At 35.0% G+C, this 56,905-nt stretch carries 65 protein-coding genes and 1 riboswitch (2 of these 66 only partly in view); of the genes, 52 read left to right on the top strand and 13 right to left on the bottom strand.

The annotated features are described in order from the left end of the window. The 3 genes from JEOSCH030_RS06520 to argH form a co-directional block, all read left to right on the top strand. Positions 1-1,030, top strand: the 3' portion of a protein-coding gene (locus JEOSCH030_RS06520; protein ID WP_185125812.1) for a rhomboid family protein. Its footprint begins 380 nt before the window's first position; 1,030 of the gene's 1,410 nt are visible here — the last part of the coding sequence; its start codon lies off the left edge, out of view; the stop codon is at positions 1,028-1,030. Between the two features lie 82 nt (positions 1,031-1,112). Then, the gene (locus JEOSCH030_RS06515) at positions 1,113-2,321 is read left to right on the top strand and encodes an argininosuccinate synthase (protein WP_185125811.1); all 1,209 of its coding nucleotides are present in this window, start codon (positions 1,113-1,115) and stop codon (positions 2,319-2,321) included. Next, positions 2,314-3,693, top strand: a complete 1,380-nt coding sequence (gene argH, locus JEOSCH030_RS06510) for an argininosuccinate lyase (RefSeq protein WP_185125810.1) — start codon at positions 2,314-2,316, stop codon at positions 3,691-3,693. The genes JEOSCH030_RS06515 and argH overlap by 8 nt, the downstream gene beginning before the upstream one ends. A gap of 32 nt (positions 3,694-3,725) precedes the next feature. On the opposite strand, the gene JEOSCH030_RS06505 is transcribed toward argH, so the two are convergent. Further along, entirely contained in the window at positions 3,726-3,962 is a 237-nt protein-coding gene (locus JEOSCH030_RS06505) for a DUF2759 domain-containing protein (protein ID WP_185125809.1), read from the bottom strand. A gap of 99 nt (positions 3,963-4,061) precedes the next feature. Here JEOSCH030_RS06505 and JEOSCH030_RS06500 point away from each other — a divergent pair, with 99 nt between their 5' ends. Beyond that, positions 4,062-4,673: an MBL fold metallo-hydrolase gene (locus tag JEOSCH030_RS06500; RefSeq protein WP_185125808.1), complete on the top strand. Its 612-nt coding sequence runs from the start codon at positions 4,062-4,064 to the stop codon at positions 4,671-4,673. Positions 4,674-4,702: 29 nt separating this feature from the next. On the opposite strand, the gene JEOSCH030_RS06495 is transcribed toward JEOSCH030_RS06500, so the two are convergent. Next, positions 4,703-4,951 carry a DUF2626 family protein gene (locus JEOSCH030_RS06495; protein ID WP_185125807.1) on the bottom strand — a complete coding sequence of 83 codons (249 nt, stop codon included), beginning with the start codon at positions 4,949-4,951 and terminating at the stop codon, positions 4,703-4,705. 189 nt (positions 4,952-5,140) lie between these two features. On the opposite strand from JEOSCH030_RS06495, the gene comGA reads away from it, so the two are divergent. The 8 genes from comGA to gcvT all read left to right on the top strand — a co-directional run bounded on the left by comGA (position 5,141) and on the right by gcvT (position 10,546). After that, positions 5,141-6,178, top strand: coding sequence for a competence type IV pilus ATPase ComGA (gene comGA, locus JEOSCH030_RS06490; RefSeq protein ID WP_268883980.1), 1,038 nt, complete (start codon positions 5,141-5,143; stop codon positions 6,176-6,178). Continuing rightward, entirely contained in the window at positions 6,141-7,196 is a 1,056-nt protein-coding gene (gene comGB / locus JEOSCH030_RS06485) for a competence type IV pilus assembly protein ComGB (protein WP_235962243.1), read from the top strand. Before comGA ends, comGB begins: the two co-directional genes overlap by 38 nt. 3 nt (positions 7,197-7,199) lie before the next feature. After that, on the top strand, positions 7,200-7,532 hold the full coding sequence (gene comGC, locus JEOSCH030_RS06480; protein WP_407929468.1) for a competence type IV pilus major pilin ComGC: 333 nt from the start codon (positions 7,200-7,202) through the stop codon (positions 7,530-7,532). Beyond that, positions 7,510-7,941: a competence type IV pilus minor pilin ComGD gene (comGD, locus tag JEOSCH030_RS06475; protein WP_268883979.1), complete on the top strand. Its 432-nt coding sequence runs from the start codon at positions 7,510-7,512 to the stop codon at positions 7,939-7,941. Before comGC ends, comGD begins: the two co-directional genes overlap by 23 nt. Beyond that, complete coding sequence (locus JEOSCH030_RS06470; protein WP_185125804.1) at positions 7,931-8,185, top strand: hypothetical protein; 255 nt, start codon at positions 7,931-7,933, stop codon at positions 8,183-8,185. Before comGD ends, JEOSCH030_RS06470 begins: the two co-directional genes overlap by 11 nt. Continuing rightward, entirely contained in the window at positions 8,182-8,571 is a 390-nt protein-coding gene (locus JEOSCH030_RS06465) for a competence type IV pilus minor pilin ComGF (protein ID WP_185125803.1), read from the top strand. Before JEOSCH030_RS06470 ends, JEOSCH030_RS06465 begins: the two co-directional genes overlap by 4 nt. Positions 8,572-8,729: 158 nt before the next feature. Then, positions 8,730-9,218: a shikimate kinase gene (locus JEOSCH030_RS06460; protein ID WP_185125802.1), complete on the top strand. Its 489-nt coding sequence runs from the start codon at positions 8,730-8,732 to the stop codon at positions 9,216-9,218. Positions 9,219-9,301: 83 nt separating this feature from the next. Further along, a riboswitch (glycine riboswitch) is annotated at positions 9,302-9,391 on the top strand. A gap of 72 nt (positions 9,392-9,463) precedes the next feature. Then, entirely contained in the window at positions 9,464-10,546 is a 1,083-nt protein-coding gene (gcvT, locus tag JEOSCH030_RS06455; RefSeq protein ID WP_185125801.1) for a glycine cleavage system aminomethyltransferase GcvT, read from the top strand. Between the two features lie 62 nt (positions 10,547-10,608). Here gcvT and JEOSCH030_RS06450 read toward each other — a convergent pair whose 3' ends face one another. The 4 genes from JEOSCH030_RS06450 to JEOSCH030_RS06435 are packed head-to-tail and all read right to left on the bottom strand — an operon-like array spanning position 10,609 to position 12,715. Beyond that, the gene (locus tag JEOSCH030_RS06450; RefSeq protein WP_235962242.1) at positions 10,609-10,995 is read right to left on the bottom strand and encodes a rhodanese-like domain-containing protein; all 387 of its coding nucleotides are present in this window, start codon (positions 10,993-10,995) and stop codon (positions 10,609-10,611) included. Positions 10,996-11,016: 21 nt separating this feature from the next. Further along, positions 11,017-11,235: an SA1362 family protein gene (locus JEOSCH030_RS06445; protein WP_185125800.1), complete on the bottom strand. Its 219-nt coding sequence runs from the start codon at positions 11,233-11,235 to the stop codon at positions 11,017-11,019. Continuing rightward, positions 11,232-12,140 (bottom strand): DUF1385 domain-containing protein, encoded by a 909-nt coding sequence (locus JEOSCH030_RS06440; RefSeq protein ID WP_185125799.1) that lies wholly within the window; start codon positions 12,138-12,140, stop codon positions 11,232-11,234. The genes JEOSCH030_RS06445 and JEOSCH030_RS06440 overlap by 4 nt, the downstream gene beginning before the upstream one ends. Positions 12,141-12,154: 14 nt before the next feature. Next, a complete protein-coding gene (locus tag JEOSCH030_RS06435) occupies positions 12,155-12,715 on the bottom strand; it encodes a hypothetical protein (RefSeq protein ID WP_185125798.1) in 561 nt (186 codons plus the stop codon). A 114-nt stretch (positions 12,716-12,829) separates the two neighbouring features. Between JEOSCH030_RS06435 and JEOSCH030_RS06430 the strand changes: the two genes are divergently transcribed. The 13 genes from JEOSCH030_RS06430 to recN all read left to right on the top strand — a co-directional run bounded on the left by JEOSCH030_RS06430 (position 12,830) and on the right by recN (position 24,580). Beyond that, on the top strand, positions 12,830-13,885 hold the full coding sequence (locus JEOSCH030_RS06430; protein ID WP_185125797.1) for a M24 family metallopeptidase: 1,056 nt from the start codon (positions 12,830-12,832) through the stop codon (positions 13,883-13,885). A 25-nt stretch (positions 13,886-13,910) separates the two neighbouring features. Further along, positions 13,911-14,468: an elongation factor P gene (gene efp, locus JEOSCH030_RS06425; RefSeq protein ID WP_185125796.1), complete on the top strand. Its 558-nt coding sequence runs from the start codon at positions 13,911-13,913 to the stop codon at positions 14,466-14,468. Between the two features lie 96 nt (positions 14,469-14,564). Beyond that, the gene (gene accB, locus JEOSCH030_RS06420) at positions 14,565-15,005 is read left to right on the top strand and encodes an acetyl-CoA carboxylase biotin carboxyl carrier protein (protein ID WP_185125795.1); all 441 of its coding nucleotides are present in this window, start codon (positions 14,565-14,567) and stop codon (positions 15,003-15,005) included. Beyond that, positions 15,005-16,351 (top strand): acetyl-CoA carboxylase biotin carboxylase subunit, encoded by a 1,347-nt coding sequence (accC, locus tag JEOSCH030_RS06415; RefSeq protein WP_185126537.1) that lies wholly within the window; start codon positions 15,005-15,007, stop codon positions 16,349-16,351. The genes accB and accC overlap by 1 nt, the downstream gene beginning before the upstream one ends. Before the next feature lie 91 nt (positions 16,352-16,442). After that, positions 16,443-16,793 (top strand): Asp23/Gls24 family envelope stress response protein, encoded by a 351-nt coding sequence (locus tag JEOSCH030_RS06410; protein ID WP_185126536.1) that lies wholly within the window; start codon positions 16,443-16,445, stop codon positions 16,791-16,793. A gap of 26 nt (positions 16,794-16,819) precedes the next feature. Next, on the top strand, positions 16,820-17,203 hold the full coding sequence (nusB, locus tag JEOSCH030_RS06405) for a transcription antitermination factor NusB (protein ID WP_185125794.1): 384 nt from the start codon (positions 16,820-16,822) through the stop codon (positions 17,201-17,203). Positions 17,204-17,208: 5 nt separating this feature from the next. After that, complete coding sequence (gene xseA, locus JEOSCH030_RS06400) at positions 17,209-18,555, top strand: exodeoxyribonuclease VII large subunit (RefSeq protein WP_185125793.1); 1,347 nt, start codon at positions 17,209-17,211, stop codon at positions 18,553-18,555. Further along, positions 18,542-18,745: an exodeoxyribonuclease VII small subunit gene (gene xseB, locus JEOSCH030_RS06395; RefSeq protein ID WP_185125792.1), complete on the top strand. Its 204-nt coding sequence runs from the start codon at positions 18,542-18,544 to the stop codon at positions 18,743-18,745. The genes xseA and xseB overlap by 14 nt, the downstream gene beginning before the upstream one ends. Further along, a complete protein-coding gene (locus JEOSCH030_RS06390) occupies positions 18,738-19,610 on the top strand; it encodes a polyprenyl synthetase family protein (RefSeq protein ID WP_185125791.1) in 873 nt (290 codons plus the stop codon). Before xseB ends, JEOSCH030_RS06390 begins: the two co-directional genes overlap by 8 nt. 89 nt (positions 19,611-19,699) lie before the next feature. After that, positions 19,700-21,589 (top strand): 1-deoxy-D-xylulose-5-phosphate synthase, encoded by a 1,890-nt coding sequence (dxs, locus tag JEOSCH030_RS06385; protein WP_185125790.1) that lies wholly within the window; start codon positions 19,700-19,702, stop codon positions 21,587-21,589. Further along, positions 21,570-22,358, top strand: coding sequence for a TlyA family RNA methyltransferase (locus JEOSCH030_RS06380; RefSeq protein ID WP_185125789.1), 789 nt, complete (start codon positions 21,570-21,572; stop codon positions 22,356-22,358). Before dxs ends, JEOSCH030_RS06380 begins: the two co-directional genes overlap by 20 nt. Before the next feature lie 87 nt (positions 22,359-22,445). Beyond that, a complete protein-coding gene (gene ahrC / locus JEOSCH030_RS06375) occupies positions 22,446-22,898 on the top strand; it encodes a transcriptional regulator AhrC/ArgR (protein WP_185125788.1) in 453 nt (150 codons plus the stop codon). Positions 22,899-22,915: 17 nt separating this feature from the next. Beyond that, positions 22,916-24,580 (top strand): DNA repair protein RecN, encoded by a 1,665-nt coding sequence (gene recN, locus JEOSCH030_RS06370; RefSeq protein WP_185125787.1) that lies wholly within the window; start codon positions 22,916-22,918, stop codon positions 24,578-24,580. Positions 24,581-24,753: 173 nt separating this feature from the next. Here the strand turns inward: recN and JEOSCH030_RS06365 are convergent, their stop codons facing one another. Continuing rightward, positions 24,754-28,131, bottom strand: a complete 3,378-nt coding sequence (locus JEOSCH030_RS06365; RefSeq protein ID WP_185125786.1) for an N-acetylmuramoyl-L-alanine amidase — start codon at positions 28,129-28,131, stop codon at positions 24,754-24,756. A 149-nt stretch (positions 28,132-28,280) separates the two neighbouring features. Further along, positions 28,281-28,541 (bottom strand): DUF2627 domain-containing protein, encoded by a 261-nt coding sequence (locus tag JEOSCH030_RS06360; RefSeq protein ID WP_185125785.1) that lies wholly within the window; start codon positions 28,539-28,541, stop codon positions 28,281-28,283. A 226-nt stretch (positions 28,542-28,767) separates the two neighbouring features. Here JEOSCH030_RS06360 and JEOSCH030_RS06355 point away from each other — a divergent pair, with 226 nt between their 5' ends. The 8 genes from JEOSCH030_RS06355 to JEOSCH030_RS06320 all read left to right on the top strand — a co-directional run bounded on the left by JEOSCH030_RS06355 (position 28,768) and on the right by JEOSCH030_RS06320 (position 36,993). Then, on the top strand, positions 28,768-29,655 hold the full coding sequence (locus JEOSCH030_RS06355; protein ID WP_235962241.1) for a phosphate acyltransferase: 888 nt from the start codon (positions 28,768-28,770) through the stop codon (positions 29,653-29,655). A gap of 18 nt (positions 29,656-29,673) precedes the next feature. Then, complete coding sequence (locus JEOSCH030_RS06350; protein WP_185125784.1) at positions 29,674-30,774, top strand: Leu/Phe/Val dehydrogenase; 1,101 nt, start codon at positions 29,674-29,676, stop codon at positions 30,772-30,774. Further along, on the top strand, positions 30,774-31,856 hold the full coding sequence (buk, locus tag JEOSCH030_RS06345) for a butyrate kinase (protein WP_185125783.1): 1,083 nt from the start codon (positions 30,774-30,776) through the stop codon (positions 31,854-31,856). Before JEOSCH030_RS06350 ends, buk begins: the two co-directional genes overlap by 1 nt. Beyond that, positions 31,849-33,264 (top strand): dihydrolipoyl dehydrogenase, encoded by a 1,416-nt coding sequence (gene lpdA, locus JEOSCH030_RS06340; protein ID WP_185125782.1) that lies wholly within the window; start codon positions 31,849-31,851, stop codon positions 33,262-33,264. Before buk ends, lpdA begins: the two co-directional genes overlap by 8 nt. Before the next feature lie 11 nt (positions 33,265-33,275). Then, entirely contained in the window at positions 33,276-34,271 is a 996-nt protein-coding gene (locus JEOSCH030_RS06335; RefSeq protein WP_328794792.1) for a thiamine pyrophosphate-dependent dehydrogenase E1 component subunit alpha, read from the top strand. Continuing rightward, positions 34,264-35,247 (top strand): alpha-ketoacid dehydrogenase subunit beta, encoded by a 984-nt coding sequence (locus JEOSCH030_RS06330; protein ID WP_185125781.1) that lies wholly within the window; start codon positions 34,264-34,266, stop codon positions 35,245-35,247. The genes JEOSCH030_RS06335 and JEOSCH030_RS06330 overlap by 8 nt, the downstream gene beginning before the upstream one ends. Before the next feature lie 11 nt (positions 35,248-35,258). Further along, positions 35,259-36,494: a dihydrolipoamide acetyltransferase family protein gene (locus JEOSCH030_RS06325; RefSeq protein ID WP_185125780.1), complete on the top strand. Its 1,236-nt coding sequence runs from the start codon at positions 35,259-35,261 to the stop codon at positions 36,492-36,494. 61 nt (positions 36,495-36,555) lie between these two features. After that, the gene (locus JEOSCH030_RS06320; RefSeq protein ID WP_185125779.1) at positions 36,556-36,993 is read left to right on the top strand and encodes a BrxA/BrxB family bacilliredoxin; all 438 of its coding nucleotides are present in this window, start codon (positions 36,556-36,558) and stop codon (positions 36,991-36,993) included. Positions 36,994-37,034: 41 nt separating this feature from the next. Here the strand turns inward: JEOSCH030_RS06320 and prli42 are convergent, their stop codons facing one another. Continuing rightward, complete coding sequence (gene prli42, locus JEOSCH030_RS10955; protein WP_185125778.1) at positions 37,035-37,136, bottom strand: stressosome-associated protein Prli42; 102 nt, start codon at positions 37,134-37,136, stop codon at positions 37,035-37,037. A gap of 84 nt (positions 37,137-37,220) precedes the next feature. Here prli42 and JEOSCH030_RS06310 point away from each other — a divergent pair, with 84 nt between their 5' ends. Beyond that, positions 37,221-38,342 carry a M20/M25/M40 family metallo-hydrolase gene (locus tag JEOSCH030_RS06310; protein ID WP_185125777.1) on the top strand — a complete coding sequence of 374 codons (1,122 nt, stop codon included), beginning with the start codon at positions 37,221-37,223 and terminating at the stop codon, positions 38,340-38,342. Positions 38,343-38,425: 83 nt separating this feature from the next. Here the strand turns inward: JEOSCH030_RS06310 and JEOSCH030_RS06305 are convergent, their stop codons facing one another. Continuing rightward, positions 38,426-39,271: a helix-turn-helix domain-containing protein gene (locus JEOSCH030_RS06305; protein ID WP_185125776.1), complete on the bottom strand. Its 846-nt coding sequence runs from the start codon at positions 39,269-39,271 to the stop codon at positions 38,426-38,428. Positions 39,272-39,368: 97 nt separating this feature from the next. Here JEOSCH030_RS06305 and rnz point away from each other — a divergent pair, with 97 nt between their 5' ends. Further along, positions 39,369-40,295 (top strand): ribonuclease Z, encoded by a 927-nt coding sequence (gene rnz / locus JEOSCH030_RS06300; protein WP_185125775.1) that lies wholly within the window; start codon positions 39,369-39,371, stop codon positions 40,293-40,295. Here the strand turns inward: rnz and JEOSCH030_RS06295 are convergent. Beyond that, positions 40,246-41,190 (bottom strand): alpha/beta hydrolase, encoded by a 945-nt coding sequence (locus JEOSCH030_RS06295; protein ID WP_185125774.1) that lies wholly within the window; start codon positions 41,188-41,190, stop codon positions 40,246-40,248. The two genes, rnz and JEOSCH030_RS06295, sit on opposite strands and share 50 nt — an antisense overlap. A 104-nt stretch (positions 41,191-41,294) precedes the next feature. On the opposite strand from JEOSCH030_RS06295, the gene JEOSCH030_RS06290 reads away from it, so the two are divergent. The 4 genes from JEOSCH030_RS06290 to deoB all read left to right on the top strand — a co-directional run bounded on the left by JEOSCH030_RS06290 (position 41,295) and on the right by deoB (position 44,454). After that, positions 41,295-41,852, top strand: a complete 558-nt coding sequence (locus JEOSCH030_RS06290) for an NUDIX hydrolase (RefSeq protein WP_185125773.1) — start codon at positions 41,295-41,297, stop codon at positions 41,850-41,852. A gap of 78 nt (positions 41,853-41,930) precedes the next feature. Then, complete coding sequence (gene fur, locus JEOSCH030_RS06285) at positions 41,931-42,389, top strand: ferric iron uptake transcriptional regulator (protein ID WP_185125772.1); 459 nt, start codon at positions 41,931-41,933, stop codon at positions 42,387-42,389. Further along, positions 42,340-43,269 carry a site-specific tyrosine recombinase XerD gene (gene xerD / locus JEOSCH030_RS06280; RefSeq protein WP_235962240.1) on the top strand — a complete coding sequence of 310 codons (930 nt, stop codon included), beginning with the start codon at positions 42,340-42,342 and terminating at the stop codon, positions 43,267-43,269. Before fur ends, xerD begins: the two co-directional genes overlap by 50 nt. 9 nt (positions 43,270-43,278) lie before the next feature. Then, entirely contained in the window at positions 43,279-44,454 is a 1,176-nt protein-coding gene (gene deoB / locus JEOSCH030_RS06275) for a phosphopentomutase (protein WP_185125771.1), read from the top strand. Positions 44,455-44,715: 261 nt separating this feature from the next. Here the strand turns inward: deoB and JEOSCH030_RS06270 are convergent, their stop codons facing one another. Beyond that, positions 44,716-45,249: a DUF309 domain-containing protein gene (locus tag JEOSCH030_RS06270; protein ID WP_185125770.1), complete on the bottom strand. Its 534-nt coding sequence runs from the start codon at positions 45,247-45,249 to the stop codon at positions 44,716-44,718. Positions 45,250-45,270: 21 nt separating this feature from the next. Here JEOSCH030_RS06270 and JEOSCH030_RS06265 point away from each other — a divergent pair, with 21 nt between their 5' ends. The 9 genes from JEOSCH030_RS06265 to JEOSCH030_RS06225 all read left to right on the top strand — a co-directional run bounded on the left by JEOSCH030_RS06265 (position 45,271) and on the right by JEOSCH030_RS06225 (position 53,733). Further along, on the top strand, positions 45,271-45,981 hold the full coding sequence (locus JEOSCH030_RS06265) for a segregation and condensation protein A (protein WP_185125769.1): 711 nt from the start codon (positions 45,271-45,273) through the stop codon (positions 45,979-45,981). A 3-nt stretch (positions 45,982-45,984) separates the two neighbouring features. Continuing rightward, the gene (gene scpB, locus JEOSCH030_RS06260; RefSeq protein WP_185125768.1) at positions 45,985-46,518 is read left to right on the top strand and encodes an SMC-Scp complex subunit ScpB; all 534 of its coding nucleotides are present in this window, start codon (positions 45,985-45,987) and stop codon (positions 46,516-46,518) included. Continuing rightward, on the top strand, positions 46,518-47,246 hold the full coding sequence (locus JEOSCH030_RS06255) for a pseudouridine synthase (protein ID WP_185125767.1): 729 nt from the start codon (positions 46,518-46,520) through the stop codon (positions 47,244-47,246). Before scpB ends, JEOSCH030_RS06255 begins: the two co-directional genes overlap by 1 nt. Before the next feature lie 110 nt (positions 47,247-47,356). Continuing rightward, the gene (resA, locus tag JEOSCH030_RS06250; RefSeq protein WP_185125766.1) at positions 47,357-47,887 is read left to right on the top strand and encodes a thiol-disulfide oxidoreductase ResA; all 531 of its coding nucleotides are present in this window, start codon (positions 47,357-47,359) and stop codon (positions 47,885-47,887) included. A 10-nt stretch (positions 47,888-47,897) separates the two neighbouring features. Further along, positions 47,898-49,544, top strand: coding sequence for a cytochrome c biogenesis protein ResB (locus JEOSCH030_RS06245; RefSeq protein ID WP_185125765.1), 1,647 nt, complete (start codon positions 47,898-47,900; stop codon positions 49,542-49,544). Positions 49,545-49,553: 9 nt separating this feature from the next. Then, the gene (gene ccsB, locus JEOSCH030_RS06240; RefSeq protein WP_185125764.1) at positions 49,554-50,759 is read left to right on the top strand and encodes a c-type cytochrome biogenesis protein CcsB; all 1,206 of its coding nucleotides are present in this window, start codon (positions 49,554-49,556) and stop codon (positions 50,757-50,759) included. Positions 50,760-50,777: 18 nt separating this feature from the next. Further along, on the top strand, positions 50,778-51,488 hold the full coding sequence (locus JEOSCH030_RS06235; protein WP_185125763.1) for a response regulator: 711 nt from the start codon (positions 50,778-50,780) through the stop codon (positions 51,486-51,488). Further along, positions 51,485-53,179, top strand: coding sequence for a HAMP domain-containing sensor histidine kinase (locus tag JEOSCH030_RS06230; protein ID WP_185125762.1), 1,695 nt, complete (start codon positions 51,485-51,487; stop codon positions 53,177-53,179). The genes JEOSCH030_RS06235 and JEOSCH030_RS06230 overlap by 4 nt, the downstream gene beginning before the upstream one ends. A 5-nt stretch (positions 53,180-53,184) precedes the next feature. After that, complete coding sequence (locus JEOSCH030_RS06225; protein WP_185125761.1) at positions 53,185-53,733, top strand: ECF transporter S component; 549 nt, start codon at positions 53,185-53,187, stop codon at positions 53,731-53,733. Between the two features lie 74 nt (positions 53,734-53,807). On the opposite strand, the gene JEOSCH030_RS06220 is transcribed toward JEOSCH030_RS06225, so the two are convergent. Next, positions 53,808-54,062 carry a ferredoxin gene (locus JEOSCH030_RS06220; RefSeq protein WP_185125760.1) on the bottom strand — a complete coding sequence of 85 codons (255 nt, stop codon included), beginning with the start codon at positions 54,060-54,062 and terminating at the stop codon, positions 53,808-53,810. 178 nt (positions 54,063-54,240) lie between these two features. On the opposite strand from JEOSCH030_RS06220, the gene JEOSCH030_RS06215 reads away from it, so the two are divergent. The 4 genes from JEOSCH030_RS06215 to rpsA form a co-directional block, all read left to right on the top strand. After that, positions 54,241-55,377 carry a LysM peptidoglycan-binding domain-containing protein gene (locus JEOSCH030_RS06215; protein WP_185125759.1) on the top strand — a complete coding sequence of 379 codons (1,137 nt, stop codon included), beginning with the start codon at positions 54,241-54,243 and terminating at the stop codon, positions 55,375-55,377. A gap of 19 nt (positions 55,378-55,396) precedes the next feature. Further along, entirely contained in the window at positions 55,397-56,053 is a 657-nt protein-coding gene (gene cmk, locus JEOSCH030_RS06210; protein ID WP_185125758.1) for a (d)CMP kinase, read from the top strand. Continuing rightward, entirely contained in the window at positions 56,050-56,631 is a 582-nt protein-coding gene (locus JEOSCH030_RS06205) for a lysophospholipid acyltransferase family protein (RefSeq protein ID WP_185125757.1), read from the top strand. The genes cmk and JEOSCH030_RS06205 overlap by 4 nt, the downstream gene beginning before the upstream one ends. Positions 56,632-56,700: 69 nt before the next feature. Next, on the top strand, positions 56,701-56,905 hold the 5' end (the start) of the coding sequence (rpsA, locus tag JEOSCH030_RS06200; protein WP_185125756.1) for a 30S ribosomal protein S1. The gene runs 1,040 nt beyond the window's last position; only the first 205 of its 1,245 coding nucleotides appear in the window; its start codon is at positions 56,701-56,703; its stop codon lies off the right edge, out of view.

The following is a 56,905-nucleotide window of genomic DNA, read 5'->3' as shown; positions in this document are numbered from 1 at the left end:
TGCTTACTATAAAAGACGATTAATGTCCCGTCATCCTTTTGAAAAATATATGATTAAATTCACACCGATGACCTTGCTCTTAGTAACTTTAAATACGCTTGTCTTTTTAATCAATATAATCTTTATATATGTTTTAAATAGTCCTGAATTGAATAATCTGATGGCTGTCAGTCACTACGAAGTGTCATCAGGTCAATACTATCGATTAATCACTTCTAGTTTCTTACACGCAGGTTTTACCCATTTCTTATTGAATGTCTTTGCTTTATATATCTTAGGTAAGTTTGTTGAAGGTCTGTATACACCGTGGCATCTATTATTGACCTATATACTAGCAGGTGCGATATCGAGTTTATTCTCCTTAGCTTTTATCACAGAGGGAATATCACTTGGTGCAAGTGGTGCTATATACGGCTTACTTGGTTTAATTATCGTTCATCTTTTATTAAATAAACAAATTAATGTTAAGTTAGTCATTCAAATTATAGTGATCTTTGCCATTGTTTCAGTTTTATCTATGCTGACTGCTAATATAAATCACTATGCGCATATTGGAGGCTTAATTGTCGGAGCTCTGATCGGTTTAATCGTCAACTTTAAAAAGGCGACTTGGAAAGTATCATTAATCAGCTTAATAATTTTAGTTTTATTCACTTTATTTAGTCATTATGCAATGAGTAAGCAAAGTTCAATTCATCCTATGGATGATGAGGCACTCTATTATTATCAAGAGGGTGACTATGATAAAGCTCTGGAGACTGTGAATTATTCTTTTAATAGAGAAGTTGAAACTCCGATGACCTATTATATATTAGGTGAGTTGTATAAAGAAGCAGGTCAAGAAGAAAAAGGGCAAGGCTATATCGATAAAAGCTATGAAATGGATCCTTCTAATGAGTTAGCAGCAAAAGATAAGATCATTGAATATCGTAAAGCACAAGATTATGAAGCTATGAATAAAGCAATTGATCAGTTAGACAAACCAATAGAGGATGAGAGCTTAAAAATCCTTGAAAAAGAAGTTAAATAATATGCATAAATATACTTGATTACGTAAGTTTATAATGATATAGTATGAAATATCATATAAATAAACTTATGGGGTGAAGCAATTGACACAGAAAAAAGTAGTTTTAGCATATTCAGGTGGTTTAGATACGAGTGTGACAATTCAGTGGTTTATAGATCAAGGCTTTGATGTAGTTGCCGTGTGTTTAGATGTTGGAGAAGGTAAGGATCTAGATCAAGTTTATGACAAAGCACTGAAAATGGGAGCAAGCGAATGTCATGTCATCGATACAAAAGAAGAATTTGCTAATGACTTTGTATCGTATACAATCTACGGAAATTCTATGTACGAAGGAAAATATCCGTTAGTTTCTGCTTTGAGTCGTCCATTAATCTCTAAAAAATTAGTAGAAATTGCGCATGAAACAAATGCTGATTATGTCGCACATGGATGTACTGGAAAAGGTAACGATCAGGTCCGTTTTGAAGTCGCTATTAAATCTTTAGATCCATCAATTAAAGTATTAGCACCTGTAAGAGAGTGGACTTGGTCACGTGAAGAGGAAATAGAATACGCGAAAGAGCATAACATTCCAATTCCAATTGACTTAGATTCACCTTATTCAGTAGACCAGAATCTTTGGGGTCGTTCAAATGAGTGTGGCATCCTAGAAAATCCATGGGCTGCTCCACCAGAAGATGCTTATGATTTAACTGTGAATTTAAAAGATGCAAAAGAAGAAGCAGAAGAATTGCTGATCACTTTTGAAGAAGGATTGCCAAAGACTATCAATGGACAAAGTTACCCACTTCATGAGTTAATCTTGCACTTAAATCAAGTGGCAGGACAACATGGGATTGGTCGTATTGACCATGTTGAGAATAGATTAGTTGGTATCAAATCAAGAGAGATATACGAAACACCAGCTGCTAAAGTTATCCTTACAGCTAAACATGATCTAGAAACGATTACTTTAACTAAAGATATTGCTCACTTTAAACCAGTAGTTGAACAAAAGTATACTGAACAAGTTTACAATGGTTTATGGTTTACTCCTTTATCTGATTCATTAAGACTAATGTTAAAAGATATGCAAAAACCTGTAAGTGGAGAAGTACGCCTAGAACTTTACAAAGGAAATGTCACTGTTAAAGGACGTCAGTCTGATAATAGTTTATATAATGAAAAATTAGCAACTTATACAAAAGAAGATGCCTTTAACCAAGAAGCTTCAGTCGGTTTTATCGAAATATTTGGTTTACCTACAAAAGTCAAAGCTATGCTCGATCAAGGAGTGTCTATAGATGACTAAAAAAGCTTGGGGTGGCAGATTTCAAGACGAATCAATCTCATGGGTGGAAGAATTTAATGCTTCCATCCATTTTGATAAAGTCTTGATTGAAGAAGATATAAAGGGCAGTATTGCACACGCTAATATGCTGGCAACAAAGGGTATTATCAAATCAGAAGAAAAAGAGTTAATCATAAAAGGATTAGGGGAAATTTTAGCTGATTATAAAGATGATAAGATAGAATTCAGGGTAGAGAGAGAAGATATTCATATGAATGTTGAAGCTCTTTTAATTGATAAAATTGGTCCTGTTGGTGGTAAATTGCATACTGCACGTAGTAGAAATGATCAGGTTGCCACAGATATGCATCTTTATGTTAAAAAGATTGTAAACGAATTTATCGATAGCATCAAAGCACTTCAAGAGACTATAGTGGAGCTAAGTGATAAGCATATGGGAGTCATTATGCCGGGCTATACTCACTTACAAAGAGCGCAGCCGATTTTATTCTCTCATCACCTTTTGGTCTATTTCTGGATGTTAGAAAGAGATAAGTCGCGTTTTAAAGATTCACTAAAACGCATTGATCTTTCACCTTTAGGTGCAGGTGCTATATCAGGAACAACTTTTGATATTGACCGTTTCCAGACTAAAGAAGAACTCGGTTTTGAGGGTATTTATCATAATAGTATGGATGCTGTGAGTGATAGAGATTATATTGTTGAAACACTTTCTAATATCTCTTTATCAATGGTCCATTTATCACGTTTGTCTGAAGAATTGATCTTCTGGACAACAGATGAGGTAAATTTCGTGACCTTAAGCGATTCCTTTACTACAGGGTCTTCAATGATGCCACAAAAGAAAAATCCGGATATGGCAGAGCTGATTCGCGGTAAGAGTGGTCGCACGAGTGGTCATTTAATGAGCATGCTAATGCTCTTAAAAGGATTACCATTAACTTATAATAAAGATATGCAAGAAGATAAAGAGGGGCTCTTTGATGCCGTTAAAACTTACAGTGGTTCTTTAAAAGTTATGAATGGCATGCTACAAACACTCACTCTAAATGAAGCAGTGCTTAAGACCGCTGTATCAAATGATTTTTCTAATGCTACTGAACTTGCTGATTATTTAGTAGAGAAGGGGATTCCTTTTAGAGAGTCTCATGAGATTGTCGGAAAGTTAGTTTTATCATGTATAAATAAAGGGATCTACTTAAAAGATTTACCTTTTGAAGAATATCAAGAAGCAACTTCTGTAATTGATAAAGACATCTATGATATCTTATCTCCGGAAGTTGTAGTCAATAGAAGAATCTCATATGGTTCAACAGGGACAGAAGCCGTTAAACAACAGTTAGAGACAGCAAAATCATATCTTAAAGAATAAAAAAAGTTTCCAGATATAGTCTGGAAACTTTTTTAACCTAAGTTTGGATATCCAAATGTGAAGATTGTTGCTAGTGCCCAAAGACCAAATACTAGGACAGTAAGGCCACTAAAAACAATTGCTAGAATATTTTTAGCTTTCATAGAATTCAAAAGACCAATGATGCCAAAAACGGCTACCAAGGCCATAAGAAGAGATAAAGCATTAACACCAATTCTAATTGTTACTCCACCAATGGAAAATAATTCTCCTGTATCGAAGAAAGGCATTGAATTGACCCCCTAATCATTCTCTTAAACAATCACTTAAGATTATTGTATAATTAATCTATAGTTTTGTCGAGAACATTTTTGGAGGTTATAGATAATATGAAGATTACACGTATGCCTTTAGGAGATTTGGGCACCAACTGTTATATAGTATCTAATGGACAAAGAGTACTCGTCTTTGACCCATCTGCAGAAAGTGAGAAAATCATAGCCAAATTAAAAGATATTGGACTAGCAGTTGAGGGTGTCATTTTAACACACGCTCATTTCGATCACTTTGGCGCATTGGATAAGGTGCTTGAATATTCATCTTGCCGACTATATATGTCGGATATTGAAGGTGATTGGCTGGATGATATAGAAAAAAACGGTTCAGTTCGATTTACAGAAGAAGTAAGATCAAAGGCAAATCCTATTTATCTTAAAGAAGGTAAGACTAGTATTGGTAGTTTCGACTTTGAAGTTATCCATACACCAGGTCACTCACCAGGATCATTAACTTATAAATTTGGTGATTTTATAATTTCAGGTGATGTCTTGTTTAGATTAGGTGTTGGTAGACAGGACCTATACGGTGGTTCAACAGAAGAGTTGATGTATTCTATAAAGGAAAAATTATTTAAACTAGATGACGATACTACTGTCTATGCAGGACATAATATACCGACAACCATTGGTTTTGAAAAAGAAAATAATCCTTATATAAGATAAAAAAACTCGGAACTTAAGTTCCGAGTTTTTTATAGTTGGTTACCGAATGATGGTTCCAATAGGAAAGTTGTATAGTAAGTGAAACCAACAAAGAAGAAGATTAGATATGCAGCAAATATGTACATATACATTCTCTCAGTTAACTTCATATAACCTAGTAATACAAAGAACCCTGTCTGTACTAAGAAGAATACTGACATTGTCACCATATCTCCAACATAAAACAGAATAGCAAACATTGCTGTCCAAAATCCTACCATTTTAAATACTTTATCCATGTGATACGTCCTCCCACCTGAATAATTTCACATATCATTACACTTAATTATAGATAAGTCATTGAACAAAGTAAATAGTAATTCAATATCTTTCAATAATTTCTGAAGGTATTTTTTTACATGCTTCTAAAAGATAGTGTAATTAGTAAAGCAGTTTTAATACTTTTGTGTTTAAGTCAATTTTTTAAAGTGAATCACCTCTTTTCTCATATATATAGAGTAGGAGGTGTTTTTATCAAGTCTTTAGTCGATCAAATAATCAATGATGCATATGAAAGTATGGCGAGTGATATTCACATTACATCCTCAGTAAACGAAGGGGTGGTGAGATTTAGAGTTAAAGGTACGATGATTAACTATAGAGTTTTGAATTTAGAGACCTTTAAACGATTGATCAATTACTTGAAGTTTATCGCAGAGCTCGATATTAACGAGCATAAAATACCCCAAAGTGGACGGACTAAGTTCAAGATAAATGAACGTACTTTAAACTTAAGAATTAGTACTTTACCGCTGAGTTTATTAAGAGAGTGTCTTGTTATTAGACTGCTAAATTTAAATGCTTCTAAAGAGCCTACAGACTTATTTTATAAAGAAGATGATTATGATATTTTAAGATCTTATATGGATAAAGGGCAGGGACTGATCTTGTTTACAGGTCCGACTGGTTCAGGCAAGAGTACAGTGATGTATAAGCTGGCAGAAGAAGTCGCAAATAAGGGTCAAAGATCTATCATTAGCATCGAAGATCCCGTTGAATATGAAGTGGACGGTTTAGTCCAAGTTGAGATTAATGAAAAAGCCAATTTAAAATATTCACCTTTAGTGCGCGGATTATTAAGGTGCGATCCAGACATTATTATGTTCGGAGAAATCAGAGATAAAGAAATTGCCTCAGAGCTAATAAAAACAAGTCTATCAGGACATTTAGTATTATCCACTTTCCACAGTAAGAGTGCCCTAAGTACTCTAGTAAGACTAAAAGAATACGACTTATATAAAGAAGAGATGATTGAAGCAATATCACTAATCGTCAATCAACGTCTCATTCATACGAAAGACAATTCTTTCATTGTCTATGAATACATAGAGAAAGAGGAAATTGAAAAATTTTTAAATGATCAAGCTGTTAACTATACAAGCGTCAAAGATAAATTAAAGACCGTTTATCAAGAAGAAGGAATGTCAGATGAAGAGTATGAACATTACAATCGGATCATCGAATAAATTAAAAAAGCATGATGCACATTTCTTAATCAAACTCTCAGAACTACTATCAAGCGGTTTTACTATGCAACAAGCGCTGAGCTTTTTAGTACAACAATACGATATTTTACCTCAAAAGCTTAAGGACTCATTATTAACTGAAATTAAGAAAGGCCATTCTTTAAGTCAAATTCTAAAGCAACTTGGCTATTCAAAATCTATTATTATGCAAGTATCATTCGCAGAGATTCATGGTGAAATTATTCAAAATCTCTATGAGTCTGGTGAATATTTAAAGATGAGAAGAAAGACCAAATCAAAGATTATTAAAGCAATTCAATACCCTTTGGTTTTAATATCGATTTTTATCATTATGTTAATTCTATTAAACTTTACAGTCATTCCTCAATTTAATGAATTGTATAGCGCCATGCAGGCTGATAAATCACTTTTAGTGATGATTTTAACGCTTGTACTAAATTATCTGCCACACGTCGTACTTATTTGTGTATCGTGTCTATGTCTATTTATATTACTGATGGTTTTAATCTATAAACAAAAAAAGACTACTAGAGCAGTGAATACCTTACTGAAGATTCCTCTGATTTCCACGTATTTTCGCTATTATGTGACTTATAGATTTTCAAGAGAGTTTGGATATTTTTTAATCAACGGCTTGGAAGTCAAAGAAATACTGTTACTTTTCAAAACACAGACGATTAATCGTTTCTTAAGTCATGTTGCGTCAACGATTGAAGAAGAACTTTTAACGGGTTCGTCTTTAGCTAGTGCGATTGAAAAGATGAAGCTCTTAGACAAAAGACTTGCTGTCTTCGTTAATCAAGGGGAGTACAACTCAAACGTAGGGAAGGAACTCATCATTTATAGTGAATATACTTTAGATAATATTTTAATTAAGATTGAAGCTTTAACCCAGAGAATTCAACCCATTATTTTTCTAATTCTCGGTCTCTTAATCATATGTTTGTACTTAGTCATTGTCATGCCAATTTTTAATATGCTTTCAACTATTTCATAGGAGATGAAAACCATGAGACATGCATTCAAAAGAAAATTTAAAAACGAAGAGGACGGATTTACTCTAATAGAGATGCTCTTAGTGCTATTAGTTATCTCAGTACTCATCATTCTAATCATTCCAAACATTGCTGCACAGAGCCGTAATGTACAGGACACGGGTTGTGACGCACAAGTTAAAATGGTGCAAAGTCAAATAGAAGCCTATACCTTAAACGAAGGTTCAGCACCGGCTACTATCAATGCTTTAGTTCCTGACTATTTAACGAACGATCAAATATCATGTCAGAATGGAGATAACATCACTATAAACAATGGAGAAGCTGTCCGCTCATAAAGGTTTTACTATGTTAGAAATGCTCCTCGTGCTTTTTATCGTGTCGATTTTAATGAGCCTAACCTTTATTAAACTGCCTGATTATAATAGTCATTCACAAGAGGATGAAATACAAAATATATCTTATTTACTGCAGGGTGCTCAAATGAGTGCCCTCAGTAATCAACAATCTTATACAGTGTCCTTTCATAAATACAACAATACGATTACTGTAAGGGATTCTAGTCGAAAAATAATTAAGAATTATACTTTAAAGCTTTGTAAGCTGAATGACTACGGCTTAACATCATATTCTTATAAAAAGAATGGCGACACTACTGCTTTTGGTACAGTCTATCTTTCTTGCCAAAAGAAAAATATTAGGATTATTATGCAGATTCAAAAAGGGAGGTTTAGGATTGAGCAGTAAAGGATTCCTACTTTATGACAGCATTCTATCCATGTTGGTATTTATAATTATTATGATGCTTTTACCTGCATTTTTAATGCTTGGACAAATGGATAAGACGAGTAAAGAAAAGCTACAGACTTATAGGGATTTATATATGAAGAGCCTATATTTAAGCGATGAAGAGTTAGCCTCTTATTCTAAAGAAATATTTTCACATCAATCGTTTACTTGCGATGACCGTCTAGGGTCTTTATGTCCATGAGAGGTTTTACATATGTAGAACTTCTCTTATCTTTAATGGTTGTAATATTTATTACAATGTCTCTACCTCAAGTGATGACATTCTTTCAAAAAATTGACTTGGCTGAGGATAACTATGATTTTGATATATTTTTAATCGATATATATGATGTATATAAAAATAGTGAGTCCATTGAAGTTGAAGGCGCCAATCGACTCACTTTTAAGACTGATCAAAGAGAAGTAACTTATCATTATACGAACGGTCGTTTAATAAAAAGTATCAATCAAGAAGGTTTTGTCACCATGATGTATCACGTTGATAGTGTGACAATCACGAGTAGTAAACAAGTCGTCAGTTTAAAGATTAAGGGGCTAGTAGATGAAACACTCCTATTTAAAAAGTGAAGGATTTTTTAGCTTATCAACTTATATTGTCCTTATATATTTACTTGGGTTATATTATTATTACTATGAACGGCTACAACTTATCCTAGAGATTCGTATAAATTTAATAGAAATATATATTAACCAAATCAGCCAAATCATCAGTTAGGAGAATTGTCATGATAATAATTGGATTTATGGGGTCTGGAAAAACTACTATTGCTAAACATCTTCAAGATCACATGTTTAAAGAAGTTATAGATTTAGATGATGAAATTAAAGTTCTTGCAGGTAAGTCAATAAAAGAGATTTTCGCAGATGACGGTGAAGAATCCTTTAGAAAATTAGAGTATCAAGCTTTGACTAAATACTTAAGTGAAGATGTAATAATATCAACAGGTGGCGGGATTATTTCCTATGATCAGTCCTATGAACTGTTAAACAGTCAAAAACAACATAAAATTTTCTTTTTAAATGCACCTTTTGATAATTTATATGACCGAATTCAAAACGACACAAACCGTCCTTTAGGAAATCAAAGCCGACAAAAAGTTTTAGATTTATATCTATCACGTCTTGACAGATATAAAGGGGTAGCTGACTATGAAATTTCTACTGAAGAGACTATAGAATCTTCTGTAAATGAAATTTTATCTTACATAGACTAAAAATAGCGCTATCAGTTGTTGGAACTTGCATATATAGATAAAATATGAGTATAATGAATACGGATTCAACAGTATAATGACGATTGAAAAGCGTTGGAGAGAGTGTGAAAAACCACCGCCGAAGGAGCAAGCCAAAAGGTGAATCTCTCAGGCAAAAGGACAATGCTTGGACGTTATCCTGAAGAGTATTTCAACAGGGCAGAACAAATGCTGTCCTGTTTTATTTATTTAAGGAGGAAAAAGCAATGAGTGAGTTAAAAAGAACACCATTAAATGATTACTACCATGAACAAGGAGCTAAATTAGTTGATTTTGGTGGCTGGGAAATGCCAGTACAATTCTCTAGCATCAAAGAAGAACACACAGCAGTCAGAGAAGATGTAGGAATCTTCGATGTCAGCCATATGGGTGAAATATTAGTTACTGGTAATCAGGCGGAAGAATTCCTGAATTACGCTTTAACAAATGATATTTCAAAACTTACTGATGTCAAAGCTCAATACACAGCAATTACCAATGAAAATGGTGGCGTAATTGACGACTTAGTTGTCTATAAACTTCAAGAAAATGAATATCTACTAATTCCAAACGCAGGAAATACTGATACAGACTTCGAATGGCTGAAATCCATTGAAGGTTATGATGTTACTGTTGAAAATGTCTCAAGCGATTACGGTCAATTAGCAATTCAAGGACCAAACGCACGCGCTTTAGTACAAAAATTCACTGAGACAGATCTATCTGACTTAAAAATGTTTAACTTTGTGACTGGTGCACAAGTAGATGGTAAAGACGTTATTATTTCACAAAGTGGCTATACTGGTGAAGATGGATTTGAACTATACACTAAACCAGAAGATACTTTAGCACTATGGAAACTATTTGTAGATAATGGTGCAGTAGAATGTGGCTTAGGTGCGAGAGATACGCTCCGTTTAGAAGCTGGCTTACCATTACACGGTCAAGATTTAACACCTGAAATTTCTCCTATCGAAGCTCGCATTGGCTTTGCAGTTAAAGTCGATAAAGGTGACTTTATTGGTCAACCAGTCTTAAAAGAACAAAAAGAAAACGGTGCACCTCGTCGTTTATCTGCTTTTGAGATTACTGGAAAAGGAATTGCACGTACTGACTACGAGGTACTAGATAATGAAGGGAATAAAGTAGGTTACGTTACAAGTGGTACTCAATCTCCAACAACTAAACGTTCAATTGGTTTTGCACTTGTTGACACTGACTTCTATGAACTGGATAAAGAATTCGTCATTCAAGTTCGTAAAAAAGAAGTACCTGCTAAATTTGTTAAATCACCATTCCACAAAAACTAAAAAAGATAAAGAAGACCATCCTGTGCGACTCGCTCAGGATGGTTTTTTATGTTAGATAAGTATTAACGATTTTTAGATTTAATTTTACCTTTCCACTGGGAAATTCCTTTTTTAAGTATATTAATATCTGTGTGTCCATCTTTTTTCAAAAGACGTGCAGCTCTTAAAGCTGTGTTACCACTCTGATCATATAAATACACTGGAATGTCTTTGCGGATTCCACTTTTTTTCATTTGAAAAGTAGACATAGGAATATTTCTAGCACCTAATATATGTCCGTGATTGAACTTGTCTTTTTCACGTATATCAATCAGTTGTACCTTTCTTAAATCTTTAGAAAATTCTTCTTCAGTCAACATGTTTACGCCTCTCATGCTCAACCATGCATTAAGCACAAGGACAATAATTATGACTGCTAAGACGATTAATGCAATTAGCCAACTACTCACTATAAATCTCTCCTTAAATAATTATTTCTTTTTATGTCTTCTCTTAGCTTTTCTTAAGGCTTTACGATATTTTCTTTGATCTTCAGTTAAGATGAAGAAATAATATATCGCATAGATAATTCCTGCTAAAACGATTAAGAAAATTAGAGAATTAACAATCATTCCTAACACCACATCTAGGTTCATCAATAAACCGATAGCTGCGACAACTAAGACGATTATAATTAGTGCTCTTTTCATTCTTTTTCACTCCTTAAGAGATGATTAAAGGAATGTATTGCTACATCAACTTGATCATCTTGTGGTTCTTTTGTCGTCAAATACTGCAACCATAGACCGGGTTGACCGAGGTACTTTAAGACAGGTATGTTTCTCAACTTATTAGTAAACTGTAACACTTCAAAAGCGAGTCCTAGGACTACAGGAATTAATATTATTCTATTTATAATTCTTACATGAAATGGTTCTAGTGGTACAAACATATATAGAACAAAACCAACTAGTACTGTAAACAGGATAAATGATGACCCACAACGATAGTGTAATCTCGACTGTTTTTGAACATTCTCAACTGTTAAAGGTAAGTTGTTTTCATAACAGTTAATCACCTTATGTTCTGCCCCGTGATACTGAAAGAGTCTTTTTACCATCGGTGTTAGGGATAAGAAATAAATATAAGCTAAGAGTATGATTAACTTAATTAATGTTTCTATTAGTACCTGTCCGAATTTACCAGGTACGATACCTGTAAAAATTTCAGCTATAAAAACAGGGACAAGTGTGAGCACAAATTTACCTAACATAAAGGTAAGTATAGCAAAAATTGCAGCTGTTAGTGCTACTTTTACACTGTTTGTATTTTGATTTTCTTTTTCAATTTTATGGTCATCTTGTGGATCTCTATCATAGCGGTCTGCTGCAAAATCCATAGGCTTCATACCATAAACAACTGATTCAAATATGGCGACAATTCCTCTAATGAAAGGAATCTTTTTTAACTTCATCGCTACTTTATTGACTGGTCTTGGCATATCAAAGTAGTCAATTTGACCATTTGTTCTCCTAATCGCAGTAGCCATATGGCGGTTCGATTGGAACATGACGCCTTCTGGGACAGCTTGACCACCGTATATTTTTTCTGTCATCGCATTCAATCTTTCTACAAGTATTCTGTTGCTTGTTGTAACTGTTGTATTGCCTCATCTAGTAATTCTTCATCGTCAGCTGCAATGGCATCGGCAATATCAACTACCGCCTCATCAATTTCTTTGTTAGCAAGGACCAGGTTTTCATGTTCTCGAGATAAAACCTCTGTCAATTCTAATTCGCTGACTGACGCGTCAAAGGTCTCTATAGTTTCAGAGATAGAATCTCTTACTTTAACAACGTCTCCTGTTTTAACTTCCTCGCCGTTTCTATAGTTTAAGATGTAGTCATTTAATGCATTTAATTCTTCACTAAGGCTTGAAGCATAGTCGGAAACGATAGTAACATATTTTTGAACATTCGGATTGTCTCTATCTTCTTCGAAATTTATAATTTCTTCTTCTAAATTATCTAAGTGTAACTGTAATTGTTGATTACGAACTTGTTCAGTTTGTAAGAGGTTTTCTAATTCACTCTTATATTCTTCTTGTTTTTTTAATGATTGTTCTGGATCATCGCCAGAACAGCCGGCGACAAAGATAGTAAGCGCCATGAGAGAAAGTCTGATTTTCATTGTATAATCTCCTATATATCATTAGACTATTTTAACATGTTAGCGTTAAAATATAAAAAGAAAATGAAATAGTGCTTATTATATTGTAAGATATTAATGAAGGGGTGCGAGAAAATGAATAAATTAACACATGTTCAAGAGATACTTAAAGATCAAAATCTAGATGCCTTTTTGGTAATGAGTAGTTATAATCGCAGATATTTAAGCGACTTTACAGGCTCAAGTGGAGCAGTTATTATCACACCAGAAGAATCATTCCTTATGAGTGACTTTAGATATAAAGCCCAAGGTAAAGAACAAGCCAAGAACCTGAAGTTTATCTTACAAGAAAGTAGCCTTATTGATTCAATTATAAATTTCTTACAGGAAAAAGGAGTTAAAACTTTAGGTTTTGAAGGTGAGCACGTTAATTATAATACATATGATAAGCTAAACTCATCTTTTGAACTCGTCGCTTTAACAGGTGAAGTTGAAAAAATTCGCCAATTTAAAACGGATGACGAACTTGCTTTAATTCAAAAAGCTTGTGAAATTGCAGACGCATCATATGAACACATCTTAAAATTCGTTAAAGCTGGCATGACAGAAATGGAAGTTAAAAACGAATTAGAAGCTCATATGATCAGTCTCGGAGCAAGTGGACCAAGCTTTGATACGATTGTTGCAAGTGGTTATAGAGGTGCACTCCCTCACGGAGTAGCTTCAGATAAAGTTATCGAAGATGGTGATATGGTTACCTTAGATTTTGGTGCTTATTACAAAGGATATGCATCAGACATTACGAGAAGTTTTGCTGTCGGTTCAGTATCTGATGAGATGAAAAAAGTATATGATATTGTCTTAGAATCACAACTTGCAGCTTTAGATGGTATTAAAAATGGAATGACTGGCCAAGAAGCTGATGCGATTGCAAGAGATATTATAAGTTCATACGGTTTTGGAGATAACTTTGGTCATTCATTAGGTCACAGCTTTGGTCTTGAAGTTCATGAATCACCTGGGCTATCATCTAAGAGCTCAGATGTTTTAAAACCAGGTATGTGTGTCACTGTGGAACCAGGGATTTATATCGACGGGGTCGGTGGTGTGCGTATAGAAGACGACGCGCTTGTTACTGAGGACGGTCTAAAAAAACTTACCCACAGTTCTAAAGAATTATTTATAATATAATGATACGGTCAATAGGAGGATAAACATGATTTCAGTAAACGATTTTAAAACAGGATTAACAATTGAAACAGACGGTGGAATTTGGAGAGTAATGGATTTCCAACACGTTAAACCAGGTAAAGGTGCGGCTTTTGTACGTTCTAAACTTAAAAACCTACGTACAGGTGCGACCCAAGAGAAAACTTTTAGAGCAGGGGAAAAAGTTGGTCGTGCTCAAATAGATAATAATAAAATGCAATATCTTTATGCAGATGGGGACTCTTATGTCTTCATGGATAATAACTCATATGAACAACTAGAAATTCCTGCAAGTCAACTAGAACACGAAGTAAATTATTTAAAAGAAAACATGAACGTATCAATCATGTTATATGAAGGTGAAACTCTAGGAGTAGAACTGCCTAAGACAGTTGAACTAGAAGTAATTGAAACTGAACCAGGAATCAAGGGAGACACTGCAAGTGGTGCATCTAAATCTGCAACACTAGAAACAGGTGTCACACTACAAGTACCACTTTTTGTAAACCAAGGAGATGTGCTTGTGGTTAACACTGATGATGGTTCTTACGTTTCTAGAGCCTAAATTTAAGAGCAGTAGTGACTGCTCTTAAATAACACTTGAATTGGTACGACCACCGTTGTAGAATGTAACACATATTATTTTAGGGAGAGTTTTTAAATGAATTTAGAACAAGTCGATTCTTTAATCGAAAAAATGGAGCGTGCTTCACTTACAGAATTATCATATAAAGATAAAGATGTGGATATTAAATTAAAAAGAGAATTGTCACAACCACAAGTTCAGGCAGCACCAGTTGTAGAAACTGCTCAAAACCAAGTGGTAAATAAAGCAACTGAAAATGTGGCTCCTGCACCTAAAGAAGAAGGACAAACAATCAAAGCACCTATGGTAGGGACATTTTATAAAGCACAATCACCAGAAGCGGAAGCTTATGTCAAAGTAGGGGATAAAGTAACAAGTACTACTGTTGTTTGTATTTTAGAAGCAATGAAATTATTCAATGAAATCCAAGCAGACGTATCCGGTGAAATTGTAGAAGTCCTTGTGGATGATGGAGAAATGGTTGAATATAACCAACCATTATTTAGAGTACGATGATAAAAAAAGTATTAATTGCAAATCGTGGTGAAATTGCTGTAAGAATTATCCGTGCATGTCACGAACTAGGTATTGAAACAGTAAGTATTTATTCTGAAGCAGATCAGGACAGTTTACACCGGAAACTGGCTACAGAATCTTACTGTATTGGACCGAAGCTCTCAAAAGATAGTTATCTCGACATGATTGGAATTATTACTATAGCAGAGTCAACAGGTTGCGACGCAATCCATCCTGGTTATGGCTTTTTAGCAGAAAATAGTGACTTTGCTGAAATGTGTGAGACCTCTAACTTAAACTTTATCGGGCCAATGTCTGAAACTATTTCTTTAATGGGTGTTAAAGATGTTGCTAAACAGACTATGAAAGAAGCGAATGTGCCGACAGTACCAGGGAGTGATGGTGTTGTTGAATCACTTGAAGACGCTTATAAAGTTGCAGAAGAAATTGGTTTCCCAATCATAATAAAAGCAAGTTATGGTGGTGGCGGTAAAGGTATCCGCATTGCCAGAAATAAAGAAGAACTCAAACAAAACTATAAATTAACAGAGCAAGAAGCAGAGAGTGCTTTTGGTAATAAGAGTCTCTATATTGAAAAATATATTGAAAACTTCCGCCATGTAGAAATACAAGTACTTGGAGATTATCACGGTAATGTTGTTCACTTAGGTGAAAGAGATTGTACGGTACAACGCCGTATGCAAAAGTTAGTTGAGGAAGCACCGAGTCCTGTCATAAGTAAAGAAACGCGTCAAGAGATGGGTGAGACTGCGGTTCGTGCAGCTAAAAGCATCGATTATATCGGTGCTGGTACGATTGAATTTATCTATGATTTAAATGAACATAAATTTTACTTTATGGAAATGAATACGAGAATCCAAGTAGAGCATCCTGTAACGGAGATGATTACTGGAATTGATTTAGTTAAGGCACAAATTCAAGTTGCTGCCCATGAGCCACTTGCTTTTAAACAAGAGGATATCGAGTTTAAAGGTCATGCTTTTGAATTTAGAATCAATGCGGAGAATCCATATAAAAATTTCATGCCTTCTGCTGGGAAGATTACAGAGTTCCTACAACCAGGTGGTTTTGGAGTCAGAATGGATACAGCATCATATCAAGGTTATACGATTCCTCCTTTTTATGATTCGATGATTGCTAAACTTATCGTACATGGTAGTGATCGAGATGATGCTTTAAAAACAGCGCGTCGCGCCCTAAGTGAATTTTATATAGGTGGCATTGATACGACGATTCCGTTTCACCAGAGACTGTTAGAAAATAAAGCTTTTATCAATAATGATTACAATACAAACTTCTTAGCTGAAGAGGATATTATGAAGTAAAAATTGCCCATCATAAACATGATGGGCTTTTTTAGATAAAGCATTTTTATAACTTGAATGCACATGCTATAATAATAGGGAGGTGATTGTGATGATACTACAAAATCAAAGTACTGATTTAGGCACGATTGAAATTTCTAGTGAGGTTATAGAAGTAATTTCAAGCATTGCAGTCGAAGAAACAAAAGGTGTGCACTCCTTACAGAATAACTTTGCTAGTGGTAATATTGAAAAGCTTGGTAAGAAGTTCAGAGGTCGTGGCGTTAAAGTAGACGTTCAAGAAGGTACAATTCATATCGCGATCTACGTTGTCCTTTCAACAGATAGAAATGTCCACAATGTTGCTGAACGTATACAACAAAATGTTAAACAAGCGGTTTATAATATGTTAGAAGTAAATGTTAATGAAGTAAATGTACACATCGTGAACATTATTAAATAAGTAAATAGATAGGTTTAGGTGTTAGCATGAAGAGACATGAACAAAGACAAAAGGTTTTCCAATTACTGTTTCAAATTGACAAAGATCTCGTAGAGTTAAATGCTTGTAAGTTCTATGACCTTTATCAGAGAGAGATGTTTATCAAAGCAACTGTAGATTATTATATTGCAAACAAAGAATCAATTAACGAGAAAATTAGTGAAAATTTAACAGGTTATACAATTGAACGTATTTCCAAAGTTGAAAGAAATATATTGAGGCTTGCCCTAAGTGAATTACAGGCCCATAACTCACCTGTAAAGGTTGTTATAGACGAAGCTGTCAGATTAGCAAAAAATTACGGCGATAAAGATAGTCATCGATTTGTAAATGGAGTATTGAAAAATTTTGCCGTACAAAATGAAGGATAATTAAAATGAAGAGCAATCAGTATTTATCAGTTCAGTCTCTGAGTAAATATCTTAAATATAAATTTGACAAAGACCCGTACCTACAACGGGTCTTTCTTAAAGGTGAGCTATCTAACGTTAAACAGCATTCAAATGGGCATATTTATTTTTCAGTAAAAGATGATTCAGCTGTTATTAATGCTGTGATGTTTAGAAGCTTTGCTGATAAAATAGATTTTAAACCTGAAGAGGGACAAAATGTCTTATTAAGTGGCAATGTTAGCTTATATACTGGTCGTAGTCAGTATCAAATATTGGTAAAAGAAATGGAAATCGATGGTATTGGCCAACTGTTTCTAAAGCTTGAAGAGAATAAGAAACTTTTAAGAGAAAAAGGATATTTTTCATCAAGCCACAAAAAAAGTATTCCGTTTTACCCAAAACATATTGCGATTATATCTTCTAAAACAAGTGCTGCCATTAAAGATATGATAACTACTTTGTCTCGTCGCTATCCTTTGGTTAAAGTGACCTTATTAAATACTTATGTCCAGGGTGAACTGAGTAAAGATAGTGTTATTAGTAATTTAAAACGTGCTGACTCTTTAGATGCGGATACCGTTCTCTTAGCACGCGGAGGTGGGTCTATTGAAGACCTTTGGACCTTTAATGAGCTTGATGTTGCACTGACAGTTTTTAATATGAAGACACCGATTATTACAGGTGTCGGCCACGAGACAGATATTACTTTAGTTGATTATGTCAGTGATTTAAGAGCGCCGACTCCAACAGCTGCTGCTGAACAAGCTGTGCCTAATAGTCGAGATTTACTAATTAAAATTCGTGAACTTAAAGAACAAGCTGAGTACATATTAAATAATGGTTTATCTAAAAAGAGAAAGAATCTTGAAAGTTTATCTTCTTATTATAAATTTAAAAATCCTAATTTACTATATAGTGAAGAAACCGATCGTCTAAACGAATATACGATGATGCTGGAAAACAAAATGAAAGAGAGTCTAGTCTTATATCGTCATAATTTAAGTCAAAGAATGACTGGGCTTAATTACAATAGTCCTTTACCTGAAATTAAAAACAAGCAGCTAGAACTTAAACGTTTAGTCGATTCCTTAAATCGTTCAACTAAACAACAATTGAAGCTCGGGGCTGATAGACTAAATAAAAATATCCAAGTATTGGAGTCAGTCAGTCCAGGACAAATATTAAAAAGAGGCTATTCCTACACGACTTATCAAGGTAGTATTGTTAGTAACGCTAAAGAACTACAAAAAGGTAACCAATTAGAAATAACATTTGATTCCGGCAGTGTTAAAGCTGAAGTTATAGAGGTGACTAAAGATGGAGAAAAATGAACAAACATTTGAAATGAAAATGACACGCTTAGAAGAGATTGTAAAATCTTTAGATGAAGAAGAAGTGTCTTTAGAAAAATCACTAATTCTATATCAAGAAGGTATTAAACTTTCTAAAGAGTGTGATGATATTCTTAAAAATGCTGAATTGAAAGTCGCTGAATTGTCTGAGGCAGATGAAGATGAATAAGACTGAGTCTTTAACAATGGTAAGAAGGTATATACTGGACCATTTATATAAATATCGTCAATCTGAGACTATTTATCAAGCGAGTCGCTATTCTATAGAAGCTGGTGGCAAAGGCTTAAGACCTATGCTCTTATTTACAGTCTTAGATGCATTAGCCGTAGATAGAGACAAGGGACTCAGTGCTGCAGCTGCTCTTGAGATGATTCACACTTATTCTTTAATTCATGATGATTTACCAGCTATGGATAACGACGATTTAAGAAGAGGAAAACCAACTAACCATGTTGTTTTTGGTGAAGCGACAGCTATTTTAGCAGGAGATAATCTCTTAAATGAAAGTTATAAAGTAATTTCTAATGATGATAATTTGAGTTTTGAAACTCGGATTAAGTTGATCAATGAATTAGCTTCTGCCAGTGGTCAAGCGGGTATGATTAGCGGACAAATGTTTGATATAGAAGCAGAGAATAAGACCATTAGTTTAAGTGAACTTGAACGCATTCATCAATATAAAACGGGTGCGCTCATCAGAGCGTCAGTATCACTTGCAACAATTGTCGCTAATGCATCTGAGAAATTAAAAGAGAAGCTTATAGATTTCTCCATGGTCATTGGTGTATTATTTCAAATTAAAGATGATATTCTAGATATAGAAGGTAAACCAGAAGAAACTGGTAAGAACACTGGCAGTGATGAGAAAAAAGGTAAGGTCACTTACGTTAGTGAACTCGGTTTGAATGGTGCTAAATTGGAACTTGAGAAAAAAGAAAAAAATGCATATAAAATTTTAACAGAACTAGATCACGACATTGATACTAGTGGTTTGAGAGAAATTGTGGCAATGTTCGCTGATCGAACTCAATGATAATTCCATTCTTAGGGGTTATCATTTTCTTTTTGCTCATATAATATAGTGTTATAATAATTAATAGTAAATTTAAAGGTGGTTGCTATATGAATATATATAGTATTGAAGAGCCTTCATTTTTGAAAAACTTAAATGATAAGGAGCTCGAGGAACTTGCAAGTGATATTAGAGAATTTCTCATAGAATCATGCGCAAAAACAGGCGGCCACATCGGAGCAAACTTAGGTGTCGTGGAATTAACTATTGCGCTTCATAAGTACTTTGATTCGCCTAAAGATAAAATAATTTTTGATGTTGGACATCAAGCTTATATACACAAAATATTAACAGGACGCATAGCTCAGTTTGATACTTTACGTCAATACAAGGGGCTATGTGGCTTTCCTAAAATGCGTGAAAGTGAACACGATGTATTTGAAGCAGGGCATTCTTCTACATCGCTTTCTGCAGCTATGGGATTTGCAAAAGCACGTGATATAAAAGGTGAAGATAATCACGTGATTCCAATCATTGGAGACGGTGCGCTTACTGGCGGAATGGCTTTAGAAGCTCTGAATCATATTGGTAGTGATAAAACTGATATGACCATTATTTTAAATGATAATGAAATGAGTATTGCACCAAACGTCGGAGCTTTACACAATATGCTTGGACGTATGAGAACTAATACACAGTACAACAAAATAAAACACGGTGCTGAGGAGTTTATCGAAAAGTTACCGCAAGTGGGCACAACTTTAAGAGACTTAGCAGATCGTGTGAAAGATAGTACCAAGTATATGTTTGTGGATGGTGTCTTCTTTGAAGAACTAGGCATTAAATATATTGGTCCTGTGGACGGTCATAGTTTTGAAGATCTAGCTGCTGCCATTAAAACTTCAAAAGAATATAAAGGACCAGTCATAATTCATGTAATTACTAAAAAAGGTAAAGGTTATCATCCAGCTGAACACGATAAAACTGGTGTCTGGCATGGACTTGGCCCTTATAAAACTGAAACTGGCGAAGTGCTTGGTCAGAAGTCTACTGAGTCATGGAGCGGTTTTATGTCAAATACAGTCTTAGAACATGCGCATAAAGACCAGAGCATCGTCGCTTTAACACCCGCTATGCCTGTAGGTAGTAAACTAACAAAATTCCAAAACGAATTGCCTGAGCGCTTCTTTGATGTTGGTATCGCAGAACAACATGCTGTGACCATGTCAGCAGGACTTGCAGCAGCTGGTATGAAGCCCTATCTTGCAATCTACTCAACCTTTTTACAAAGAGGCTATGATCAACTATTACATGACGTTGATAGACAAAACCTTAATGTCTTAGTAGGTATAGATCGTAGTGGTCTAGTTGGTGCTGACGGAGAAACACACCAAGGTGTCTTCGATATTAGCTTTATTAGTCCATTACCAAATATGACGCTCATGATGCCGAGAGATGAAAAAGAAGCGGCTATGATGATTGATTTTTCATTTAAAACAGAAGGTCCTATGGCAATCAGATACCCAAGAGGTAATGTGCTTGGTGTCGATATGAACGAAGATAGAGATAGTTTAAAACATGGGACTTGGGAAGTTCTAAAAGAGGGCAGTGATATTGTTTTAATATCCTATGGCCCTACACTTCAAACGGTCTTAGAAGCAGCCCATGGTTTAGAAGAAAAAGGTGTTAGTGCTAAGGTCATTAATGCAAGATTTATAAAACCGATGGATTACAAGATGTTAGATGAGATTGGAAATAGTAAGTTACCAGTATTTACTGTTGAAGAAGCTATGTTAATTGGCGGTTTAGGCTCTATGGTCTCAACTTATTTAAACGATAAACAATATAGTAATCTCGTTCAAAGACTTGGCATAGATAATGAATATATTGAACATGGTAACGTCGACCGTTTACTTGGAGATATTGGTCTAACAAGTTCAAATATCATCGATAAATCTATCCAATTATTAGAGGTCAAGAATGAAAAAAGTACGTACTGATGAATTTATATTTGAGAACTTCAATGTTGGATCTCTAGAAGATATTAAACGTCTGATTATGGCTGGTAAGGTCTTGAATAATAATGAACCCGTCTATAAGCCATCTGATAAATTAGACCCTGAGAAAGCAGAAATCCGCTTTAAAAATGTAAAGGAATTCGTTTCTCGTGGTGGCTTAAAAATGCAACATGCCATTCGAACTTTCAAACTTGATATGGACGACATCATCATGCTTGATATTGGTTCATCCACAGGAGGCTTTACAGACTGTGCCTTAAAATCAGGTGCAAAACTCGTTTATGCTGTTGATGTTGGTACTAATCAGCTGGATTATAAGCTCCGAACCGATGAGCGTGTTGTTGTGATGGAACAGACAAATTTTAAAGACACTGTTTTAGAGGATTTTAAAATCTTACCAGATTTGATTTCGATAGATGTTTCTTTTACTTCTATCGTGCCGATTCTTAGACATATTAAATCTTTATTTAGTCATCAGTATGCTATATCAGCACTGATTAAACCACAATTTGAAAGCTATTTAGAAGAGCGAGAAGAAAGTGGAATTATTACTAATCAAGAGACCCATCAAAATGTCATAAAAAGAGTCTTATCTGAGTGTGAAGCACTTGGGTTCTCTCTTTTAGATATCAGTCAATCTCCTATTAAAGGGAGTAAAGGAAACATAGAATATTTATGCTTTCTGAATAATGATGGCAAAAAAATTAATAGCATTACAGAAGAAGACATCAGCATGGTAGTGCATCGCTGATGTCTTTTGATTTTGCTAGGCAAGTGTAAAATATTGTGATAATATAATGAATAAATATTCAATGAACTTATACAAGGGGGATTTAACATGTCAAACAAGTCAATCCGGCAAATTAAGATTAGAGAAATTATCACCAACAACAAGATTGAGACACAAGAAGATTTGGTAGATAAGCTAAATGAACACAAGTTTAATGTCACTCAGGCTACCGTTTCAAGAGATATAAAAGAACTACAATTGATTAAAGTACCATCACCAAGTGGAGAATATGTCTACAGTATGCCTAAAGATAGACAATATCATCCTTTAGAAAAACTTGGCCGTTATTTAATGGACAGCTTTGTAAAGTTGGACTATACAGAAAATTTATTAGTGTTAAAAACTTTACCAGGTAATGCTCAATCTATCGGGGCAATTATTGATCAGCTAGAATGGGAAGAAGTTATTGGTACCATTTGTGGAGATGATACTTGTCTATTGATTTGTAGAGATGAAGCTTCTCAGCAATTAATCAAGGATCGAATTTTTAATCTCATTTAATAAATGGAGTGTTTAATGTGCTATTAAGACTGAGTGTAAAAAACTTTGCGGTGCTTGAAAATATAGAGATTGATTTTAACAAAGGGATGACTGTCTTAACAGGAGAATCTGGGGCAGGGAAGTCAAAAATAATTGATTCAATTGCTTATTTAAATGGCAAACGTGCGTCTCAAGATGATATTAGACACGGAGAAAGTCGTGCGGTCATTGAAGGTGTCTTTGATTTTCCGGAATATGTGCCTTTAAATGAAACCCTCGAAGACATCGGCATTGAACGTGATGAGTTGTATATTGTCAGAAGAGAAATTATGAATAATGGCAAGAGCTTAATCAAGATGAATAATAAGATGATTACACTCAATCAACTCAAAGATATCATGCATCATGTCTTATCTATTCATTCACAATCAACACACCATGCCGTGCTAAAGAAACCTGAACAACTCGCATCATTAGACCGCTATATTGGCTTAACTGATGAGGATATTTTTAAGCAGTATCAAGATGACTATGAAGCTTATCAAGAAGTAAATACAAGAATTGAAGAGCTTGAATATAAAGATAGAAATCGTCTGACTCAATTGGAAATGCTTAAATTTCAGTTTGAAGAAATCAATACGATGGATTTAAAAGATGATGAGGAAGAAGAGCTTGAGAATGAACTCGAATTTTTATCAAACTACGAAAATATTAGTGATTCTTTAAACCAAATCAAATCACTCTTAGTCAGTGAATATCCACCTCAAGGTATGCTATATGATATCAGTCAATCACTTGAGACCATTACGCGTTATGATGCATCATATACATCATATAAAGATACTTTAATGGATGCTTACTATTTGCTCACAGAATTAAATTCTCAAGTATCGAATGACCTATCATCAATAGATTATGATGCTGAGAGGTTGAATCTCATTCAGGGGCGTTTAAATCAGATTAATCAACTCAAGAGAAAATACACGAAAACCTATGAAGATCTCTTAGCCTTCAAAGATGAATTAGCCTCTGATATCAACGACTTAGAAAATATATCTCAGTCCTTTGAGCGCCTTGAAAAAGAACAAAAAAGATTGTATAAAAAAATGGAAACATCGGCAGAAGCGCTACATCAATACCGTCAAGATCGTAAGCATTTCTTAGAAAGTAAATTAAGAAGTGAACTTAATGATTTGGAGATGCCGAATGTACAATTTGAAATTCACTTAAAAGAAGCACATTTTAATGAGCTTGGTTACACAGATGCAGAGTTTCTAATCAGTGTTAATAAAGGAGAGCCTTTAAAACCATTAAATAAGATCGCTTCAGGAGGAGAAGTATCTCGAGTCAGTTTAGCACTGAAGACAATTTTCTCTGATTTCGATAGCGATTCACTGATAATCTTTGATGAAATAGACACTGGAGTCAGTGGCGTCGTTGCTGCGACCATGGTCGAGAAAATGAGACTTTTATCGAGACAAAGACAAGTCATTGTAATTTCTCACTTACCGCAAGCTGCAGCGATAGCCAATCACTTATTACACGTTGAAAAAACCAATGATAAGGAAAGAACATACTCTAAAGCTTGGTACTTAGATTACAATGAAAAAGTAGAAGAAATTGCCAGAATGATCAGTGGCTCAAAAATCACAGAAGCAGCGCGCTTAAATGCAGAAGAGTTGTTGAATTCAGGAAAAGAATAGGGCAGGGTTATAGGATCTAGTTTATATTGGTCATCGAATTTTTGACGACGTCCGATAAGATATATTCATTCATAATATCAAGAAACATAAATACACCGTTAATATCCTAAAAACCAAGGATACAAACGGTGTATTCTTATTACTAATCAAATTTACCTGCTAATTAGTAAGATTTACTTATTTTCTTTGACCTTTCTTCTTCTTACAAGGAAGCCAAGTCCAAGTGCTGCAAGTACTGTTGCTAAAATAGTTGTACTTTGTTCATCAACTCCAGTATTTGGTAGAACTTCTGCTTGTTCTTCATTTTCAGAAGTTGGTTTATCATCCTGTGTTTCTACAGTAGCAACTTCAACTGAATCATCTACTGCTTCTGTATAAACTTTAGAGTGATTGTTTTCACCTGACACTGAATCATCATTGCCACTGTTATCATCTGAAGTAGGTGGTACGACAGTATTTTCTTCTGTTGACTCACCGTAGACCACTGCATATTGACTAAAGCTAGATACATCAAATACTACATAGTCACCTTCAGTACGATATGAAACAGCTTCAAGTGTTTCGCCTATATCTCCAAGATAGTATAGATTAGATACATATCCATTTACAGGTAGATAAACAGTCACAGGATTTTTCAGATCGTATAATGATCCGTCACTGTTAAGAATATGGATATCATATAAATCATGTGGTGCATTAATTGCCTTAGAAGGATTAAGCACAGTAACTGCTAATGATTTACCTAATAACTCATCAGTTGCACTATAAACTATGACGCCAGTTGCTGAATCGACTAGTGAAGACACATTAGTTGTTTCTGATTTGTTATCATCATCTGAATCATTTGATTCATCTTTGTCTGTTTTCGCTTCTTCAGTGTTATTTTCACTTTCCTGAGACTTACTATCATCAGTATCAGATGATTCATTGTTCACTTCGTTAGATTCAGTTTTACTGTCATCTTTTTCTAATTCAGCATCATCTTTTGAATCTTCCATTTCTGTTTTTTCTGAAGATTGAGTAGTATCATCATCTGATTCTCCTGAATCTTCAGGTTTTTGAGATGAATCTTCAGAACTTGTATCTTCCTCAACATCATCAGATGTTTCTTTATCTGTCTCGTTAGTGTCATCTGAATCTGTTTCTTCTGAAGGTTGATCATTTTCTACGTCACCTTCAGCTGTTTCTTTTGAATCAGTATCTTTTTCAGGTGTTTCTGGCTTAGCTTCTTCATTTGATTTTTCATCTTCTGTTTTTTCAGAATCAGTGTCTTCTTTAGGTTCTTCTGGTTTAGGTTCTTCAACCGGTGCTTCATTTTCTGTTTCTTCTGAGTCATCATCTTTTTCAGGTGCTTCTGGTTTGTTTTCCTCAGCAGGTGTTTCTTCTTCTGATGGTTTTTCTTTTTCTGGTTCTTCAACTGGTTTCTCATCTAATGCTGATGTGTAGACATCTCCAGCGTACATCCAACCGATTGTAGTCCCGTCTTCAATGCTTTCAAGTAGGTAGTACTCTTCGTAATTATATATTTCTGAACGTACTATTCTAAATTCTTGGTCTAAGTAGTTACTTGCATCACTTGTTCTCACATCCGTGATGCTTTCATAGATACCTCTATTTTGATTAGTGATATTTCCAGCTAAATTTGAAGTATCCCCTTCAAAAGTAGGCATATAAATACTTGGTGTTGTCACTTTATTATATAGATTATTGTAGCGACCTTGAATGAGGCTGATTAAATCTTCATATGCATAACCATGAGTCTGGAAATATTCATATGGGTCAGGTGAGGCTGTACCACCTAAAATATTAGAAACTTCTACATGTGACCATAAAGTCCCATTGCCTGAACTATCCGCTCTTTCAGCAGGTAGTTTGTATTTATAAAGTAAATTTGCGACATAGTCAGCATAGTTATTAATAGATCTTGCAAAATCATGTTGGTTATCATGACGAACCAACTCAACTTGTAGGTGTATTTCGTTTGATACAGGACCAGCACCATAGGCTAGATAATCAGTATTGGCAACTTGGATAATGTTATCTGCATCTACAAAGGCATGAACAAATGCATTTTCCCAGTTTCTTGACATGTATTCAATCTCACCATAGATGGTTGAATTATCATTTCCAACATCGTGAAGAACGACGCCTGAAGGTTGACCAACTTTACCATTTTCAGGATTCCAACCAATATTTGATTCATATGCATATAATGGTAGATGATCTATAATATCGTATTGGATTTCTGCAACTTCAAAGTTTTGCTGTTCGATATAACTATTAATATCTGTAATCGCTTGTGACATAGACATTGTACTGAAAGTACTGAACACTTGGTTTTCATCAATTTCAATACCATGCTCAGCTTCTACAGCTTCACTTAACTCTGATAAAAGTGCTTCGTCTGCTTCGATGTCATCAGCATTTTCTTCTAAGAATTGAGCACGTTCTGAAGCTGATTTATTCTCAAGTTCACTTACAAGCGTCTCAGAATCATATTTATATGTAGCTGTTTCTGATTCTTTTTCAGCAGCTTTGTCAGTGTTATTTTCGCTTTCTTTTTCATTATCTTCACTTGATTCGTCAACTTGATCTGTTTCTTCAGAAGTATTTTCTTCCTTTGTCTCTTCTTTACTTTCAGCTACTTCTTCAGTTTCAGTTACAGCTTCACTGTCATTTATCTTGTTTTGTTCTTCCTTAGTTTCATCAGTCGACGAATTTTCCATTTCTTCTTGAACGTCTTCTTGAACTTCTGAACTAGAGTCTTCTTCAGTAACATTTTCTTCTACTTCATTAGAGACTTCTTCCTCTTGAGTAACTTCTTTTTCGACTTCCTCAGTTATCTCTTCTGTAGTCTTATTTTCACTTGCTTCGACTTCTGAAGTAGTGTTTGTTTCAGTTTCATCATCTTCAACTACTACTTCTTCTGTAGGAACTTCTTGTTCGACTTCTTCTGTCACAGCTTCGGAATTATTATTTTCTGTTTCTTCAACTTCTGTAGTAGTGTTCTCTTCGTTAACAACTTCCTCAACATCTTCAGGTACAGTATTTTCTTCTGTGGTCACTTCTTGTTCAGTTTCTTCAGCCACAACTTCTGTATTGTTGTTTTCTTCAGCTTCTACTTCTTCAAGTTCTTCAGAAGTTTCTTCTACTGTAGGGTCTTGTTCAACTTGGTCTGGACTTTCTGATACTGTTTTTTCTTCTACAGAAAGATCTTGTTCTGTTTCTACTTCAGTGTTATCTTCTTCAGTAGTTTCTTCTGCTGTAACTTCATCTTCGGTTATTTTAGCTGTATTTTCCGATTCAGGCCCTGTGTCGTCCTTCGTCTTATCTTCTTCGCTATTTTCAAGTTCTTCGTCTTCTGCTACTGAACTGTCTTCATCTTTTTCAGCCTCTTGATCTGTATTTTCTTCATCGCTGTACTGCACTTGAAGATTTTCTTCAAAAGATTGTTCTTCTGTTTCCATTTCATCAGCACTTGCAACCATACTTGATGCTATCAAGCTAGTTGAAAGTAGAGTAGGGATAATTAAGCGATTCTTATACTTCATAAAATAACCTCCAAAATAAGATATAAGCCAAGTATAGATAAGATTTGTCACAAAATTATCAAAATTAACGAAATTTAATGTATTTGTAATATTAAAAAATCCTCTAAATAAAACAGTTTTGTCTTAACTGTAATATTTAGAGGGGAATCTTATTTGACTTCATCTTTATTTTGTTTTTCTTTTAAGAAACGTTCTTGCGCTCTTTTGTTTTTCTTCTCTCTATGGAGTAGGTAACCACCTATAAACCAAACGCCAATAACAGTCATGGCTAGACCGACGATAAATTGAAGTGCTGTATAAGTAAAAGGGTCAATAACAATACCAAAGATTGCATCTCTCATTAGCTTGATGCCAACCCCTGCGATGATAAAAGGAATAACCAATATTAGTAAAGCAATAATTTTTTGCATTGAAAAGCTCCTAAAGATTTTTCTACTTAATATTATACATGAAATTTTAATATTATAGTCGAAAAATATGTGAAAGATTTAAGCTAATTTTCGCAATACTTAAACATTCGTAATATGCTTTTCATTTCTTAAAATTAGAGTTATTCTAAATGTAAGGGCTTACAAAAACAGGTCTTTATGAGCCTTTTATCAGAAATATTGTATAATAATAAGAGGAGGGATTGAATTGACTTTTGACAGCATGCTGAACCTAAACAACACAGCCTCTAAATCAATTGCACTCGTACGTGCAAATTCACTAGACTTATTAGAAATTGTCAAAGAAACATCCACAGACTCTACAGTCTCCTGGCATTTATTTGACAACAAGGACGGTTTAGAAGAAGCATTTAAAAAATTAAATTTTGAGTGGTATGACCATCGAATTTCTATACATCATACAGAGTCCGATGAAGAAGCATCAAATGCAGCTGCAGCACTCATTCAAACTGGACAAGCGAATATACTGATGAAGGGTATTATTTCAACAAATACTATTTTAAAATCAGTATTAAATAAAAGCTTAAAGCTACTAGATCAACCATTGTTATCCCACATTGCATTATTCAAACTTCCAAGTTATCATAAACCTTTGATTATTTCGGACGCAGCAATGAACATTAATCCGGATGAACAAATGAAAATTAGCATTATAGACAATGCGCTTAGAGTAGCTGAAAAAATAGGTGTTACAGAGCCAAAAGTTGCTTTGATTTCTGCAGTGGAGAAAGTAAATCCTAAAATAGAATCCACTGTGATCAATCAAAGTATTGCCGATAATCATCACTTTAAAAATGCTGTAGTTGAAGGACCAATGTCCTATGACCTTGCCTTATCAAAAGCAGCTGCTGAAGTAAAAAGTTATGAATCTAAAGTTGCTGGTGATGTTGATATTTTAATCATGCCGAATATTGATGCCGGCAATGTACTCTATAAGGCGCTAACAATATCTGCTGGCGCTCACGTAGCAGGTTTAATTATCGGTCTTAAAGCACCCTTTGTATTAACTTCAAGGGCAGATAGTAAGGATGAAAAACTAAATTCTTTAAAACTTGCTTTTCAATTATTAACATAATCCAAGGAGGAAAAATAAATGATATTCACAGAAATGGTAGACGGAGATTACGAACAACTTGTATTTTGTCAGGATAAGGATAGTGGTTTAAAAGCAATTATCTGTATACATGACACAACATTAGGCCCTGCCTTAGGTGGAATTCGTTTTTGGAACTATGAAAAAGAAGAAGATGCGATTATCGATGTCTTAAGACTCGCTAAAGGCATGACTTATAAAAATGCTGCTGCAGGACTTAACTTAGGTGGCGGTAAAGCTGTTGTTATTGGAGATGCTTCAAAAGATAAGTCTGAGGCTTTCTTTAGAACTCTCGGTCGTTACATCAACAATCTTGGTGGTCGCTATATCGCAGCAGAAGATGTTGGTACAACTGTTGAGGACATGGACTTTATCTACCAAGAAACAGATTATGTTTGTGGTATTTCTGAATCATTTGGATCTTCAGGTAACCCAAGTCCATTTACTGCACTAGGTCTCTTCTCAGCTATGCAAAGAACTGCTAAGGAAGCGTTCGGTAGTGATGACTTAAACGGTAAGACAATCTCTGTTCAAGGTGTCGGTAACGTTGCCTACAGCTTGTGTGAACTCCTACATGAAGCTGGTGCTAATTTAATTGTCACTGATATTAATGAAAAAGCAGTTCAAAGAGCAGTGGATAATTTTGGTGCAAAAGCTGTTGGCCTAGATGAAATCTACAGTGTAGATGCGGATATCTTTGCACCATGTGCACTCGGAGGAATTTTAAACGATAAAACTATTCCACAATTAAAAGTTAAAGCAATTTGTGGTAGTGCAAACAACCAACTATTAGAAATTGAAAAGCATGGTCAAGCTTTACAAGACCTAGGTATCGTCTATGCACCAGACTATGTGGTTAACTCTGGTGGGGTAATTAACGTTGCAGATGAGCTTACTGGGTACAATAAAGAACGTGCGACATCTAAAGTTAAAGATGTTTACAAACAAATCGATAAAATCTTTACGATTGCTAAAGAACAAAACATCTCACCTCAACACGCTGCAGATCACTTAGCTGAATCCCGCATTCAAGCGATTCAAAATGTGAAGAGCAAGTTCACTCAAAGCGATAAAAACATCTTAAGCGGTCGTAAAAAATAATGTCTCATTTAATACTTGTTATAAATCTCGGAAGCACAACGACTAAGCTTGCGCTTTACCGAGATTTATCTTGCACATATATTAAGACCTACTCTCATGATAAGGGTATAATAAAATTAGATCAGAAAGCCCAAGAAGAAATTCGTTATCAAATCATTATTGATTTTTTAAATGAGAGTAACACAAATGCATCAGACATTGACTTTGTGTCAGCGAGAGGTGGTTTATTAAAACCTATAGAAGGTGGTACTTATTTAATAAATGATGATATGTTACTTGACTTAAACACGAGACGTTATGGAGAACACGCATCTAACTTATCAGGAATATTAGCGCATTCTTTTGCTAAAAACCATGGTATAAAAGCTGTAATTACAGATCCTGTTGTCGTTGATGAGTTGTGTGATGAAGCGAGATTGACAGGCATCAAGGACGTTAATCGTAAATCCATCTTTCATGCTTTAAATCAAAAGGCAGTTGCAAGAAAATTTGCAGACAGTATTGATCAAACTTACGAAGACTTAAGATTAATCGTCATTCATATGGGCGGCGGTATTACTGTCGGTGCACATCTTGGTGGTAAAGTTATCGATGTCAATAACGGCTTAAAAGGGGACGGCCCAATGAGTCCTACTAGAGCGGGTTCCATTCCAGTCGATGCGCTACTAGACTACCTTGAAGATACTAACATTTCACATGCTGACTTAATATCTTTAGTATCTAAACGAAGTGGTTTATTATCTCACTTAGATAGTGCGGATGTAGAAGAGATCGTATCTTCAATTAAAGAAGGTGACCGTGATAAAGAACAAGTTGTCTCAGCAATGGTTTTCCAAATTGCAAAAGAGATTGGTGCCAAAGCCGCAGTCTTAAAAGGGCAAGTCGATCAGATAATTTTTACCGGTGGACTTAGCTACAGCGACTATATCATTGACTCAATTACAGAATATGTAGATTTTATAGCTCCAATCACTGTCTATGCTGGTGAATTAGAGATGGATGCTCTAGCATATGGTGCTTATTCTGTACTCGAAGACAATCGTTTACTTAAAAGTTATATCAGGGAGGAAGAACATGACTGAGAATTATGATGCTGTCGTCATCGGTGGTGGCACAGGTGGCTATGTTGCTGCCATTAAGCTTAGCCAATTAGGAAAAAAAGTAGCACTAGTTGAAAAGTCTAAACTCGGTGGAACATGTTTAAATAAAGGATGTATTCCAACAAAAAGCTTTCTTAAAAGTGCCGAATTAATTGAAGCAATGAAACACGCAGAACTGTTTGGGATTGATAAAGTTGAACCAAGCTTTACAATCGATAAAATCAACCAAAGAAAAGATCAAGTGGTTCAACAAATGCAAGATGGTATAAAATATCTCTTAAATAAAAATAAAGTAGATATATATGAAGGTACCGCAACTATTTTAGGACCTTCCTTATTCTCTCCTTTAGCAGGTGCAGTCAGTGTATCTTATGAGGATGAAGATAAGGAAAGTGACGTCTTAGTCAACGACTTTGTCGTCATTGCTACAGGTTCAAAACCAAGCAGCTTACCATTTTTACCTTTCGATCACAAACTTGTTTTATCGAGTGATGATCTGATGCAACTAGAAGAAATTCCTAAGTCTATTGCCTTAATCGGTGGTGGTGTTATTGGTGTTGAATTTGCAACAATCTTGAATAGCTTTGGTGCCAATGTGACATTGATCGAAGCGAGTGATAGACTGTTAGCCGAGGAAGACAAAGATGCGTCAAAAGCAATCCAAAAATCACTAGAAGACAAAGGTGTTAAAATTCATACTAGTACACTCTTATCAGAAGACGATGTTAGTCTAAAAGATGAGTCAGTTCACCTTAAGTTAGATGATAAAGATCAAGTATTCGATAAAGTCGTCGTTGCAATTGGTCGACAGCCGAATACTGATTCAATTGGTTTAAATAATACCAAAGTGTTAGTCAAAGAAAATGCTGTGATTGATGTCAATGAATTTTATCAGACTAAAGAATCACACATTTATGCCATTGGTGACGTTGTAGATTCTTATCAGCTTGCACATGTTGCGATTGAAGAAGCAATTATTGCTAGTGAACACATTGCTGATGAGTCTCCTTATCTCATTGACTATGATAAGGTACCAAGATGTGTTTACACACAACCAGAAATTGCTTCAATTGGTATGACCACTGAGCAGTTAAAAAGTGAAAATATTAAATTTAAAACAAGCAAGCTGCCGCTTAAAGTAATTGCTAAAGCAATTATTGAAGATGATGGTCAAGGTTTTATCAAATTAAACACAGCAGAAAATGGAGATATTTTATCGGCAACGATTGTTGGTGCGCATGCGACGGAGTTAATCAATCAAATCTCACTGGCAAAATTCATGAATGCTTCTGCATTAGAAATGTCGAGTGCGACAATTGCGCATCCATCTGTTGGAGAAATAATTAAAGAAGTGGGTCTCGATGCATCAGACATTGCTATTCACGTATAGGAGGTAACGATTTGTTATCACATAAAGAAACAGATTTAACTGAAAATGACTTAAAAGAAATGTATAAAACCATGTTACTATCTCGACGCTTAGACGAGAGAATGTGGCTCTTAAACCGCGCAGGTAAACTACCTTTTGTCATTTCTTGCCAAGGTCAAGAAGCAACTCAAGTTGGAACAGGCTTTGCTCTAGATACAAAAGCAGATATTATCAGCCCTTACTACAGGGATTTAGCACTTGTGACTCATTTTGGAATGACAGCTGAAGAAACGATGCTGTCAGCCTTTGCAAGAGGCTCAGACGTTCAAAGTGGTGGTCGACAAATGCCAGGTCACTTTTCTAAGAAAAGTAATAATATCTTAACTCAAGGTTCAGCTGTTACGACTCAGGTGCTTCATGCAGTTGGCGCGAGTTATGTGTTTAAAATGGATAATGAAAAAAGAGTTGCTCTTGCAACATTAGGTGAAGGTTCAACTTCTCAAGGTGATTTCCACGAAGGTTTAAACTTTGCTGGTGTTCATAAATTACCTTTCATTTGTTTAATAGAAAATAACAAATATGCAATTTCTGTACCGAGAGAACTCCAGTATGCAGCAGATAAGCTGTCAGACAGAGCAATCGGTTATGGCATGCACGGTGAGCAAGTAGACGGTAATGATCCTATTGCAGTCTACAAGGTCATGAAAGAAGCACGTGAACGTGCTGTAAACGGTGAAGGTGCTTCTTTAATTGAAGCAATGTCACTTAGATTAACACCTCACTCTTCAGATGATGATGATGGATATCGTGATAAGGAAGAACTCGCTAATGATAAAAAATCTGACTGTATTATTTTATTTAAAGACTATTTACTTAAACAAGATATTGTCGATCAAGCATGGTTAGATGAAGTCGATAAAGACGTTAAAGATACAGTCAATCAAGCAACTAAAAATGCTGAAAAAGCACCATATGCAGATGGTGAGTACGCATTAAAACACGTTTATGAGGAGGTAAACAATGGCTAAGTTGTCTTATCTCGATGCAATTAATAATGCTTTATATACAGCACTAGAAGCTGACGATGATGTCTTTTTATTAGGTGAGGATATCGGTAAAAAAGGTGGCGTATTTAAAGTCACTGATGGCTTACAAGAAAAATTCGGGGAAATGAGAGTACTTGATACACCCTTAGCTGAAAGTAATATTGTAGGTACAGCAATCGGAGCTGCCATGATGGGTAAAAGACCTGTCGCTGAAATTCAATTTGCTGAATACATCTTACCGGCAGTCAATCAGATCTTAAACGAGGCTGCAAAAATAAGATATCGTTCAGATAATGACTGGTCAGCACCTATGGTGATTAGAGCACCATTCGGTGGAGGAATCCACGGGGCCCTTTATCATTCACAGTCAATAGAATCAATTTTTGTTTCTACACCTGGTTTAAAAGTCGTTGTGCCATCTAGTCCTAAAGATGCCAAAGGTTTACTTCTTGCAGCAATTAAAGATAATGATCCTGTTCTTTTCTTTGAACATAAAAAAGCATATCGTCTCTTAAAAGAAGAAGTACCAGAAGGCGATTATACTGTAGAAATTGGTAAAGCCGACGTCAAAAGAGAAGGTGATGATATAACGGTCATTACCTATGGTCTTTGTGTCAATTATGCTACCCAAGCAGCAGAACAATTATCAAAAGATGGTTATGAAGCTGAAGTACTTGATCTTAGAACAATTTATCCACTAGATAAAGAAGCGATCATTAAGGCTGCTTCTAAAACAGGAAAAGTACTCCTAGTAACAGAAGATAATTTAGAGGGCAGTGTCATGAGTGAAGTGTCAGCCATTATTGCTGAAAACTGTCTCTTTGATCTCGATTCTCCAATCATGAGACTCGCAGGTCCAGATGTACCATCGATGCCCTATGCTCCAACTATGGAAGATTACTTTATGATGAATCCAGAAAAAATATACGATAAAATGCGTGAATTAAGTGAGTATTAAGGAGGGATAACATGACTGAAATTACAATGCCAAAACTCGGTGAGAGTGTGACAGAAGGTACTATAGAAAACTGGTTGGTCGAAGTGGGTGACCACGTGAGTGAATACGACCCGATCTGTGAAGTCAACACAGCTAAGGTCACTGCTGAAGTACCGTCCATTTATGATGGTGTCATTACAGAGATCCTTGTAGATGTCGGTGAGACTGTCCCTGTTGGTCAAGCAATTTATAAAATTAAAAGAGATGACGATAATCAGGGTAATGATAGTGTTGAAGACAACACAGAAGTAGATGAAACACCTTCTAAGGAAACTAAACAATCACCGGTCAAAGAGAAGGTTAAAACAAACAAACGGCTATCTCCTGTCGTTATGCGTTTAATTAGTGAACATAATTTAAATGTGGATGATATAGAAGGTAGTGGTTTTGAAGGTAGGATTACTAAGAAAGATGTCGAAAAATACTTAGAAAATCCAAGACCACAAGAAAATCTTGAAGAGAAATCATCACCAAGAGAGACAAGTATTGTACAAGAAGAAACAATTAAATCTGGTCAAGATATTAAGGTCAATGGTGTTAGAAAAGAAATTGCCAGAAGAATGGTACAAGCTAAAACTGAAATTCCACATGCCTGGTTAATGGTGGAAGTTGATGCAACGAACTTGGTTAATAAACGTAACAAACATAAGGAAAAGTTCAAGGAACAAGAAGGCGTAAGTCTGTCATATTTTTCATATATTGTGAAGATCGTTTCAGAAGTGATGAAAGATTACCCGTTACTTAACAGCTCATGGAACGAAGATACGATTACCGTTCATGATGATATCAACTTATCTATTGCTGTAGCTAACGAAGATAAACTTTTCGTCCCTGTTATTAAAAACGCAGATGAGCGTTCCTTATCAGGCATTGCTAAATCGATAGATGGACTCGTTAAAAAAGCGCGTTCTAACAAACTGACAAGTGATGATATGTCAGGTGGTACTTTTACAGTTAACAATACAGGAGCATTCGGTTCAGTTCAGTCCATGGGAATAATTAATCAACCTCAAGTTGCTATCTTACAAGTTGAGTCAATTATTAAAAAACCAGTATTTATTGGAGATATGTTAGCAGCCCGTCATATGGTTAACCTTTGTCTATCGATTGACCACCGTGTCCTAGATGGATTAATGGCTGGTAACTTCTTAAATGAAATTAAAAATCGCATAGAAAGTATTGATCCAGATTCTAGCTCAGTTTATTAACTTTACAAAGACACCCGCTCGTTCTAAAATATAAGTACGAATGGATAAAAGGAGTTTTATTATGGACTTGGATTTCAATCTTTACATGCAAGATTTAGTGCAAAATGCAAGAAACGAACTAACTGAATCTGGATATACAGAACTACGTACTCCTGAAGATGTCAACGAACACTTAAACAAAGAGGGTACTGCACTTGTCATGGTAAACTCTGTGTGTGGTTGTGCCGGGGGTATTGCTAGACCTGCTGCAATTCACGCTCTAAACTACGACAAACGTCCTGATCAATTACTTACTGTTTTTGCTGGTCAAGACAAAGAAGCAACTGAAGAAATGCGTGATAGAGCACCAGAATATTTACCATCATCACCATCATTTGCTTTCTTTAAAGACGGTAAAATTGTAGATATGCTCGAACGCCATCAAATTGAAGGTCATGAGATTATGAGTGTCATTACTAACCTTCAAGCGTGGTTTGAAGAACACGGCGAAGAGGTATAAAAAAACATCACTTGGATTTTTTTCCAAGTGATGTTTTATTTTTAAAATGAGGTTAAATAAGAGATACCCATCATTAAACCAGAGACAACAATGAGTATAATCATAAACCAAATAATTAACCTTTGTATCTTTTTATTTTGCATAAGTCTACCTTCCTCGGCTTTTATTGTTATAATTAACTATACATGAAAATAAATCACTATATCAACTCTTGGAGGCATTATTTTATGAATAAGGAACGATTAACAGAACAATTTTTAGAAATTGTACAAATTGATTCAGAATCAGGTCAAGAACGCCAAGTGGCTGACTATCTGATTGACTTATTAAATGAATTAGAACTATCAGGTTTTGAAGATAATTCACAGGCTGAAACAGGTTATGGTGCCGGTAACTTAATCTATACCTTAAAAGGAGAAAGTGATATTAGTCCGATTGCTTTCATGGTGCATATGGATACTGTAACTCCTGGTAATGGTGTTAAACCTCACATTGAAGATGGATACGTCTACAGTGATGGTACAACAATTCTAGGTTCTGACGACAAGGCAGGAATATCTGCAATTATCGAAGCTGTTCGTCACATAAAAGAAGAAAATATCCCACATGGAGATGTCGAAGTTGTCATTACAGTGGGAGAAGAAACAGGTCTAGTTGGTGCTAAAGCCTTAGATATTAAAAACCTAAAAAGTAAGTTTGGTTATGCAGTTGATGGGACAGGTCAAGTAGGTACTATCGTCAACCGTGCACCTTCACAAACTAAATTAAAAGCTAAAATCTATGGTAAAAAAGCACATGCAGGAATAGAACCTGAAAAAGGAATCTCTGCAATCAATATCGCTGCTAAAGCAATTAGTAAAATGACGCTTGGTCGTCTAGATGAGGAAACAACATCTAATATCGGTACAATTACTGGTGGACAAGCGACTAATATCGTTGCAGATTATGCAGAGATTTTAGCAGAAGTACGATCTTTATCAGATGAAAAACTTCAAACTGAAACAGATAAAATTAAAAAAGACTTTGAAGAAACTGCTAAAGAATTAGGTGGAAATGCTGAAGTGGAAGTTGAACTTATGTATCCATCACTACATGCACACACTGAAGATCCTGTTATCACAACAGCTGAAAAAGCAATTCAGAACATTGACCGTCAAGCAAATATTATCAGCCTTGGTGGCGGTAGTGATGGAAACATTTTCCACGGACGTGGTGTACCTACAGCAATCCTCGGTGTAGGTTATGAATATATTCACACGACTAGTGAAAGAATGCCATTGGAAGAACTTTACAAGATGACTGAACTTATCGTAGAAATTGTTAAAGTACATTATGAGAATGAAAAATAAATAACTGAGAAAAATCTACTTTGATTAAGAAAAGGATTGGAAACTTTTTGGTTTCCAATCCTTTTTATTATGCTTATATATTATTAGTGATCAACCGCTTGCCATACTTGCACTTTAGTTGAAGGATCATCAATAGAGTAGGTATGTTTAAGGAGTTCAATGGAAAAATCACATGTTAGATTAATATCCTTTTTAAAATGCCATCTTCTAAAAATATATTGATAAATATCTTCAATGACTATTGAAGGTTGTCCTTTTGCTTCAAATATTTCATAATCCATGGATTCAGTGAAAGTCTCATCGAATGGTGTGTGTTGATAACTTGCCACACCGACAAATACTTCTATTTCACCTTCAATTGCTCGCTCTTGAACAAATATACCCTTCATAAATCCATCATTATATCTTAATAACTCATCTAAGAGTCCATCATTTTCTAATATTTTTAAGAATCTATATTTATATTTAGACTGATATGTATTAGCGTCAAAATATTGAGCAATGCCTATTAATCTAAAGCTTTCGACATAGTTTCTAAAAGAAGGATATTTTGCCTGAGTCGTTGGGACCACTTCAAAAGCTAACTGTTCTAAAAGATCGATTTCCTTAATGTGACGTTCTGTATCATGTACAGAAATGCCAAAAGTTCTCTTATAGATTGTTTTAAAACGTTCTAAATCTCGGTAACCATAATATTTAATAATATCAATGAGTCGTCTATGTCCTTGATACACTTCAAAGGCAATTTCAGTCATTCTACGTTTTTCTTGATACTCAGCAGGAGTCATACCAACTAAGGAAGTAAAAATTGTCAAAAAAGATTTTTGCTCAACCCCCATGTCGTCCAAAGTTTTTGCAAAATCAATATTTTCTCTAAGATGATCTTCAATATATACGATAAATCTTTCTACAAAACGGATTGTCTCCATAATATCACCTTTTATATATCCTCGTTTATTATCATCTTATATAATAACATAAGTAGGAATATGATATAATAAATCAATTCTGTAATGAGGTGTAAAAATGAAATTAATCGTCTTAGGTTCAGGTGCTGGACTACCATCAAAAGACCGCAACACACAAAGCATAATTTTGGATTGTGTGGATGAATATAATGAATACATACTATTTGATGTAGGTGAAGCCACCCAACATAGAATACTTAATACTCATATCAAACCATCAAAAATTAAAAATATATTTATTACTCACTTACATGGTGATCATATCTTTGGTTTACCTGGATTTTTATCATCCAGAGCTTTTCAAGGTGGTCAAAATATTCCTTTAACTATATATGGTCCTAAGGGTATAGAAGAATGGTTAGAAAGTACTTTTTCAGTGTCTAAAAGTACCTTGAATTACGACTTAAACATCGTCGAAGTAGAGGCAGATATGAAAATAGCCTTAAATAATTTTGATGTTTCTGTTCACGAACTTGAGCATGGAATAGAGTCATTCGTTTATATTCTCAAAGAAAAAGATAAGATTGGCGAACTAAATAGTGCTGCCTTAAAAGATCTTGGTATTCCGCCTGGTCCAATATACAGTGACATAAAAAGAGGGGAAAGCTTTGAATTTGAGGGACAAATTTATGAATCTAAAGACTTTATCGGCGATAAGATTAAAGGACGAAAAATTGCAATCCATGGGGATACTAGGGTAGTGAGCCGACAAGCGTACTTAGATGATTTAAAAGGTGCGGATTTAATCGTTCATGAAGCCACTTTTTTCCAAGATGAAAGTCAAAAAGCACATGACTATTTCCATTCAGAAATCAATCATGTGCTTGATAATTTTAAAGATCTATCTTACAAAATTTTAGTATTTGTTCATATAAGTAACCGTTATGACGACGCAGATATCGATCTAGTAAAAACCAACTTAAAAGACAACGTCTTTATTGCTCATGATTACTTCGAACTTCCCATCCCGCGTAATGTTCAATGAACTCTTTGACAGTTTGTTTATATAACTTTCTATTACGATTATAGGATTCAACATGGTCACCACGTTCTGGGAACCATGCCTGTTTTGGTCCTTGTTTTTTATCGTATAAATTGACGGATGATTCATAGGGGATAAACTTGTCTCTTTTAGTATGAATAAAGAGAATCGGTTGTTCTATTTGGTCGACGACATCTATAGGTGATAGTTCAAAAATACTGTATTTACTTCTCAATTTAAGCAGTAAATATGTGAAGAATAAGACCGGTTGACTGGCTGCTTTTGAAATAGAGTTAAAGACAACTGAAATCTGATCAGAAAATCTTGCAAATGAAGCATCTGAGATAAAGAAATCAGCCTTACTTTTGAGTTGACCGGCATAGAGTAAGACAGTCGCTGCTCCCATAGACTCACCGTGAACGCCAAAATGAAGATCCTTACCGTAATTTGTAAGTAAATAGTTCACAACTGACTCTAGATCATATTTTTCAAAATGCCCATAAGTCGAGTCCTCACCACCTGTTTCACCATGACGTCTTGCGTCAAAGACAACAGAGTTAAAGCCCATATCCGTATACATATGAACATATTTAGAAGAACTTAGGCTATTTTCTGATACACCGTGAAGGATAATCATCCACTTATCTGTTTGATGAGGTTTATAAAAAGTGGTGTTGATATCATAGCCGAATCTAGATGGAATTTTGACTCGATCTTTCGGCATACCATCGAGTACTTTTAAGTCCATTCGTTTTCCTTTTGTCTCACGTCTTTTAATCACTTCTATTTCTCTTAATTTAAAGTACATGATTTGATTACTTGCATAGTAGGCAAGAGAAACAATGATTGAGAATAGTGATAAGAGAAAAACAGAAAACCATTTAAAAAAGTTTTTCATCATTCTACCTCCTAGTAATAACAAAAATATTATATCATTTGAAGCACATGTTTAACTCATATTTTATAAGGATAATATGATATATTTATGATAACTTTTAAGAAATGGTGATAAAATTGTCTAACGAACATTTAATTGAACACACAAAATCTAGTGAAGATATTTATCAAGGAAAAATTATCGATGTTAAAAGACTCACAGTTGAGTTACCAAATGAGATAGAAGCCTACAGAGAAGTAGTCTATCATAAAGGAGCAGTCGCTTTAATAGTCACAGATGACGAAGCGATGTATTTTGTCCGTCAATTCAGGGTATCGACTGATGAAGTATTACTAGAAATACCAGCCGGTAAGATTGAAAGCGATGAACACCCTGACGAAACTGCGCGTAAAGAGCTTAAAGAAGAGACTGGAGCGAGCGCTGAGTCCTTAGAAAAGATTTATGAATTCTATGTCTCACCAGGATTTTCAAATGAGCTAATCTATCTCTATCATGCGCATAACATCCAATTTTCTGATATGGCTTTAGAAGATGATGAATTTTTAGACCTAGTAAAAGTACCTCTAAAAGATTTAAAAATACGTATGAAAAATGGAGACTTTAGAGATGGTAAGACCTTGGTTGCCATCCATCATTATCTATTAACTAATGGTTATTTATAATAATTCTAATTAATATTGAAAATCATTCTCTATCATGTATAATTGTTATAAATAAGAAATTAAGAAGTAGGTGCAGTTTTGGAAAAACGTATAGAACGAATTAAAGAAGCCTTACATGATGCCCGTTATAAACTGACACCTCAGCGCGAGGTAACGGTCAGGGTATTATTGGAAAACGAAAGTTCTCACTTAAGTGCAGAAGATGTCTTTATGAAAGTAAAAGATAAATATCCTGAGATTGGCCTTGCAACAGTCTATCGCACCTTAGAACTCTTAAATGAATTAAACGTTTTAGATAAGGTCAATTTTGGTGATGGTGTTGCACGTTATGATCTTCGAAAAGAAGGCGCCAAACATTTTCATCATCATTTAATCTGTACTAATTGTGGGTCAGTAGAAGAGATTGAAGAAGACCTTCTTCCAGAAGTTGAAAAAATTATCGCTAAAGACTTTAACTTTATAGTAGTTGACCATCGCTTAACCTTCCATGGAATCTGTAGAAATTGCCAAGAGAAAGATGGCGGCACTAATGCTTAAGGCCTATATTAATGAATATTTGAGCTACTTAAAAATTGAGCGTGGTTTAAGCGATGCCTCAATTTCATCCTATAGACAAGATCTCAATCAATATAATAATTATTTAACTGAAAAGAATGTTACGAGTGTAAAGTCTATAACTACTGAGACACTCGTAACATTTTTACAATTTTTATCGATTGAAGGTAAAAGTAACAAGACCATTCGTCGCATGCAGTCCACTCTAAGAAACTTTCATCAATTTTTACAATTGGAACAAGTTTCAGAGACCAATCCTGCTTTAAGACTGTCTACACCAAAAATGGAAAAAGACCTGCCTGTCGTCTTAACAATTGAAGAGATGGAAACACTATTAGCTTCACCTGATTCGTCTACCCAAGGAAAAAGAGATAAAGTCATTATGGAACTCTTCTATGCTAGTGGCCTTAGGGTTAGTGAATTGATTAATTTACGCTTAAGTGACCTCAATTTAGCCATGGGTTTCATACATGTCTACGGTAAAGGTGATAAGGAGAGAATTGTTCCAACTACAGAATATGTCTCCGAGCTTTTAGAAAGTTATATTTCAAATGAAAGAATAAGCTTGCTAAAAGACGAAAATATCGATACACTTTTTTTAACAAATCGTGGTAAAGGGTTTACTCGTCAAGGTCTATGGAAGACGATTAAAAAATATGTTGCCCTATCAGGCATTAGAAAAAACATAACACCCCATACTTTTCGACACTCTTTTGCAACGCATTTGATTGAAAACGGGGCTGATTTGAGAGCAGTTCAAGAGATGCTCGGACACTCAGATATTTCTACAACCCAGGTGTATACTCAAATTTCTGCAAGCAAAATAAGAGAAATGTACAAGCAGTTCCATCCAAGAAAGTAGGTAAAAATAATGTTTAAGAAGATTCATTTAATCGTTCTCGATTCAGTTGGAATCGGAGAAGCACCAGATGCAGAAGCGTTTGGTGATAAAGGGACACATACTTTAAGACACACTCTAGAAGCTCATGCAAATACCTTGCCAAATTTAGCAGCACTCGGTCTCGGTAACATCGATGATTTACCAGGTGTAGACAAAGTTGAAAAAACAACTGGTTTTTACACGAAGATGCAGGAAGTATCTAAAGGTAAAGATACCATGACTGGACACTGGGAAATTGCTGGTTTAAATATTGATACAGCTTTTAAAGTATATCCAGATGGTTTTTCACAAGAACTTTTAGACAAGATTGAAAAAGCGACTGGTCGCGGCATAGTAGGGAACAAACCGGCTTCAGGAACAGATATTATAGAAGAATATGGTGAGCATCAAATTGAAACTGGAGATTTAATTATCTACACTTCAAATGACCCTGTCTTACAAATTGCTGCCAATGAAGAAGTCATTCCTTTAGATGAATTATATGAAATTTGTGAAAAAGTCAGAGAGATGACTAAAGATCCTGAATTCTTAGTGGGTCGCGTTATTGCAAGACCGTTTGTAGGTAAGAAAAAAGGTGAATTCAAACGTACAGAAAATCGCCATGACTACGCTTTAAAACCGTTTGGACAAACTGTCTTAAACGCTTTAGAAGACAATGGCAAAGATGTTATTGCGATTGGTAAGATTAATGATATCTTCACAGGTAGTGGAATTACTGACGCCGTCCGTACTAAAAACAATGATGACGGTGTCGATAAATTACTGACAGTCATGGATAGAGATTTCAATGGTTTATCCTTCTTGAATCTTGTTGACTTTGATGCTGAATATGGACATAGAAGAGATCCAGTAGGGTATTCAAATGCCTTGAAAGCTTTTGATGACCGCTTACCAGAAATTACAAGTAAACTCGGTGAAGATGAACTGTTAATTATTACGGCAGATCATGGTAATGATCCGACTTATACTGGTACCGATCACACACGTGAATTTGTACCTTTACTGATCACATCTGGTAAAGACATGGCTTACGGTGAAATATCTAAATGTCAAACATTCTCAAACGTTGCAGCAACGATTGCTGATAATTTCAACATTGATTATACGACACACGGACAAAGTTTCTTAAAGGAAATCAAAGAATGAACAGAGCTAAATATGTAATCTTCTTTGGTATTTTGTTGATGTGTATAATATGGGGCTTTATTTACTGGCTCTACGTCGTTTAAAGTATAAAATAGTACAGAAGTCCTGAAGATATAAAAATAAGCCAACTATACTTTATAAGCCGGACGTTAGACTTCTAGGGGAATAGCATCTGCGTGAGACTACAGGCTCACGCGATGCCCCAGAAAAGCTAATGTCTGGCTTATTTGTTACAGGAATAGTTTTGTACTGAACGATTTTTTATTTTATTTTGTTTTTCAAGGCTTGTAAGCGAGCTTCAACAACATCACTTCTATCTCTTAGTCGATGCTTATCAGTAATATGTTTATTTCTAACAACATTAGCTAAAATCGAAATGGTAAATTGACTGTAGGAATCAAATTCATCTTCATACAAGTCGTATAAGTCCTGATAGACCCAGTCTTTAACAGGAAATTGCATAGGTTCAAATGGTTTTTCACTAAGCTTATAGAAACGTTTATAAATATCATCGATGAAACTGTCTTCAAATCCTAAATGGTCAAAGTGATAGTGATTCGATTCATATAATTTGAGTGCTCTTTTATAAGAAGTTGTCGCACCAATTAGGTTGTCACGACGGTAGTGATATTCACCAGTGACGATGAGAATAAGGAAGACTTCAACATCTTCCTTAGTGAAGTTTCCCTTCTCTTTCCAGGCTTCTTCCAAGATTTCATGGCATTCAAAGTAATCTTGCTTTATAATTAATTCGTTAAAGAAATCAATTAGTATTTCTTTCTTGATAAGAATCACTCCTAAAGACGAGGTTTTTTTATGTCATCCTATAAAGTTAGATTAGATGTATTTGAAGGTCCTTTAGACCTTTTACTACATTTAATTAAAGAATTAGAAATAGATATTTACGATATTCCGATGAAACTACTCACTGAACAGTATATGGAATATATCAATCAGATGAAAGTGCTTGAATTAAATGTTGCTGCAGATTATTTGGTCATGGCGAGTGAATTGTTAAAGATTAAGAGCCATATGCTACTACCCGAACCACCTATAGTTGAAGACGACTATGAAGATCCTAGAGAAGCGCTCATGACCCAACTCATAGAATATCAAAACTATAAACAATATGCAGAAGAATTGAAACAGATCAAAGAAGACAATCAAAAGAAATTCATAAAAGCACCTCATGATTATGATGATTCACTCATAGAAGATGAAGATCTCACCTTTGACCTAAACGATCTCTTAGCAGCCTATAGCAAAGTGAAATCTAGGGTTGCTTTAAATGAAGAGGCCTTTGTTGTAGTCAGTCGAGATGATTATACTAAGGAAGAAGCTGAAGCTTTTATAGACAAGAAGTTTAGTCAATCTAAAACACTGAAGATGACCGAACTGTTAACTAGCCACGAGCCTATTAATAAGGTCGTTCAAGTATTCATTACTTTATTGGATTACATCAGTAAAAATTTATATCAAATTAAATCAATATCAGCTGATGATTTTGAATTAGAAAGGCTGGTTTAAATAGTGAAACAAATTGATATTATAGAAGGTCTTCTTTATATTGCTGGTGACAATGGTTTGTCTGAAGAAAGCTTGATTATGAATGTCCCGATTACTAAGTTGCAATTGGCTGAAGCGGTTCAGTCTTATGAGAAGGATCACTTTGTCATTGAGAAAAATGGGGATAAATACTTCCTTAAAACAAGTCTCGCAATGGAGAAATACATTAAACGCATTTTAGAAAATAGTACGGATAAGAAACTGTCACAGGCGTCCTTAGAAGTTTTATCGATTATTGCTTACAATCAACCGATTACAAGAGCTGGCATAGAAAGTGTTAGGGGTATTGTATCAGATGGACCTATTAATACTTTAGTAGGTAAGGGCTTAGTCAAAAAGAAACACGTTACAGATGAACGCGCCATTCATTTTGAAACAACACAACGCTTTCTAGAAGTCTTTGGTTTGGAATCTTTAAGTGACTTACCAAGTGATGATATGATAGCAGAACAAGAAGAAATAGACTTATTCTTCAATAGTCTAAAGGAGCAAAATTAATGACAAGTACACGCTTGAATAAAAAAATCGCAGATGCAGGTATTACTTCACGCCGAAAAGCAGAACAATTAATCCTCGATGGTAGAGTATCTGTCAATGATAAAACGGTCACTGAACTCGCAACTAAAGTGACAGATAAAGATAAGGTTACAGTCGATGGGGTAGTTATTACTAAAGAAGAACCAGTCCACCTCTTATACTACAAACCGACAGGTGAAATTTCTGCGAGTGAAGACGATAAAAAAAGAGAAACTGTCATTGATGCCTTTGATGATATCGACGCTAGACTCTATCCAGTTGGGCGATTAGATTACGATACTTCAGGCATTCTCTTAGTGACGAATGATGGCGAATTCACTCAACTTATGACGCATCCCAAGTATGAAATGAAAAAAACTTACCGAGCCAAAATTGATGGTATTCTTCTCCGTCATCAGCAAGATGAAATGAGAAGAGGTATTAAGTTAGACGACGGCATGACTGCGCCTTGTGAACTTAAAGTAATTAGAGATAAAGTCGGTAAAGACATGATTGTTGAAATCACTATCCACGAAGGTCGTAACCGCCAAGTCAGAAGAATGTTTGAACACTACGGTTTGAAAGTGAATAAATTGACTCGAATTCGTTTTGACTTCTTAACTTTAGAAGGATTAAAAGAGGGCGATTATCGATACTTGAAACCTCATGAAGTAAAAAAATTAATATCGAATGCACAGCAATCACGCTAAATGTCATAATAATGTCAAACCGCCGTAAAATCACTAGTGTTATAATTGGCACTATGCACGTATTTTATTGCGGTTTTTATAATTTTTAAATATAAGGGAGGGCTATAGACTTGAAAAAAAGTACCAGGAAAATTGTTCGTACGGGAACAATTATTACCATAGTGGCTTTATTAGGTATCACGCTTTATCTCAACTTAAGAGATGGTTCACAAACTATCAATGTTGGGGATGAAGCAGTGGACTTTAAGCTCGAAACTCTAGATGGTGAACAATTGCAACTATCAGAGATTACGGGAGATAAAGGTGTAATTCTTAATTTCTGGGGAACATGGTGTAAACCATGTCGTGAAGAAATGCCAGATATGAATCAAGTCTATAATGAAGGACATGAAGACTATGAGATTGTTGCAGTAAATGTGTCAGAAAACAAGCAACAAATCAGTCAGTTTATTTCTGGTTTATCAGAGGATCTAGATTATCCAATCGCACTTGACCCAAATAGAAGTGTGACTAAGGCATATAATATCGGTCCCTTACCAACTACCATTGCTGTAAATAAAGATGGTGTAGTAGTTGAAAAACAAGAGTACCAACTCACTAAAGAAGATTTGCATAAGTTTATCGAATCTTCTATAGAATAGGATGACATTTATGCAAGATAAAAAAAACAGTGAAAATAAAGAAATTATTTGTAGTCACTGTGGTCATGTAAATCCGCCAGGTACTCAGCTTTGTCAGTCCTGCGGTAAAATGATCAATGAAAACTACGATAAGAAAAAGATTAAAGATTTAATGCGCTATGACGGTAGCGCAGTTAGATCTAAGGTAAAATCAAAGAGCATTTTTGATAAGATTTGGAACTTTTTCACTTCCATAAAAGTTGGAGTGGCTATCATTGCTATTATTGCAATAGCTGCTGCAATTGGAACAATCCTACCTCAAGAATACTTCATACCACTTGGAGCAGATCCATTAGAGCACTATACCGAGCGTTACGGAACATTTGGTATGTTGTATTATAAACTAGGATTTACCGAGCTTTATTCATCTTGGTGGTTCGTCCTATTAAACGGCATGCTAGCACTTTCAATTATCGCAGCGAGTGTCGACAGAGGGGTTCCACTATATAAATCATTAAAGAATCAAAGAGCAAAAAAACACGACTCTTTCTTTAGACGTCAAAGATTAAACAATACTTACAGTTCAACAGAACAAACAGAAAGTGTTGTTAAGGGACTACAAGATAAGAAATATAAGTTAAAGCAAGATGGGAATCACTATCTATTAGAAAAAGGACGTCTGTCAAGATGGGGTCCTTACATTAACCACACAGGCTTAATTATTCTTCTAGTCGGTAGTATGTTAAGGTTCTTCCCAGGTGTCTACATCGATGAAGTGATCTATGCTCAGGAAGGTGAAACCGTTAGTGTACCAACAACTGATGGTAAGTATTATGTTAAAAATGAAGCCTTTACTCTAGATACATACGATGAAGATAGTGGAACTGTTTTTGATGAATCTTTACAGCAAAACAAAGAAATGACAATTAGTAACTTCCAAACAGATATTTCATTTTATGAAAACAAGTCAGCTGATGTTATTGGTTCAAAACCAGATTTAGAAAAAATTGATGATTACAGCATTAGAGTCAACCATCCATATGTCTTTGAAGATTATCAGCTTTATCAATCAAGTTATGACAATTCTCAATTGAAATCGATGACTTTTAGATTGGAAGATAAAGACGGCAATACTATTGGAGAAAACTTTGAAGTGAATTTAGATGAACCAGCAGATACTTATGAAATAAGTGAAGATATTAACATCAATATGCGAGCTTATGCACCAGATTTCTTAGAAATTGATGAAAATGGTACCTTGCTTTCAGAAACACCAGTTCCTTCAAACCCAGCCTTTGTCTTTGAGGTCGATAACGGAGAGAAAAAAGAGTTAAGCTTATTACAGATTATGAATTCAACAGATATTTCTGAAGGTAATGAATACAAGATTAAATTCGTTGAAGCAGAAGAGCATGTGGCAACAGTATTGACACTGAAAAAAGACTTGTCTATGCCAATTATTGCAACTGGTTTTGTAATCTTCTTAATCGGACTCTTTATCGGTTCTTATATAAATCACCGCAGAATTTGGATTAACGGTGACGGCGACTCGATGAGTATTGCTGCACATACAAATAAAAATTACTACGGTCTGAAAAAAGAAATTAATTCTGTCCTAGAGGCAAATAATCTTGATCATATGAATGATAAAGAAGAACAAGACAAATCGAAAGGATAGTGTCTACCTATGGAAGCAACCTTTTTATCTTTAAGTAACACTTTAATTTTCATCGCTTTTATTATACTTTTAGTGGCCTTAGTTCCTTTGGCCTTAAGTATTAAATCAAAAGCAAAATCGAAAAAATATGAAAAATTAGCAATCGGCATGATTGTCGTTGCCTTTATTTTAGAACTCTCTTACTTTATTTTCCGTTGGTTAGCAACTGGACATGCACCAGTTTCGAATATGTATGAGTTTATTGCGATGTTTGCCATTATGTTAATAGGTGGTTACTTAATCACTTATCATTACTTTAGATCTAAAGTATTTGGTTTGTTCGCAATTCCAATATCTCTATTACTCTTAGGGTATGGAAGTCTGTTTTCAACTGATGTTCAACCACTGATACCAGCCCTACAAAGTAACTGGTTAGCGATTCACGTTATTACCGTGACTTTATCATATGGTATACTATCTATGAGTGCTGTCGCTGGTTTAATCTACTTGTTGAAAGCTATTCCAAGCGATGAAAAATCATGGCGTGCACGCTTTTTAGAATTAATTATGGTCGGGCTAGTAATTGTCGCAACTTATATTGTAACGACTCTTGTGATGAAAGAAGTCGTTGGTTATAACGACGAGTTCTACTACACTGATCAAAACGGTGCACAAGTAATCGCAGAATACCACTTACCAAGTTTAGTGAACTATCAGGATGCTGTTCCAGTAGAGCACATTGGTAATAATGAATATGAACCAACTGAACATTTCCATTTAGGAATCGACTTACCACCGGTAATTAAAGCGCACTCTTTAAATACGGTTGTCTGGTCAATAATACTTGGTGTCATTGTTTACGGTATTATTCGCTTAATAATCAGAAGAAGAATCTTCTCACTCTTTAAGCCACTGACTAAGAAAGTTGATTTGGTCTTAATGGATGAAATTGGTTATCGTTCAGTGATTATCGGTTTCCCATTATTTGCACTTGGTGGTATATTCTTTGCAGCGATTTGGGCACAGATGGCATGGAGTAGATTCTGGGGTTGGGACCCGAAAGAAACTTGGGCCTTCATTACCTTTATGTTCTATACCATCTTTTTACACCTTCGTATCAATAGAGGATATGAGGGAGAGAAATCCGCTTGGCTCGCAGTCGGTGGATTCATACTCATTCTGTTTAACTTAATCGCAATCAATATGATTGTATCCGGCCTACATTCTTATGCATAATATGAAAAGAGGGTAACTATGACAGAAAGAATATTAATCGTCGATGACGAAGAACGTATTCGTAAATTACTAAATTTATATTTATCAAGAGAAGATTATGAAATCGTTGAAGCTGAAAATGGTAAGGAAGCTCTTGCTCTCGCAACAGAACAAGACTTCCATGTCATTCTCTTAGACTTGATGATGCCAGAAATGGATGGTATTGAAGTCGCTAAAGAGTTACGTAAGGAAAAGTCTACACCAATCATTATGCTGACTGCTAAAGGTGAGGAAGCTGATCGGGTAGAAGGACTTGAAGTTGGTGCTGATGATTACATCGTCAAACCATTTTCTCCAAGAGAAGTCGTCCTAAGAGTAAAAGCAATTCTTAGACGTTCATCGGAAACAGCTTTTATAGAAAAAGATGCATCTGCTAAGGATATCGTTGTCTTTGAGCATCTCGTCATTGATAATGATGCTCACCGAGTACTAGCAGACGATAAAAAAGTAAACTTAACACCGAAGGAATACGAGCTATTACTATTTTTAGCTAAAAGTCCAGACAAGGTGTTCAATCGTGAGGAATTATTAAAAGAAGTATGGAATTACGATTTTTACGGTGACTTAAGAACAGTCGATACACACGTTAAAAGACTGAGAGAAAAGTTAAACAAAGTTTCTCCGGAAGCGAGTCAAATGATCCATACGGTTTGGGGTATTGGTTATAAATTTGAGGTCAACGTAAAATGAGTTTTCTATCTAGTGTCGTAACAAAACTGTGGTTTACTATCTTAATGATAGTGACTACAGTTTTAATTATATTATCGATTGTTTTAAGTTTTTTCTTCCGCAATTACACTCTAGATATTACTGAAAATCAACTTGAAAAAGAAATCACTCGTGTCGAAACGATGGTTTTAAATAACCACAGTTTAGAATTACAGAGTTCATTTCTTAGTGCTGAGAAAAACTTAATCATCTATTCAGATGGTCAAGTAATTACCGGCAATAAACGTATGGCTGAAGAAATTAACCAGGAAATTCTAAATGCTGATAATGCTGTCAGTACCTTTATATTTAACGATGCAGAAAATCGAGAATATATGGTTAAAGTACATAATTTAAGCGACTATTTTGAGAAAGATACTGCAGTGATTATGTATTCTAATTTAGATGATTTAAATGAATCATTCTTAACTGTATTGATGATCTTGTTGATCAGTGCGATTACACTATTTCTACTCACCACCTTCTTTGCTTTCTTCTTAATTTCTAGAATTACAGAGCCTTTAATTGCTTTGAAAAACTCAGCTTTTTCTACAGCTAGAGGAAAGTATAATAAGTTAAAAGTTACTTCACGTGATGAAATAGGGGAACTTACACTCGCTTTTAACAAGATGAATGACAATATAAATAACACGATTTCAGAACTAACACATGAAAAAAATTTAAGAGAGAATGTCTTTTCTTCTCTTTCAAACGGAATTCTTTATTTAAACAAAAACGCTGAACTCATCTATACTAATCAGACTGGAAAGAAATATTATGATATCTTTGATGCCTCTAATTCGAGCGGCTATTTCGCATCGCTTGTTAAGTCAGTCGTCGAAGATCGCTCACCACACTTAGAGCGTTTAGATATTAATAATAAACACTTACAACTTGCCATGTCACCAGTGACAAGTAACGGTCAAATAAATGGTGTCACAGTGTTAGTTAGAGACATTACAGATGAAATTAATAATGAAAAAATGCGTTCAGAATTTATTTCAAATGTTTCCCATGAGTTAAAGACACCGATGGTAATGTTGAGTGGTTACTCAGAGGCATTGTTAGATGATATTGTCACCGATCCTAAAGAAGTTAAAGAGATGATAGCAATTATAAAAGATGAGTCTGACCGGATGAACAAACTGGTTAATGAGCTTTTAATTATTGCACGAATGGATTCTGATGAAGTTCAATATAATATAGAGGAACAAGATTTAAAACCGCTTATAAACAAACTCATCCATCGCTATGAATTTGACTTAAAAGATAAAGCGACTAGACTGATTGTCGAAACAGATGATGAGCCTTTTGTATTTCCATTTGATGCGGATAAACTAAATCAAGTACTGACCAATATTATTGATAACGCAATCCGCTATACAAAAGACGAGGATACAATTACAATTAGCTTAAATAAATCTCAAGATGACACAGTCGAAATTTCAATAGAAGATACTGGAACAGGGATAAAAGAAGAGAATCTCCAACATATCTTTGATCGATTCTATAAAGAAGATGAAGCAAGGACTAGAGGAAAACATGGTACAGGGCTTGGCCTTTACATCGTGAAAAATATTATAGAAAAACACGGTGGCTCAATTTCTGTCGAGAGTGAATATGGTGAAGGCACTAAATTTATAATTAAACTACCAGCTAAAAGAAGGGACTAAAGAATATGGATAGACAGCGTTTGAAAAAAATCATCAATATAAGTATCTTAAGTGCTTTGTCGTTTATCTTAATGCTTATTCAGTTTCCTTTACCTTTTTTACCACCATTTTTAATGTTAGATTTATCCGACATTCCTGCCTTTATTGGTTTTATCATGTTTGGTGGTCTAGGTGGAACTATGATTATCGTCATGAAAATATTTTTATACGGTATTCTTATGGCGTCTGAACCCATCGGTCCAATTGCAAACTTACTTGCTGCCTTTTCTTTTTTACTACCGGTATTTTTCTTTTACGCTAGAAGTAAATCCAGTAAGAGTTTAATATATGGTTTTATCTGTGGCACCTTGGTCTTAGTACTTGCAATGAGCGTGTTAAACTATTTTGTGCTTTTACCTGCTTACGGTTTAATTGTTGATCAGACTGATATCATCAATAACCTTAAGGTGGTTGTTACCGCTGGTATCATTCCTTTTAATGTCGTTAAGGGAATAATCTTAAGTATTATTTGTTACGTTATTTATAAAAAGGCAATTCCTGTCTTTACAAAATAAGTGTGTTAAACAAAAAAAACTAGGCTACTTGATTTCGATTATTAAATGAGATCAAGTAGCCTAGTTAAAATTTTTTATTCATATTTTAATGGATCACCATCAAATGGGCCATCTTCTACTTTAATTGAATCAGTTGGACAACCATCGAAGGCATCTTCCATGTCTTCCAGTAAATCTTCTGGTACAGCAGTCACGCCCTGGTTATCATCTAGAATGACGTAAGCAATGCCGTCGTCATCGTAATCATATATATCTGGTGCAGCTGCTCCACATGCTCCGCATGCTATGCAAGTATCTTGATCAACTATGGTGTACTTTTTAGCGCACATATATTTCACCTCTTAACGTTTACGATTAGTTCATTTATAATTTTAAGAGAAAATCAAAAATATATCAATGAACAATGTTTGAATTTAGAACAATACGACTAAAGATTGATAACTCTTTAAATGTTTATGCAAACAATATATAATTGAAGTTAGAATTCAGTGACTAGGAGAATGCGGTATGAAAGATGATTTTTACAAGGATTTAAATCAAAAACGCGCACAGGATGAAGCTGATAAAAAAACATCTAGGAGTCAGAACGATGATAATAAAGCTGAAGAAACGCTCAGCCGCAGTGCACGTCACAAAAATAAAGATAATGATAAGAAAAAAGATGAAAAAAATGAGCATAATAACAGCCTAACTGAAAAAGTAAAAGGCTATTTTAGTCCTGAAAAAAATCAAGCACGTAAAGCGTATTTTGTAGGACAATTTAATAATTACCAGAATCGCATAAAAAAAGAGATTAAAATCTCAAAGGAAAAACTGAGTAGTAAACCTAAAGAAGAAGAAAAGAAAAAGACAAGTCTTGCTGCAGCAGCCACTACAAACAAGAAAAACCAGACTAACAAGACAGAGAAAAAGAAAGAAAGTAATCAAGACACAGGTTCTACAACTTCAAGAGGAAAACTACCATGGGTACTCGGTCTAATTGTCTTAATTCCACTTACTGTACTCTTAGCCTTTTTAATCTTCTCTAATTTCTGGCCTTCCTTAGACGATGAAATTGAACTCGCTTCAGAAGAAGCTAACACTGAAGAAAGTGTTGAAGAAAACAAGCAAGAAGATAATGAGAACCAAGGTTTCAATGAAGAATTAGAAGAGCAGAAAAAAGAGCATGAACGTCGTTTAGCAGAAGGTCGTAATGAAGATTTAAGCACACAAGATTTAGATCTCAACTATTCTGAAGCTGAATTAGAAAAACTAGAAGAAGAATCTCGCCAAGCAATCGAAACAAAAGGTGAAACTGATTCTAGTGAGGAAGAATCAGCAACAAATTCTAATGACGACACTGCTGATAACACAGAAGAATCAACAAATAACAACAGCACAAATTCAGATTCTACAAGTGAGGATACGACAGAAGCTGAAGTTGCTGAAACAGAAATGCAAGACGAAGAAACAAGTGATGATTCGACTGACGAAGAACAAACGAATGCGAATGCATCTCACACTGTAACTACAGAAGATAATCTTTACCGTATTGCTATTCAGTATTATGGTGATGGCAGCTCAGAAAATGTCCAGCGCATTAGAGAAGCAAATGGTATAAGTGAAAATGAAATTTCTGTTGGACAAACTTTGATAATTCCATAAAACGAAAGTAGGACGAAAGATGACACATACAAGAATCGCAATTGATGGACCTGCAGCTGCAGGTAAAAGCACAATTGCTAAACGCGTTGCAGCTAAGCTTGGTTACTTATATATCGATACAGGTGCTATGTATAGAGCTGTGACCCTTTACACCTTAGAAAATGGTGAAGAAATCATTGACGAAATCGAAGATCACATTCACATTACATTTGGTGTTAACAATGAAGTATATCTAAATGATCAAGATGTAAGTGAAGCCATTCGCTCACAAGAAGTCACCAAAAATGTGAGTTATATTGCGAGCCTTGAAAAAGTAAGAACATATCTTGTAGATATGCAAAGAAAAATCAGTGAGGCTTCAAATGTGGTCATGGATGGACGAGATGTCGGCACAACTGTTTTACCCAATGCCGAAGTTAAGATTTTTATGAAAGCAGATCCTGAAGTCCGCGCTAAAAGAAGATTGTTAGAAGAACAAGCTCGCGGTAATAATTACACACTAGAAGAATTAACAAAAGACATAGTTAGGCGAGATCATATCGATAGTACTCGTGAAATTTCACCGCTTGTACAAGCTCACGATGCAATTTTACTAGATACGAGTCATCTCTCTATAGAGGAAGTTGAAGACAAAATTATTCGTCTAGTTATGAAACATCTGGAGGGAGACTTATGATTTACAAAGTTGCAAAATTCTTAGTCAAACGTTACTACAAGTTACGCTATAACATTAAGGTCATCGGAGAAGATCGGGTGCCGGCTACAGGTCCTGTCATGATATGTTCTAATCATATCGATGATTTAGATCCACCACTGATTGGTATTTCTCTCGATAGAGACCTATCATTCTTTGCTAAGGCAGAATTATTTGAAATACCAGTGCTTGGTAAACTATTACCTTCGCTAAATGCAATACCGGTCTCTAGAGGTAAGAGTGATAGAGCAGCTTTAAAAACTTCAATACAAGCACTTGAGGAAGAACGTATGCTCTTAATCTTCCCGGAAGGGCATCGCAATAAAGGTAACAAAAAGGAATTGCAACCTTTACAAGAAGGGGCAAGTTTCATCGCTTCTAAATCAGAAGCACCTATTGTACCTTGTATTATCAAAGGTGAATACAATAAAAAAGAAGGCATTACAATCATTTTTGGCAAGCCGATAAATACAAAAGAAGTTTTAGCATCAGGAAAAACACGTAAAGATTTAACACTAATTCTTAAAGAAAAACTAAACAATTTATTATTTTCTGAATAATCTCTTGACAAAAGTGTCAATTTATAAGAAGTTATTTATATACATTGTTTAGTAATTGGAGGCAAGCACATGGCGACAGAAGACATTAAGAACGAAGATTCAAACATCGAAGAGTCAAATGCAAGTAACTCACAAGACAACAGCGAAGAAATCCAGAACGACCTAGAAACAAATTCACCTTTTGAAATTGGTGATCAAGTAACAGGTACTATTTCTAGCATCGAAGATAAGTTTGTTAAAGTTCAAGTAAATGATTCTGACTACGAAGGCATTA

The organism is Jeotgalicoccus meleagridis (assembly GCF_903994045.1).
Classification (GTDB): domain Bacteria; phylum Bacillota; class Bacilli; order Staphylococcales; family Salinicoccaceae; genus Jeotgalicoccus; species Jeotgalicoccus meleagridis.
This window is presented reverse-complemented; position numbering and strand designations above follow the sequence as displayed.

Excerpts from the sequence above, each read along its gene's own strand:
- argH (WP_185125810.1), top strand. The coding sequence starts at position 2,314 with ATGACTAAAAAAGCTTGGGGTGGCAGATTTCAAGACGAATCAATCTCA.
- JEOSCH030_RS06505 (WP_185125809.1), bottom strand. The coding sequence starts at position 3,962 with ATGCCTTTCTTCGATACAGGAGAATTATTTTCCATTGGTGGAGTAACA.
- JEOSCH030_RS06500 (WP_185125808.1), top strand. The coding sequence starts at position 4,062 with ATGAAGATTACACGTATGCCTTTAGGAGATTTGGGCACCAACTGTTAT.
- JEOSCH030_RS06495 (WP_185125807.1), bottom strand. The coding sequence starts at position 4,951 with ATGGATAAAGTATTTAAAATGGTAGGATTTTGGACAGCAATGTTTGCT.
- comGB (WP_235962243.1), top strand. The coding sequence starts at position 6,141 with ATGAAGAGTATGAACATTACAATCGGATCATCGAATAAATTAAAAAAG.
- comGC (WP_407929468.1), top strand. The coding sequence starts at position 7,200 with ATGAAAACCATGAGACATGCATTCAAAAGAAAATTTAAAAACGAAGAG.
- comGD (WP_268883979.1), top strand. The coding sequence starts at position 7,510 with ATGGAGAAGCTGTCCGCTCATAAAGGTTTTACTATGTTAGAAATGCTC.
- JEOSCH030_RS06465 (WP_185125803.1), top strand. The coding sequence starts at position 8,182 with ATGAGAGGTTTTACATATGTAGAACTTCTCTTATCTTTAATGGTTGTA.
- JEOSCH030_RS06460 (WP_185125802.1), top strand. The coding sequence starts at position 8,730 with ATGATAATAATTGGATTTATGGGGTCTGGAAAAACTACTATTGCTAAA.
- gcvT (WP_185125801.1), top strand. The coding sequence starts at position 9,464 with ATGAGTGAGTTAAAAAGAACACCATTAAATGATTACTACCATGAACAA.
- JEOSCH030_RS06445 (WP_185125800.1), bottom strand. The coding sequence starts at position 11,235 with ATGAAAAGAGCACTAATTATAATCGTCTTAGTTGTCGCAGCTATCGGT.
- JEOSCH030_RS06440 (WP_185125799.1), bottom strand. The coding sequence starts at position 12,140 with ATGACAGAAAAAATATACGGTGGTCAAGCTGTCCCAGAAGGCGTCATG.
- JEOSCH030_RS06435 (WP_185125798.1), bottom strand. The coding sequence starts at position 12,715 with ATGAAAATCAGACTTTCTCTCATGGCGCTTACTATCTTTGTCGCCGGC.
- JEOSCH030_RS06430 (WP_185125797.1), top strand. The coding sequence starts at position 12,830 with ATGAATAAATTAACACATGTTCAAGAGATACTTAAAGATCAAAATCTA.
- efp (WP_185125796.1), top strand. The coding sequence starts at position 13,911 with ATGATTTCAGTAAACGATTTTAAAACAGGATTAACAATTGAAACAGAC.
- accB (WP_185125795.1), top strand. The coding sequence starts at position 14,565 with ATGAATTTAGAACAAGTCGATTCTTTAATCGAAAAAATGGAGCGTGCT.
- JEOSCH030_RS06410 (WP_185126536.1), top strand. The coding sequence starts at position 16,443 with ATGATACTACAAAATCAAAGTACTGATTTAGGCACGATTGAAATTTCT.
- nusB (WP_185125794.1), top strand. The coding sequence starts at position 16,820 with ATGAAGAGACATGAACAAAGACAAAAGGTTTTCCAATTACTGTTTCAA.
- xseA (WP_185125793.1), top strand. The coding sequence starts at position 17,209 with ATGAAGAGCAATCAGTATTTATCAGTTCAGTCTCTGAGTAAATATCTT.
- xseB (WP_185125792.1), top strand. The coding sequence starts at position 18,542 with ATGGAGAAAAATGAACAAACATTTGAAATGAAAATGACACGCTTAGAA.
- JEOSCH030_RS06390 (WP_185125791.1), top strand. The coding sequence starts at position 18,738 with ATGAATAAGACTGAGTCTTTAACAATGGTAAGAAGGTATATACTGGAC.
- dxs (WP_185125790.1), top strand. The coding sequence starts at position 19,700 with ATGAATATATATAGTATTGAAGAGCCTTCATTTTTGAAAAACTTAAAT.
- JEOSCH030_RS06380 (WP_185125789.1), top strand. The coding sequence starts at position 21,570 with ATGAAAAAAGTACGTACTGATGAATTTATATTTGAGAACTTCAATGTT.
- ahrC (WP_185125788.1), top strand. The coding sequence starts at position 22,446 with ATGTCAAACAAGTCAATCCGGCAAATTAAGATTAGAGAAATTATCACC.
- JEOSCH030_RS06365 (WP_185125786.1), bottom strand. The coding sequence starts at position 28,131 with ATGAAGTATAAGAATCGCTTAATTATCCCTACTCTACTTTCAACTAGC.
- JEOSCH030_RS06360 (WP_185125785.1), bottom strand. The coding sequence starts at position 28,541 with ATGCAAAAAATTATTGCTTTACTAATATTGGTTATTCCTTTTATCATC.
- JEOSCH030_RS06350 (WP_185125784.1), top strand. The coding sequence starts at position 29,674 with ATGATATTCACAGAAATGGTAGACGGAGATTACGAACAACTTGTATTT.
- buk (WP_185125783.1), top strand. The coding sequence starts at position 30,774 with ATGTCTCATTTAATACTTGTTATAAATCTCGGAAGCACAACGACTAAG.
- lpdA (WP_185125782.1), top strand. The coding sequence starts at position 31,849 with ATGACTGAGAATTATGATGCTGTCGTCATCGGTGGTGGCACAGGTGGC.
- JEOSCH030_RS06330 (WP_185125781.1), top strand. The coding sequence starts at position 34,264 with ATGGCTAAGTTGTCTTATCTCGATGCAATTAATAATGCTTTATATACA.
- JEOSCH030_RS06325 (WP_185125780.1), top strand. The coding sequence starts at position 35,259 with ATGACTGAAATTACAATGCCAAAACTCGGTGAGAGTGTGACAGAAGGT.
- JEOSCH030_RS06320 (WP_185125779.1), top strand. The coding sequence starts at position 36,556 with ATGGACTTGGATTTCAATCTTTACATGCAAGATTTAGTGCAAAATGCA.
- prli42 (WP_185125778.1), bottom strand. The coding sequence starts at position 37,136 with ATGCAAAATAAAAAGATACAAAGGTTAATTATTTGGTTTATGATTATA.
- JEOSCH030_RS06310 (WP_185125777.1), top strand. The coding sequence starts at position 37,221 with ATGAATAAGGAACGATTAACAGAACAATTTTTAGAAATTGTACAAATT.
- JEOSCH030_RS06305 (WP_185125776.1), bottom strand. The coding sequence starts at position 39,271 with ATGGAGACAATCCGTTTTGTAGAAAGATTTATCGTATATATTGAAGAT.
- rnz (WP_185125775.1), top strand. The coding sequence starts at position 39,369 with ATGAAATTAATCGTCTTAGGTTCAGGTGCTGGACTACCATCAAAAGAC.
- JEOSCH030_RS06295 (WP_185125774.1), bottom strand. The coding sequence starts at position 41,190 with ATGAAAAACTTTTTTAAATGGTTTTCTGTTTTTCTCTTATCACTATTC.
- JEOSCH030_RS06290 (WP_185125773.1), top strand. The coding sequence starts at position 41,295 with ATGGTGATAAAATTGTCTAACGAACATTTAATTGAACACACAAAATCT.
- xerD (WP_235962240.1), top strand. The coding sequence starts at position 42,340 with ATGGAATCTGTAGAAATTGCCAAGAGAAAGATGGCGGCACTAATGCTT.
- deoB (WP_185125771.1), top strand. The coding sequence starts at position 43,279 with ATGTTTAAGAAGATTCATTTAATCGTTCTCGATTCAGTTGGAATCGGA.
- JEOSCH030_RS06265 (WP_185125769.1), top strand. The coding sequence starts at position 45,271 with ATGTCATCCTATAAAGTTAGATTAGATGTATTTGAAGGTCCTTTAGAC.
- JEOSCH030_RS06255 (WP_185125767.1), top strand. The coding sequence starts at position 46,518 with ATGACAAGTACACGCTTGAATAAAAAAATCGCAGATGCAGGTATTACT.
- JEOSCH030_RS06245 (WP_185125765.1), top strand. The coding sequence starts at position 47,898 with ATGCAAGATAAAAAAAACAGTGAAAATAAAGAAATTATTTGTAGTCAC.
- ccsB (WP_185125764.1), top strand. The coding sequence starts at position 49,554 with ATGGAAGCAACCTTTTTATCTTTAAGTAACACTTTAATTTTCATCGCT.
- JEOSCH030_RS06235 (WP_185125763.1), top strand. The coding sequence starts at position 50,778 with ATGACAGAAAGAATATTAATCGTCGATGACGAAGAACGTATTCGTAAA.
- JEOSCH030_RS06230 (WP_185125762.1), top strand. The coding sequence starts at position 51,485 with ATGAGTTTTCTATCTAGTGTCGTAACAAAACTGTGGTTTACTATCTTA.
- JEOSCH030_RS06225 (WP_185125761.1), top strand. The coding sequence starts at position 53,185 with ATGGATAGACAGCGTTTGAAAAAAATCATCAATATAAGTATCTTAAGT.
- JEOSCH030_RS06220 (WP_185125760.1), bottom strand. The coding sequence starts at position 54,062 with ATGTGCGCTAAAAAGTACACCATAGTTGATCAAGATACTTGCATAGCA.
- JEOSCH030_RS06215 (WP_185125759.1), top strand. The coding sequence starts at position 54,241 with ATGAAAGATGATTTTTACAAGGATTTAAATCAAAAACGCGCACAGGAT.
- cmk (WP_185125758.1), top strand. The coding sequence starts at position 55,397 with ATGACACATACAAGAATCGCAATTGATGGACCTGCAGCTGCAGGTAAA.
- JEOSCH030_RS06205 (WP_185125757.1), top strand. The coding sequence starts at position 56,050 with ATGATTTACAAAGTTGCAAAATTCTTAGTCAAACGTTACTACAAGTTA.